The organism is Vibrio sp. Vb1729 (genome assembly GCF_033338655.1).
Lineage (GTDB): Bacteria > Pseudomonadota > Gammaproteobacteria > Enterobacterales > Vibrionaceae > Vibrio > Vibrio alginolyticus.
The window spans coordinates 115344-173014 of record NZ_JAWOTB010000049.1; the positions used below are offsets into that span (position 1 = coordinate 115344).

At 43.9% G+C, this 57671-nt stretch carries 52 protein-coding genes and 1 tRNA gene (2 of these 53 cut by a window edge); 38 read left to right on the top strand and 15 right to left on the bottom strand.

What is annotated here, in order from left to right; all coding sequences use genetic code 11:
• The 21 genes from aspS to R7E29_RS21020 all read left to right on the top strand — a co-directional run.
• On the top strand, nt 1-967 hold the 3' portion of the coding sequence (aspS, locus tag R7E29_RS20920; RefSeq protein ID WP_054576383.1) for an aspartate--tRNA ligase. Its footprint begins 812 nt before the window's first position; the window shows 967 of its 1779 coding nt (coding positions 813-1779); its start codon lies beyond the left edge, outside the window; the stop codon is at nt 965-967.
• Between the two features lie 143 nt (nt 968-1110).
• Nucleotides 1111-1857 carry a YebC/PmpR family DNA-binding transcriptional regulator gene (locus tag R7E29_RS20925; protein WP_005378402.1) on the top strand — a complete coding sequence of 249 codons (747 nt, stop codon included), beginning with the start codon at nt 1111-1113 and terminating at the stop codon, nt 1855-1857.
• A 92-nt stretch (nt 1858-1949) separates the two neighbouring features.
• Nucleotides 1950-2471, top strand: coding sequence for a crossover junction endodeoxyribonuclease RuvC (ruvC, locus tag R7E29_RS20930; RefSeq protein ID WP_005387909.1), 522 nt, complete (start codon nt 1950-1952; stop codon nt 2469-2471).
• A 67-nt stretch (nt 2472-2538) separates the two neighbouring features.
• Nucleotides 2539-3150 (top strand): Holliday junction branch migration protein RuvA, encoded by a 612-nt coding sequence (gene ruvA, locus R7E29_RS20935; protein ID WP_017820041.1) that lies wholly within the window; start codon nt 2539-2541, stop codon nt 3148-3150.
• Between the two features lie 286 nt (nt 3151-3436).
• Complete coding sequence (ruvB, locus tag R7E29_RS20940; protein ID WP_005378312.1) at nt 3437-4441, top strand: Holliday junction branch migration DNA helicase RuvB; 1005 nt, start codon at nt 3437-3439, stop codon at nt 4439-4441.
• Between the two features lie 461 nt (nt 4442-4902).
• Nucleotides 4903-6489: a cytochrome ubiquinol oxidase subunit I gene (cydA, locus tag R7E29_RS20945; protein ID WP_005378311.1), complete on the top strand. Its 1587-nt coding sequence runs from the start codon at nt 4903-4905 to the stop codon at nt 6487-6489.
• A 17-nt stretch (nt 6490-6506) separates the two neighbouring features.
• Nucleotides 6507-7643, top strand: a complete 1137-nt coding sequence (gene cydB / locus R7E29_RS20950) for a cytochrome d ubiquinol oxidase subunit II (RefSeq protein WP_006742909.1) — start codon at nt 6507-6509, stop codon at nt 7641-7643.
• 12 nt (nt 7644-7655) lie between these two features.
• Nucleotides 7656-7763, top strand: a complete 108-nt coding sequence (cydX, locus tag R7E29_RS20955) for a cytochrome bd-I oxidase subunit CydX (RefSeq protein WP_000270284.1) — start codon at nt 7656-7658, stop codon at nt 7761-7763.
• Complete coding sequence (ybgE, locus tag R7E29_RS20960) at nt 7756-8058, top strand: cyd operon protein YbgE (protein WP_017820043.1); 303 nt, start codon at nt 7756-7758, stop codon at nt 8056-8058. The genes cydX and ybgE overlap by 8 nt, the downstream gene beginning before the upstream one ends.
• Before the next feature lie 172 nt (nt 8059-8230).
• Nucleotides 8231-8650 (top strand): tol-pal system-associated acyl-CoA thioesterase, encoded by a 420-nt coding sequence (gene ybgC / locus R7E29_RS20965; RefSeq protein WP_054576384.1) that lies wholly within the window; start codon nt 8231-8233, stop codon nt 8648-8650.
• Nucleotides 8640-9338, top strand: coding sequence for a protein TolQ (gene tolQ, locus R7E29_RS20970; RefSeq protein ID WP_005378301.1), 699 nt, complete (start codon nt 8640-8642; stop codon nt 9336-9338). Before ybgC ends, tolQ begins: the two co-directional genes overlap by 11 nt.
• A gap of 3 nt (nt 9339-9341) precedes the next feature.
• Nucleotides 9342-9785 carry an ExbD/TolR family protein gene (locus tag R7E29_RS20975; RefSeq protein ID WP_005378298.1) on the top strand — a complete coding sequence of 148 codons (444 nt, stop codon included), beginning with the start codon at nt 9342-9344 and terminating at the stop codon, nt 9783-9785.
• Between the two features lie 13 nt (nt 9786-9798).
• Entirely contained in the window at nt 9799-10866 is a 1068-nt protein-coding gene (gene tolA, locus R7E29_RS20980) for a cell envelope integrity protein TolA (protein ID WP_054576385.1), read from the top strand.
• Nucleotides 10867-10878: 12 nt separating this feature from the next.
• Nucleotides 10879-12231, top strand: coding sequence for a Tol-Pal system beta propeller repeat protein TolB (gene tolB / locus R7E29_RS20985; RefSeq protein ID WP_005387925.1), 1353 nt, complete (start codon nt 10879-10881; stop codon nt 12229-12231).
• A 30-nt stretch (nt 12232-12261) separates the two neighbouring features.
• On the top strand, nt 12262-12786 hold the full coding sequence (pal, locus tag R7E29_RS20990; protein ID WP_005378293.1) for a peptidoglycan-associated lipoprotein Pal: 525 nt from the start codon (nt 12262-12264) through the stop codon (nt 12784-12786).
• 15 nt (nt 12787-12801) lie between these two features.
• On the top strand, nt 12802-13554 hold the full coding sequence (gene ybgF, locus R7E29_RS20995) for a tol-pal system protein YbgF (protein ID WP_005378285.1): 753 nt from the start codon (nt 12802-12804) through the stop codon (nt 13552-13554).
• A gap of 251 nt (nt 13555-13805) precedes the next feature.
• Nucleotides 13806-14867: a quinolinate synthase NadA gene (gene nadA, locus R7E29_RS21000; RefSeq protein WP_017635054.1), complete on the top strand. Its 1062-nt coding sequence runs from the start codon at nt 13806-13808 to the stop codon at nt 14865-14867.
• Nucleotides 14868-14985: 118 nt separating this feature from the next.
• Nucleotides 14986-16029, top strand: a complete 1044-nt coding sequence (locus tag R7E29_RS21005) for a potassium channel protein (RefSeq protein WP_017635053.1) — start codon at nt 14986-14988, stop codon at nt 16027-16029.
• Entirely contained in the window at nt 16029-16445 is a 417-nt protein-coding gene (locus tag R7E29_RS21010; protein WP_005378281.1) for a DUF350 domain-containing protein, read from the top strand. Before R7E29_RS21005 ends, R7E29_RS21010 begins: the two co-directional genes overlap by 1 nt.
• A gap of 8 nt (nt 16446-16453) precedes the next feature.
• Complete coding sequence (locus R7E29_RS21015; RefSeq protein ID WP_025766906.1) at nt 16454-17023, top strand: DUF1190 domain-containing protein; 570 nt, start codon at nt 16454-16456, stop codon at nt 17021-17023.
• An 8-nt stretch (nt 17024-17031) separates the two neighbouring features.
• Nucleotides 17032-18198 (top strand): glutathionylspermidine synthase family protein, encoded by a 1167-nt coding sequence (locus tag R7E29_RS21020; protein ID WP_042522104.1) that lies wholly within the window; start codon nt 17032-17034, stop codon nt 18196-18198.
• Between the two features lie 73 nt (nt 18199-18271).
• Here R7E29_RS21020 and R7E29_RS21025 read toward each other — a convergent pair whose 3' ends face one another.
• Nucleotides 18272-18883 (bottom strand): YecA family protein, encoded by a 612-nt coding sequence (locus R7E29_RS21025; protein WP_005378278.1) that lies wholly within the window; start codon nt 18881-18883, stop codon nt 18272-18274.
• Between the two features lie 51 nt (nt 18884-18934).
• On the opposite strand from R7E29_RS21025, the gene R7E29_RS21030 reads away from it, so the two are divergent.
• The 4 genes from R7E29_RS21030 to R7E29_RS21045 all read left to right on the top strand — a co-directional run bounded on the left by R7E29_RS21030 (nt 18935) and on the right by R7E29_RS21045 (nt 24333).
• Complete coding sequence (locus tag R7E29_RS21030; RefSeq protein ID WP_054576387.1) at nt 18935-21355, top strand: hybrid sensor histidine kinase/response regulator; 2421 nt, start codon at nt 18935-18937, stop codon at nt 21353-21355.
• A gap of 502 nt (nt 21356-21857) precedes the next feature.
• Complete coding sequence (locus R7E29_RS21035; RefSeq protein ID WP_005378276.1) at nt 21858-22307, top strand: L-alanine exporter AlaE; 450 nt, start codon at nt 21858-21860, stop codon at nt 22305-22307.
• Between the two features lie 144 nt (nt 22308-22451).
• Nucleotides 22452-22539 (top strand) — tRNA-Ser (locus tag R7E29_RS21040).
• A gap of 93 nt (nt 22540-22632) precedes the next feature.
• The gene (locus R7E29_RS21045) at nt 22633-24333 is read left to right on the top strand and encodes a site-specific integrase (RefSeq protein WP_140085354.1); all 1701 of its coding nucleotides are present in this window, start codon (nt 22633-22635) and stop codon (nt 24331-24333) included.
• Nucleotides 24334-24517: 184 nt separating this feature from the next.
• Here R7E29_RS21045 and R7E29_RS21050 read toward each other — a convergent pair whose 3' ends face one another.
• The 4 genes from R7E29_RS21050 to R7E29_RS21065 form a co-directional block, all read right to left on the bottom strand.
• Nucleotides 24518-25348 (bottom strand): hypothetical protein, encoded by an 831-nt coding sequence (locus R7E29_RS21050; protein WP_025626748.1) that lies wholly within the window; start codon nt 25346-25348, stop codon nt 24518-24520.
• Between the two features lie 418 nt (nt 25349-25766).
• A complete protein-coding gene (locus tag R7E29_RS21055) occupies nt 25767-25958 on the bottom strand; it encodes a hypothetical protein (RefSeq protein ID WP_140085355.1) in 192 nt (63 codons plus the stop codon).
• Nucleotides 25959-25978: 20 nt separating this feature from the next.
• Complete coding sequence (gene rnhA / locus R7E29_RS21060) at nt 25979-26446, bottom strand: ribonuclease HI (RefSeq protein WP_025626751.1); 468 nt, start codon at nt 26444-26446, stop codon at nt 25979-25981.
• Nucleotides 26427-27035 carry a recombinase family protein gene (locus tag R7E29_RS21065; RefSeq protein ID WP_005459841.1) on the bottom strand — a complete coding sequence of 203 codons (609 nt, stop codon included), beginning with the start codon at nt 27033-27035 and terminating at the stop codon, nt 26427-26429. The genes rnhA and R7E29_RS21065 overlap by 20 nt, the downstream gene beginning before the upstream one ends.
• 428 nt (nt 27036-27463) lie before the next feature.
• On the opposite strand from R7E29_RS21065, the gene R7E29_RS21070 reads away from it, so the two are divergent.
• A complete protein-coding gene (locus tag R7E29_RS21070) occupies nt 27464-28912 on the top strand; it encodes a P-loop ATPase, Sll1717 family (RefSeq protein WP_318083017.1) in 1449 nt (482 codons plus the stop codon).
• A gap of 462 nt (nt 28913-29374) precedes the next feature.
• Here the strand turns inward: R7E29_RS21070 and R7E29_RS21075 are convergent, their stop codons facing one another.
• The 3 genes from R7E29_RS21075 to R7E29_RS21085 all read right to left on the bottom strand — a co-directional run bounded on the left by R7E29_RS21075 (nt 29375) and on the right by R7E29_RS21085 (nt 32179).
• Nucleotides 29375-29503 (bottom strand): hypothetical protein, encoded by a 129-nt coding sequence (locus tag R7E29_RS21075; protein ID WP_005378275.1) that lies wholly within the window; start codon nt 29501-29503, stop codon nt 29375-29377.
• A 349-nt stretch (nt 29504-29852) separates the two neighbouring features.
• The gene (locus R7E29_RS21080) at nt 29853-30845 is read right to left on the bottom strand and encodes a cytochrome d ubiquinol oxidase subunit II (protein WP_017820054.1); all 993 of its coding nucleotides are present in this window, start codon (nt 30843-30845) and stop codon (nt 29853-29855) included.
• A gap of 2 nt (nt 30846-30847) precedes the next feature.
• On the bottom strand, nt 30848-32179 hold the full coding sequence (locus tag R7E29_RS21085; protein WP_005388402.1) for a cytochrome ubiquinol oxidase subunit I: 1332 nt from the start codon (nt 32177-32179) through the stop codon (nt 30848-30850).
• An 816-nt stretch (nt 32180-32995) separates the two neighbouring features.
• On the opposite strand from R7E29_RS21085, the gene R7E29_RS21090 reads away from it, so the two are divergent.
• Nucleotides 32996-33244, top strand: coding sequence for a hypothetical protein (locus tag R7E29_RS21090; RefSeq protein ID WP_005378271.1), 249 nt, complete (start codon nt 32996-32998; stop codon nt 33242-33244).
• 5 nt (nt 33245-33249) lie between these two features.
• On the opposite strand, the gene R7E29_RS21095 is transcribed toward R7E29_RS21090, so the two are convergent.
• Nucleotides 33250-34239 (bottom strand): Solitary outer membrane autotransporter beta-barrel domain, encoded by a 990-nt coding sequence (locus R7E29_RS21095; protein WP_017820055.1) that lies wholly within the window; start codon nt 34237-34239, stop codon nt 33250-33252.
• 774 nt (nt 34240-35013) lie between these two features.
• On the opposite strand from R7E29_RS21095, the gene R7E29_RS21100 reads away from it, so the two are divergent.
• The 4 genes from R7E29_RS21100 to R7E29_RS21115 all read left to right on the top strand — a co-directional run bounded on the left by R7E29_RS21100 (nt 35014) and on the right by R7E29_RS21115 (nt 42063).
• Entirely contained in the window at nt 35014-36651 is a 1638-nt protein-coding gene (locus tag R7E29_RS21100) for a methyl-accepting chemotaxis protein (RefSeq protein ID WP_005378266.1), read from the top strand.
• Between the two features lie 465 nt (nt 36652-37116).
• Nucleotides 37117-38256 (top strand): efflux RND transporter periplasmic adaptor subunit, encoded by a 1140-nt coding sequence (locus R7E29_RS21105; RefSeq protein WP_017635040.1) that lies wholly within the window; start codon nt 37117-37119, stop codon nt 38254-38256.
• Between the two features lie 2 nt (nt 38257-38258).
• Nucleotides 38259-41420 carry an efflux RND transporter permease subunit gene (locus tag R7E29_RS21110; protein ID WP_005378264.1) on the top strand — a complete coding sequence of 1054 codons (3162 nt, stop codon included), beginning with the start codon at nt 38259-38261 and terminating at the stop codon, nt 41418-41420.
• A gap of 187 nt (nt 41421-41607) precedes the next feature.
• Nucleotides 41608-42063, top strand: a complete 456-nt coding sequence (locus R7E29_RS21115; protein ID WP_033905066.1) for a MarR family winged helix-turn-helix transcriptional regulator — start codon at nt 41608-41610, stop codon at nt 42061-42063.
• A gap of 44 nt (nt 42064-42107) precedes the next feature.
• Here R7E29_RS21115 and R7E29_RS21120 read toward each other — a convergent pair whose 3' ends face one another.
• Nucleotides 42108-43064 carry an AEC family transporter gene (locus R7E29_RS21120; RefSeq protein ID WP_025766898.1) on the bottom strand — a complete coding sequence of 319 codons (957 nt, stop codon included), beginning with the start codon at nt 43062-43064 and terminating at the stop codon, nt 42108-42110.
• Between the two features lie 601 nt (nt 43065-43665).
• Here R7E29_RS21120 and trpS point away from each other — a divergent pair.
• Nucleotides 43666-44688, top strand: a complete 1023-nt coding sequence (gene trpS / locus R7E29_RS21125; RefSeq protein WP_053303220.1) for a tryptophan--tRNA ligase — start codon at nt 43666-43668, stop codon at nt 44686-44688.
• A gap of 84 nt (nt 44689-44772) precedes the next feature.
• Here the strand turns inward: trpS and R7E29_RS21130 are convergent, their stop codons facing one another.
• Complete coding sequence (locus R7E29_RS21130) at nt 44773-45729, bottom strand: hypothetical protein (protein WP_017634956.1); 957 nt, start codon at nt 45727-45729, stop codon at nt 44773-44775.
• Nucleotides 45726-47054: a sphingomyelin phosphodiesterase gene (locus R7E29_RS21135; protein WP_017634955.1), complete on the bottom strand. Its 1329-nt coding sequence runs from the start codon at nt 47052-47054 to the stop codon at nt 45726-45728. Before R7E29_RS21135 ends, R7E29_RS21130 begins: the two co-directional genes overlap by 4 nt.
• Nucleotides 47055-47346: 292 nt before the next feature.
• Here R7E29_RS21135 and R7E29_RS21140 point away from each other — a divergent pair, with 292 nt between their 5' ends.
• Together R7E29_RS21140 and R7E29_RS21145 are read left to right on the top strand one after the other, a co-directional pair.
• Entirely contained in the window at nt 47347-47613 is a 267-nt protein-coding gene (locus tag R7E29_RS21140; RefSeq protein WP_017634954.1) for a hypothetical protein, read from the top strand.
• Between the two features lie 155 nt (nt 47614-47768).
• On the top strand, nt 47769-49397 hold the full coding sequence (locus R7E29_RS21145; RefSeq protein WP_017634953.1) for a methyl-accepting chemotaxis protein: 1629 nt from the start codon (nt 47769-47771) through the stop codon (nt 49395-49397).
• Nucleotides 49398-49522: 125 nt separating this feature from the next.
• On the opposite strand, the gene miaE is transcribed toward R7E29_RS21145, so the two are convergent.
• Nucleotides 49523-50293, bottom strand: a complete 771-nt coding sequence (miaE, locus tag R7E29_RS21150; protein WP_017634952.1) for a tRNA isopentenyl-2-thiomethyl-A-37 hydroxylase MiaE — start codon at nt 50291-50293, stop codon at nt 49523-49525.
• Between the two features lie 97 nt (nt 50294-50390).
• The gene (locus tag R7E29_RS21155; RefSeq protein ID WP_005378247.1) at nt 50391-51155 is read right to left on the bottom strand and encodes a hypothetical protein; all 765 of its coding nucleotides are present in this window, start codon (nt 51153-51155) and stop codon (nt 50391-50393) included.
• 313 nt (nt 51156-51468) lie between these two features.
• Between R7E29_RS21155 and cysB the strand changes: the two genes are divergently transcribed.
• A complete protein-coding gene (cysB, locus tag R7E29_RS21160) occupies nt 51469-52443 on the top strand; it encodes an HTH-type transcriptional regulator CysB (protein WP_005388967.1) in 975 nt (324 codons plus the stop codon).
• A gap of 53 nt (nt 52444-52496) precedes the next feature.
• A complete protein-coding gene (locus R7E29_RS21165) occupies nt 52497-53693 on the top strand; it encodes a methyltransferase (RefSeq protein WP_017634951.1) in 1197 nt (398 codons plus the stop codon).
• 93 nt (nt 53694-53786) lie between these two features.
• On the opposite strand, the gene ald is transcribed toward R7E29_RS21165, so the two are convergent.
• Nucleotides 53787-54911, bottom strand: coding sequence for an alanine dehydrogenase (gene ald, locus R7E29_RS21170; protein ID WP_005378241.1), 1125 nt, complete (start codon nt 54909-54911; stop codon nt 53787-53789).
• 156 nt (nt 54912-55067) lie between these two features.
• Between ald and lrp the strand changes: the two genes are divergently transcribed.
• Both lrp and R7E29_RS21180 read left to right on the top strand, forming a co-directional pair.
• Entirely contained in the window at nt 55068-55562 is a 495-nt protein-coding gene (lrp, locus tag R7E29_RS21175; RefSeq protein WP_005378234.1) for a leucine-responsive transcriptional regulator Lrp, read from the top strand.
• A 152-nt stretch (nt 55563-55714) separates the two neighbouring features.
• Nucleotides 55715-57671, top strand: partial view of a DNA translocase FtsK 4TM domain-containing protein gene (locus tag R7E29_RS21180; protein WP_054576392.1) — the 5' portion only. Its footprint extends 1091 nt past the window's final position; 1957 of the gene's 3048 nt are visible here — the first part of the coding sequence; its start codon is at nt 55715-55717; the stop codon falls past the right edge of the window.

The following is a 57671-nucleotide window of genomic DNA, read 5'->3' on the forward strand; positions in this document are numbered from 1 at the left end:
GTTCAGCGAAGCGATTCGTCGTTTCGGTTCTGACAAGCCAGACCTACGTAACCCACTGGAACTAGTAGACGTTGCTGACCTAGTGAAAGACGTTGAGTTCAAAGTATTCTCAGGTCCAGCAAACGACGAAAAAGGCCGCGTTGCCGTTATTCGCGTTCCAGGTGGCGCTTCTCTGACTCGTAAGCAAATTGATGGCTACGGTGAATTCGTTGGCATCTACGGTGCGAAAGGTCTAGCTTGGATGAAGGTTAATGACCGTGCAGCGGGCATGGAAGGTATCCAATCTCCAGTCGCTAAGTTCCTAAATGAAGACGTGATCAACGGCATTCTAGATCGTACTCAAGCGGAATCTGGTGACATTATCCTATTTGGCGCTGATAAAGCGGGTATCGTTGCAGAAGCAATGGGTGCGCTACGTTTGAAACTAGGTAAAGACCTAGAGCTAACGGATGAGTCTGCATGGGCTCCACTATGGGTTGTTGACTTCCCAATGTTCGAAGAAGATGACGAAGGTAACCTACACGCGATGCACCACCCATTCACATCGCCTCTAGGTGTGACTGCAGAAGAGCTAAAAGCAAACCCAGCTGCGGCAAATTCTAACGCTTACGATATGGTTCTAAATGGCTACGAAGTGGGCGGCGGCTCTGTTCGTATCCACAACGCAGATATGCAAGAAGCCGTATTTGATATTCTAGGTATCACACCTGAAGAGCAACAGCTTAAGTTCGGCTTCCTGCTTGATGCGCTGAAATTCGGTACGCCTCCACATGCTGGTCTTGCATTTGGTCTAGACCGTCTAGTAATGCTGCTATGTGGCACAGAGAACATCCGTGATGTTATCGCGTTCCCTAAAACAACAGCAGCGGCGTGTCTACTAACAGACGCACCAAGTATTGCGAACCCAGCAGCGCTAGAAGAGCTAGCAATCTCAGTAACTGCAGCGAAAGAAAAAGACGCAGAATAAGCGCACAACATTTTAAGAAAACTCCCGCAACTGCGGGAGTTTTTGTTTAAATAAACCCAAGAAACTTCCAAAGCAATTTCCCAAGCAACGCTTTTTAGAACATGTTTTGTTATTAAGCGTCAAAATACATTAAAAGGTGAATTATGGCTGGTCATAGTAAATGGGCGAATATTCGTCACCGTAAAGCAGCGCAAGATGCGAAGCGCGGCAAAATCTTTACTAAATTAATCCGTGAAATCGTTGTTGCGGCAAAAGAGGGGGGCGGTGAGCCAGAAAATAACCCACGTTTGCGAGCAGCAATTGATAAAGCACTGTCTAACAACATGACACGTGACACTGTCAACCGCGCTGTCAGCCGAGGTGCTGGTGGTGAAGGCGACGACAACATGGAAACCGTGATCTATGAAGGTTATGGTCCAGGTGGTACGGCGGTCATGGTCGAATGTATGACGGATAACCGAAATCGTACGGTATCTGGCGTACGCCATGCATTCTCAAAGTCAGGCGGCAATCTGGGGACGGATGGTAGCGTCAACTATCTTTTCGACAAGAAAGGCGTGATTTCATATGGCCCAGGTTTAGATGAGGATGCGGTAATGGAAGTAGCATTAGAAAGTGGTGCTGATGACATTGAAACGGCAGAAGATGGGTCGATTGATGTCTACACGGCCCCAGGCGACTTTGGACTCGTAAAAGATGCTCTTGATGCCGCAGGGTTTGAGGCAGAGAACGCTGAGGTGTCGCTGATCCCATCTACGAAAGCAGATTTGGACGCGGATACTGCGCCAAAACTACTTCGTTTGATTGACGCTTTGGAAGATCTGGACGACGTTCAAGAGGTTTATCACAATGGTGATATCTCTGACGACGTTGCGGCTACGCTAGATTAAACTCAAGGTGTCGGGAGCGGTATTTGCTCCGAAGTTAGCAAGTAATAATAAAAAGACTGAGGCCGAATTAGGCCTCATTTTTAGGAACATTCATGTCAATTATTTTGGGCATTGACCCAGGTTCGCGCATTACCGGCTATGGGGTCATTCGTCAAAATGGACGCCACTTGCAATACCTTGGTAGTGGCTGCATTCGTACTTCAGAAAAAGAACTTCCGGGTCGGCTTAAACAGATTTATGCAGGCGTCACGGAAATCATTACCCAGTTTCAACCGGACGTTTTCGCGATCGAGCAAGTGTTTATGGCCAAAAACGCGGATTCAGCGCTAAAACTTGGCCAAGCTCGTGGCAGTGCAATTGTTGCTGCGGTGAATGCGGAGTTGCCGGTATTTGAATACGCGGCTCGTCTTATTAAGCAAGCTGTCGTCGGCACTGGTGGCGCGGACAAAGCGCAAGTTCAGCATATGGTTCAGCAGATGCTTAAATTGCCCGCCAAGCCTCAAGCGGATGCAGCCGATGCTTTAGGTGTGGCGATTTGTCATGCCAATACTAACAAGACTCTCGTTGCGTTAGCGGGCAAAGCAACCAGTGCCAGAAAAGGGCGCTACCGTTAAAATTAACTGGATGTCTATCCAGTTCTTTATTATCCTGTCGCAAATTCATTTCCAAAGAGTATTTATAGTGATTGGACGTCTTCGTGGCATACTGATTGAAAAACAACCACCTGAAGTATTAATTGAAGTTAATGGCATTGGTTATGAAGTCCAGATGCCAATGAGCTGTTTTTACGAACTGCCAAATGTTGGCGAAGAAGCCATTATTTATACTCACTTTGTTGTCCGTGAGGATGCGCAATTGCTATACGGTTTCAACACAGTAAAAGAACGAGCACTTTTCCGTGAAGTGATCAAAGCCAATGGCGTTGGTCCTAAACTCGGTCTTGGTATTCTCTCTGGTATGACAGCAACGCAATTTGTTACTTGTGTGGAACATGAAGACGTTTCTACGCTGGTTAAGCTTCCAGGCGTTGGCAAGAAAACCGCAGAGCGATTGGTTGTTGAAATGAAAGACCGCTTGAAAGGGTGGGGCGCTGGCGATCTATTTACGCCATTTACGGATGCTGCTCCTGCGGATTCTAGTGCGACATCCAACAACGCGGAAGAAGAAGCAATCAGTGCGCTTCTAGCTCTAGGTTACAAGCCGACTCAAGCATCGAAAGTGGTATCTCAGATCGCTAAACCGGACATGAGCAGTGAGCAAATGATCCGTGAAGCTCTAAAATCAATGGTGTAACGCAAGTTGCACAGTGAACATTTGTTCAAGATAACTCATTCTCTAAGGTTAATGCCAATCGCTTAACGATGTTTTTTGTGTCATTCCAGCGAGCCTGGCGAGACTGGGAATCTAATAGCAGCACGCTGAGCGGTTAATGAAACAATTTGACCATAAATCGCTCGGATAGAAGATCCTGTATCACGCTCCTTCGTCGCTGTACAGGATGACGAGATATAGAAATATGCCACTTGCTGTTAAACGAGCGGCATTATTCTCTCAGGTAACCATTTTTCAAGGTAAAAAGATGATTGAAGCCGATCGTTTAATCGCGCCAGAAAACCCTGCCTTTCGTGATGAAGATGTCATTGATCGTGCTATTCGGCCAAAAAAATTAGCGGATTACCAAGGTCAGGACCATGTCCGTGACCAAATGGAAATCTTCATTAAAGCTGCTCAGTTACGTAGCGAAGCACTTGATCACCTTTTGATTTTTGGTCCCCCAGGTTTGGGTAAAACCACACTTGCGAACATCGTTGCCAATGAAATGGAAGTGAACATTCGCACTACTTCAGGCCCTGTACTTGAGAAAGCAGGCGATTTGGCCGCGCTGTTAACCAACCTCGAAGAAAACGATGTGTTGTTCATCGATGAGATTCACCGCTTGAGTCCGATGGTTGAAGAGGTGCTATATCCGGCGATGGAAGATTATCAACTGGATATTATGATCGGTGAAGGTCCGGCCGCTCGTTCTATTAAGATCGATTTACCACCGTTTACGTTAATTGGTGCGACGACCCGAGCGGGCTCTTTGACGTCACCATTGCGCGACCGCTTTGGTATTACTCAGCGCCTTGAGTTTTATAAGATAAAAGACCTCCAAGATATCGTGCAGCGAAGCGCGGATTGTTTAGGTTTATCAATGGAACCTGAAGGTGCATTGGAAGTGGCAAGACGTGCGCGTGGCACACCACGTATTGCTAACCGTTTGCTACGCCGTGTTCGTGATTATGCGGAAGTAAAAGGCAATGGTCACATTTGTGCCGATGTTGCCGATAAGGCGTTGAATATGCTTGATGTGGACGCCGAAGGCTTCGATTACATGGACCGTAAGCTACTACTCGCGATTATGGAAAAATTTGGTGGTGGTCCGGTCGGGCTCGACAACATGGCAGCGGCGATAGGTGAAGAAAAGGACACTATTGAAGACGTTCTTGAACCTTATCTTATTCAGCAAGGTTATTTACAACGCACTCCGCGTGGAAGAATCGCGACAGATCGTGCGTATTTGCATTTCGGAATTGAAAAATAAGATTCCCTCGCTGGGCCTTTGTTGCCCAGCGCTTCATTAAAGTTGACCAAACTCACATTTTTTGAATTTTTTCTCATACTGGTTTAGTAAGTAAAAAGCATTGATTGTTAACTCGATGTTTGCTTGCAACTGGTTAATTTCTCTCCTGATTACTCTCTCTTAACATCCGTATCCAATACTGGTTGATCTAGATCAATGTGATGGATTTTTGTGCAAATTCCGCGCATAAACATTGATGTATATCAAAGCGCGTTACGGCTATAAACCTTTTGAAACAATCTGTTTTTACAAGTAATATTAGCCCCAGCTATATTAGCTGATGCTTAACAATTAACTAACCAATGAAGCACATTTTTGCAACAATGAGTTGTGATAATTCAACATTTTTCAAGTGTAAATAACACCTGAATATGGATTGCAATATGTAGAGAGTGTCATTCAGCCGACACATAGGAGTTACCATGATTGACGTAGTTGATCTATCGCGGTTGCAGTTTGCACTGACAGCGATGTATCACTTCCTATTCGTACCATTGACCCTTGGTATGGCCTTCCTTCTGGCCATTATGGAATCGATGTACGTAATGACGAACAAGCAAATCTATAAGGACATGACCAAGTTCTGGGGTAAGCTATTCGGTATTAACTTTGCACTTGGTGTGGCGACAGGCCTTACCATGGAGTTCCAGTTTGGTACGAACTGGTCTTACTACTCCCACTATGTAGGTGATATCTTCGGTGCACCGCTAGCGATCGAAGCACTTGTCGCATTCTTCCTGGAGTCAACTTTTGTTGGTCTATTCTTCTTCGGGTGGGATCGTCTATCTAAACGCCAACACTTAGCGGTTACCTGGCTTGTGGCACTAGGCTCTAACTTCTCTGCTCTTTGGATTCTTATCGCAAACGGCTGGATGCAAAACCCAGTAGGCGCAGATTTCAACTTCGAAACCATGCGAATGGAAATGGTGAGCTTCTCTGAGGTTGTACTAAACCCAGTTGCTCAGGTTAAGTTCGTGCATACGGTTGCTTCTGGTTACACTTGTGGCGCAATGTTTATTCTAGGCATCAGTTCATACTACCTATTAAAAGGTCGTGACATTGCGTTTGCTCGTCGTTCGTTTGCTATTGCTGCTTCTTTCGGTATTGCAGCTATCTTATCTACCATCGTTCTTGGTGACGAATCTGGCTACGAGCTTGGTGAAGTTCAAAAAGTGAAACTCGCTGCAATTGAAGCAGAGTGGCACACTGAACCTGCACCTGCCGCATTTACGTTATTTGGTGTTCCTAACCAGGAAACGATGCATACCGATTACGCAATTAAGATCCCTTACGTAATGGGTATTATCGCGACACGCTCTTTTGATGAGCAAGTAACAGGTCTTCGTGATTTACGTGATGAACACGTCGATCGTATTCGTGACGGCATGTACGCTTATGAACTTCTAGAGAAGCTTCGTGCGGGCGACAAGTCAGAAGAAAACATGACTGCGTTTGATGAAGTGAAAGGTGACCTAGGTTACGGTCTACTTCTAAAACGCTACACAGACAATGTTGTTGATGCAACAGAAGAGCAAATCCAAGCTGCTGCGGACGACTCAATCCCAACAGTATGGCCGCTATTCTGGTCATTCCGTATCATGGTTGCTTGTGGCTTCATCATGTTGTTTGTCTTTGGTGCGGCGTTTATCCAAACGTGTCGTCAGAAGATTGAACAGAAACAATGGATTCTAAAAGCTGCACTATTTAGCATTCCACTACCTTGGATTGCAATTGAAGCGGGTTGGTTCGTCGCTGAGTACGGCCGTCAACCTTGGGCTGTAGGTGAAATTTTACCAGTGCATGTTGCAGCTTCTGCACTAACTGCAGGTGAAATCTGGACTTCACTCTTCGCAATTCTGGCGCTATACACGGTATTCCTGATTGCAGAAGTTTACCTAATGTTGAAATTCGCTCGTAAAGGACCAAGTAGCCTGAAAACGGGTCGCTACCACTTCGAGCAAAATGCTGACTCTGTTGAAGACAAAGTTAGTCGCCAAGTAGAAGCGTAAGGTAAGGAGATAACAAGATGTTTGATTACGAAATCTTGCGACTCATCTGGTGGGTACTAATCGGTGTTCTACTAGTTGGTTTTGCAGTAACAGACGGCTTCGATATGGGTGTAGGCGCGCTTGTACCTATCATCGGTAAAAACGACACGCAACGCCGTGTCATGATTAACTCAATTGCTCCTCACTGGGATGGTAACCAAGTTTGGCTTATCACTGCTGGTGGTGCACTGTTCGCTGCTTGGCCTTTGGTTTACGCAACGTCATTTTCAGGCTTCTACTTAGCGATGATTTTGACACTAGCAGCGCTATGGCTTCGTCCTCTGGGCCTAGACTACCGCTCTAAAATCGAAGATCCAAAATGGCGCAATACCTGGGATATCTGTATCTCAATCAGTGGTTTTGTTCCGCCAATCATCTTTGGTGTAGCGTTTGGTAACCTTCTACAAGGTGTACCATTCCAATTGAGTGAGTTCTTGATGCCAACATACCATGGCTCATTCTTTGGTCTACTAAACCCATTTGCACTGTTGTGTGGTCTAGTAAGCTTGTTCATGATTTTGATGCAAGGTTCTACTTGGCTACAAATGAAAACAACAGGCGAAGTGCATGTGCGTGCGCGCAACGTTGCTCAGTTGGCTGGTTTACTGACGGTTGCTGCGTTTGTAGCGGCTGGTTTCTGGATCCAAAATATCGATGGCTACGTCATTGTTGGCGGTATCGACACTAACGCTGCTTCTAACCCTCTAAACAAAGAGGTTATCCGTGAAGCTGGTGCGTGGATGAAGAACTTTGAAAACTACCCACTACTATGGGCTGCTCCTGTATTAGGTGTTGCAATGCCGCTTCTCGCTGTATTGGCATCTCGTCTTGAAAAATGTGCGATTTCGTTCATTACTTCAAGCTTGGGTGTTGCTGGTGTTATCTTTACTGCAGGTTTTGCGATGTTCCCATTCATCATGCCTTCAGACTTAATGCCAAGCCACAGCTTAACAATGTGGGATGCAACGTCATCTGAGCTGACTCTGAACCTAATGACAGGCGTTGCGTTTGTTATGGTGCCAATCATCCTTGGTTACACATCTTGGACTTACTACAAGATGTTTGGTCGCCTTGATGACCAGTACATTGAAGACAACAAAAACTCACTTTACTAAGGAGCATTTACTATGTGGTATTTCGCATGGATTCTAGGTGTACTACTTGCTTGTGCATTCGGTATCATCAACGCTCTTTGGCTAGAGCACTCAGAAATGATGGATAAAGACAGTGAGTAACCTCGCTGATAAGGTAGCGAAACTTCACGCACCAATGGATAAGACTCTGCTACGAGTCTTATCTCTCATCCTTGGCTTTATGCACGTAGGATTGGTGATGTGGGACCCTGAAGCTTACCATCAAGCAATTGGTGGTTTTAACTCAATCGTCGCACCAGCACTGATTTGGTCTGTATGTTCAAGCATGGTGTATGGGGTGGGCTTCAAGCCAAGAAACTGGTACTGGCAAGTTTTGTTTAGTCCTTATTTCTCGTTAGCTATCTTAATTTATCTAACGGCACTTTATTTCATTTAGGCTGAAATATGCTGTAATAAAGTCGGTTACTAAATCATCGAATAAAAGCTAGGTATCTCGCCTAGCTTTTATTTTTTCTACAAATTTCAAAAATATTTCCTTAGCTCGGTACCAATTGCTGTCGCTTCAGTTATAGTAATTACTTTAAAGAATTGAATATATTGGTACTCCCTTGCAAGGCACATCAAATCTCTTTCACTGGCCGATCACCGTGTACTATGAAGACACTGATGCGGGCGGTGTTGTATATCATTCTAATTATCTAAAATTCTTTGAGCGCGCACGGACAGAGATGTTACGTGCTAAAGGCATTTCTCAACATGTGTTACTGGAACAAAATATCGGCTTTGTTGTCCGACACATGGATATCGATTTCAACCAAGGGGCTAGGCTGGACGAGCATCTGACAGTCGTAACCCGAGTGTCAGAAATAAAACGTGCTTCTCTGCAATTCTGTCAAGAGTTGGTCAATGTTCAAGGCAAGATATTGTGCAAGGCCTCGGTTAAGGTAGCATGTATCGATAATAAGAAAATGAAACCAATAGCTATTCCAACCTTTATAAATTCGGAGCTAACAAATAGTGACTGCTGATATTTCCATTTTAGATCTCTTTCTTCAGGCCAGTCTGTTGGTAAAGCTTGTGATGCTGACGTTGCTTGGCATGTCAATTGTGTCATGGGCAATGATCATCAAGCGCAGCAAAGTGCTTTCTCAAGCATCAAAAAATGCAGAGCAGTTTGAAGACAAATTTTGGTCGGGTACTGATCTTTCTCAGCTTTACCAAAAAGTAAAAGCGCGTAAAGACGAAATTGAAGGCACAGAAGAAATCTTCTACGCAGGTTTTACAGAGTTTGCTCGCCTACGTAAGAGCAACGCAAATTCACCAGCTTACATCATGGAAGGCACTGGCCGCGCAATGCGCGTTGCTGTTTCTCGTGAAGTAGATGAGCTAGAAACAAGCTTACCGTTTTTGGCAACAGTCGGTTCTATAAGCCCTTATATCGGCCTATTTGGTACCGTTTGGGGCATCATGCACGCCTTTATTGCGCTGGGTGAAGTAAAGCAAGCTACGTTGTCTATGGTTGCACCGGGTATCGCCGAGGCACTTATCGCGACAGCGATGGGGCTATTTGCGGCTATTCCGGCAGTAATGGCGTACAACCGCCTAAGCAATAAAGTGAGTAAACTAGAGCACACTTACGCAACATTTTCTGAAGAATTCCACAGCATCCTTCATCGTCAAGCGATGGCTGGCCGAGACAGCGCGGATAAGGAATAAAGCATGGCGGGTTATCAACCTAAAAAGCGAAAAATGACAGCGGAGATCAACGTTGTTCCGTATATCGACGTAATGCTCGTACTGTTGATCATTTTTATGGCGACCGCTCCATTTGTGACTCAAGGCGTCGACGTTGATCTTCCGAAAACATCGACCGCAGAATCTATGCAAGACCTTGCTGGCGAGACTGACAGTAGCTTTATTATCATCGAAATTGATAGCGAGGGTAATTTAGGCCTAAGCGTAAATGATGAAGAAGTTCAGCGAGGTTTGTCGTTGCAAGATGTTATTGTGCGAGTGAAAGCGGAGCGAGAGGTTAAGCCAGATTCACCAGTTGCGGTAGGTGGCGACGCGGCAACACCATATGCCGATGTTGTTCTATTGCTAGATGAACTAAGTCGAGCTGGTATCCCTAAGGTAGGTCTAATGACCGATATCAGGGAATAGACATCAATTATCTATGAAAGATCACAATAAGAAACCCAACCAATACGCCAAACCGATAGCAATATCGGTTGGTTTGCATGCAATTCTAGTTGCAGCCCTGCTTTGGGGGACGGACTTCAACATGTCTAAACCAGAGCCTACAGGGCAAATGGTTCAAGCTGTTGTCATCGATCCAAAACTTGTGCAGCAACAAGCGAAAGAAATTCGCCAGCAACGCGAAAAGGCAGCGAAAAAAGAACAAGAGCGTCTTGATAAACTGAGACGCGAAGCAGAGCAGCTAGAAAAAAACCGCAAAGCTGAAGAAGAGCAAATTCGCAAGTTGAAAGAGCAGCAAGCGAAAGATGCTCAAGCGGCGCGAGAAGCAGAAGCTGCACGTAAGAAAAAAGAGCAAGAGCGCAAGCAGGAAGAAGAACGTGTTCGCAAAGAAAAAGAGCGAGCTGCTAAGCTAGAAAAAGAGCGCAAGGAAAAAGAAGAAGCCGTGCGTAAAGCTGAGCAGGAGCGTTTAGCAAAAGAAGCGGCTATAGCAAAAGCTGAGCAAGAACGTTTGGCTCGTGAAAAAGCAGCAAAAGAAGCGGAAGAAAAAGCACGTCGTGAGCGTGAAGCTGCTGAAAAAGCTGAACAAGAGCGCATTGCAAAAGAGAAAGCGGCAAAAGAGGCAGCGGAGCGAGAGCGTAAAGCGAGAGAAGCAGCTGAGCGTGCCGAGCGTGAGCGTAAAGCTCAAGAAGCCGCGTTAGATGATATTTTTGCGGGTCTCGAGGATGAGGTCAGTAAAAACAGTGCTGCGCGCAATCAATTTATTGACGACGAACTTTCTCGTATGTCATCCATCTATACTCAAAATATTCAGCAAAAGCTGATTAAGGATGACTACTTGCTGGGAAAGGAGTGTAGGGTAAACATCAAATTGATTCCGACAGGAACTGATATGATGGTCTCTGGTGTTACCGTTTTGAGTGGCGATACTCGAGTATGTGCTGCGGCGAAGCGAGCAATAGCTCAGGTAGGGACGTTCCCTAAATCTTCAGAATCAGCGGTCAATGAAAGACTAAAAGACATCAACATAACTGTTGCTTTGGACTAAAAGGAATAAGACGTGATTAGACGCCTTTTACTAGGAATGTTTGTACTGTTTAGCAGTATGACAAATGTGGCGAATGCCGCATTAGAGTTGGTCATTACCGATGGTATTGATTCAGCACGACCAATTGCTGTTGTTCCGTTTAAGTGGGAGGGCACACAAGCGCTTCCAACGGATGTTTCTGCTGTTATCGCCTCGGATTTACAACGTAGTGGTAAATTCAGCCCAGTTCCAACGAGCAAAATGCCACAAACACCGTTCAGTGAATCAGAAGTTAATTTTGATGCTTGGACCAATTTAGGTGTGGATGCGCTATTGACTGGTTCAATCAAGCAAAACGACCAAGGTGACTACGTTATCAACTATCAACTTGTTGATATTGTGCGTGGTCAGTTAACAGGTGGGAAGAGTAAGGCGCTTGGTAGTGACGGTGAATTGGTTCTGTCAAAAGATCATGTGCTGTTCAATAAAGTAGCCACTGTTCAAGGGCCTCGTATGCGTGAGTACGCTCACCGTATCTCTGATTTGGTGTATGAACAGTTAACTGGCGACCGTGGCGCTTTCATGACTCGTATCGCATATGTGGTAGTGAACGATAAAGACCGTTTCCCTTACCAACTTCGAGTCGCTGATTACGATGGCTACAATGAGCGTCTGGTTTTACGTTCTAAGCAACCATTAATGTCACCAGCGTGGTCACCAGATGGTAAAAAGCTTGCGTATGTTAGCTTCCAAAATGGCCAAGCAGAAATCTTCATCATGAACATCTACACCGGTGAACGTGAGAAAATTACTTCATACCCACGTCACAATGGTGCGCCAAGATTTTCGCCAGATGGCAATAAGTTAGCGATTGTTCTTTCTAAAACAGGCTCGCTTCATGTTTATACGTTTGACCTTAACACTCGTAAGCTGACGCAAATTACGCGTGGCAGATCAAATAATACGGAACCGTTCTGGCATCCGGATGGAAAATCGTTGATTTTCACATCGGATAGGGGTGGTAAACCACAGATTTATCAAGTAAATTTGGGCAGCGGTTCTATTGACCGTTTGACTTGGCAAGGCAGCCAAAATTTGGGTGGTCAGATTACTCCTGATGGGCGATTCCTAGTTATGGTGAACCGCAGCAACGCAGGATTTAATTTGGCGAAACAAGATTTGGAAACTGGTGCTCTTCAAGTCTTAACTAAGACCTTGCTTGATGAGTCTCCTAGTATTGCCCCAAACGGTGGCATGGTTGTGTATAGCTCGATTTACAACAAGAAAAACGTACTATCGATGGTGTCAATTGATGGTCGATTCAAAGCTAGATTACCGGCAACAAATGGGCGTGTTCGAGCGCCTGCATGGTCACCGTTTTTGTAGTAATAAGTTTGATTAATAAAGGAAAATAAGATGCAACTGAACAAGGTTCTAAAAGGGCTACTAATCGCGCTTCCTGTAATGGCTGTTACAGCGTGTAGTTCAAGCGACGACGCTGCTTCTAACACTGGTGCAGCAACAAACAACAATGGCGCAGTTGAAACAACAGTAGCTACGCCAATTGATCAAAGCGGTCAGTTGACAGAGCAAGAGCTAAAAGAGCAAGCGCTACGTGAAACTCAAACAATCTACTTTGCTTTTGACAACTCAACAATTGCAGCAGATTACGAAGAGATGCTAGCGGCTCACGCTTCTTACCTAAGCAAGAACCCAGCACTTAACGTAACTATCGAAGGTCACGCTGATGAGCGCGGTACACCTGAGTACAACATTGCTCTAGGTGAGCGTCGTGCACAAGCAGTAGCGAACTACCTACAAGCACTAGGTGTTCAAGCTGACCAAATCTCAATCGTTAGCTACGGTGAAGAGAAGCCACTTCTTCTAGGTCAATCAGATGAAGTTTACGCTAAGAACCGTCGCGCGGTTCTAGTATACTAATTCGAGGTAATCCTCATGTTCAGTAACACTAAGCGCGCTGTTGCGCTTACGTTACTGGCAAGTGCAGCGAACTTTGCGTTCGCTGCACCAGCTCCAGTATCCGATCTCAACAGCACATCATCCGTCTCTAAGAGCCGTTCATCTGAAACGGAAGTAGAGCGTCTAGAACGTTTGCTACAAAATCGCAATCGCGTTCAGCTCCAAATGCAACAGCAAATTGACCAAATGTCACAAGAGATCAGTGAATTGCGTGGTCAATTAGAGCGAAATAGCTACGAAATGAAACAAATGTTGCAACGTCAACGTGAGTTGTTTGTCGAGCTGGATCGTGTTCGTGGAGAGATAAAATCCACACCTGCACAAGAAGCACAACCTGTGAAAACAGGTGGCCAGTACACTCCAAATGTTGATGAGCAAACGGCATATCAGAATGCAGTTGACCTCATTCTCAAAAAGCGTGATTACACTGGTGCAATTGCAGCGTTCCAGCAGTTCCAGAAAGATTATCCTGATTCTACATATTCAGCGAATTCTCACTACTGGTTAGGTCAGTTGTACTTCGCTAAAAAGCAGGATGAGGATGCAGTGAAAAGTTTTGCCGCTGTTGTGTCTTATAAAGACTCCAATAAGCGAGCCGATGCGTTGCTTAAGTTAGGCGAAATCGCTGAGCGTAATAACAATGCAGCTCAAGCGAAAAAGTACTACCAACAAGTGGTTGATGAATACCCAGGTAGTGCATCTGCAAAACTTGCCAGCTCTAAGCTGTAAGACGTTATGTTTTGAAAAGGAAGCCTCGGCTTCCTTTTTCTTTTCCATTTTCTGTTGGTGCAGAACGGCTAAGTCGATAGCAATGATGCAGAGCCTCTGACCTTGTGTTGCACCGAATTTCGCTACTCGGAAATGCTACCTGTAACAAAGATATACGGCTAGACCGCTAGAAATCCCCGCGACAAGTTGGTTTTTGAAAATTAACGAGGTTACAATACTCGGATTAAAGGAAGTTGCGTAGAGCAAGAGCAATGAGCCATATATTAGATAAAATCGACACTGTTTACCCATTCCCACCGAAACCAGTTCCATTAAGCGAAGAAGAAAAAGCATCTTACATTGAGCGTATTAAAAAGTTACTCAAAGAAAAAGATGCGGTACTTATCGCGCACTACTATACCGACCCTGAGATTCAAGCCCTAGCTGAAGACACTGGCGGGTTTGTTGGTGACTCGTTGGAAATGGCGAAGTTTGGTAATCGTCACCCTGCAAGTACATTGATTATTGGTGGTGTTCGCTTTATGGGCGAGTCGGCCAAAATTCTGACACCAGAAAAGCGCATTCTAATGCCAACGTTGGAAGCGGAATGTTCGCTCGACCTTGGCTGTCCTGCGGATAAGTTCAGCGAGTTTTGTGATGCTCACCCTGATCATACGGTTGTAGTTTACGCAAACACCTCAGCAGCGGTTAAAGCCCGTGCCGACTGGGTCGTTACATCGAGTATTGCGCTTGAAATCGTGGAACACTTAGACGCTGAAGATAAGCCAATTATTTGGGGACCAGACCGTCACCTAGGATCGTACATCGCTAACAAAACTGGCGCAGATATGCTGCTTTGGCAGGGTGAGTGTGTGGTTCATGATGAGTTCTCTGCTGATGCGTTACGAAAAATGAAGAGCGTGTATCCAGATGCGGCTATTTTGGTTCACCCTGAGTCACCAGCAAGCGTCGTAGAACTTGCCGATGCCGTTGGATCAACGAGTCAGCTGATCAAAGCAGCGAAAGAGCTTCCTCACAAACAAATGATCGTTGCGACAGACAAAGGTATTTTCTTTAAAATGCAGCAACTAGTGCCAGAAAAAGAACTTATCGAAGCACCAACCGCAGGTGCAGGCGCAACATGCCGCAGCTGTGCACACTGTCCTTGGATGGCAATGAACGGTTTGAAAGCAATTGAGAAAGCGCTTAGTGAAGGTGGTAAAGAGCACGAGATTTTTGTTGACGAAGAACTGCGTGTTAAATCCCTTATACCGCTTAACCGCATGCTAGATTTTGCTGAGCAGCTAAATATGCAAGTGAAAGGTAATGCTTAAAAAGTAGGCGTAATTGAAAGTAAATCTCAAAAACCAGTCGAATATGGCTGGTTTTTTTGTGTCTTACTATCAATGAGTTACTATTGATGCAATCAATGAATATCGAGGTCATAAATTTATGGCGGTGTGGTTAGTAGTTAAAAAGTGGCTTAGTTCACACCTTTTTAAATTGAGCAACCGAAGCCTTCTCATCTTTAGTGGCTTATATGTGAGCCTTTCATGGTGGCTGCTGGTTCTCGCTGGTGAAACAGCATTAACAGACAGTTTCGCTAACTTTATCTATTACCTCATGGTTACGGCGAGTACGGTGGGTTATGGCGACCATTCTCCAGTAACAGATTTGGGTAAATGGGTTGTCGTACTATTTGTAATCCCCGGCGGTTTGAGCTTATTCGCCGCATTATTGGGGCGTGTCGCTGGAGCCGCGATGGACTATTGGCGAGCGGGTATTTTAGGAAAACGGAGAGTAAGAGTGGAAAACCATATTGTATTGTTGGGCTGGAATGGATCGAGGACGATGCACCTTATTCGCATGTTACAACATGAAGAAGAGGGAAAGCGTCCGATTGTTTTATGCAGCCGTTCAGAAATAGAGAACCCGTTACCTGGCGAAATCAGTTTTATCAAAGTGACCAGTTATACCGATTCGCAAGAAATGAAAAACGCCAATATTGCCGAAGCCGCTTGCATTATTGTGGATAATCTCTCGGACGACATTACCTTGTCAGCCGCTCTATACTGCGCATCTGTAAACCCTTCCGCTCATTTGGTCGCTTACTTTAAAGATGAAGCGCTAGGCCGACTTCTAAGTCAGCATTGCCCGAAAGCGGAATGCATACCTGCTGTTGGCGCAGAAATGTTGGCAAAAGCGGCGGTTGACCCGGGCTCAAGTGCGCTTCATCAGGAGCTTTTGGCTTCAACACGAGGTATGACGCAATACTCAGTTATTTATCCCGAGGGTCAGTCTGCCACCACTATTGAGAATCTCTTCGTTTTTCTCAAAAGACGCCATCATGCCACGCTGATTGCTTTTGATATTGGCGATGGTATTCAACTCAACCCAGATTTAGATGCTGAAGTACCCGCGAGTACCAAGCTGTTTTACATTGCAGATGAACGTATTGAAGATTTTGCCTGGAAAGAAATGAACAAGGAACAATAATGCACATGATTGCCGGCCTGTTAGCAGGCTTCCCAAACTTTTTACTCTATTTCTCTGTTTCTATTATTTTTGTATTGGCGTTTAAGTTCATCTACGTCAAGTTGACGCCATACGATGAGTGGCATCTGATCAAAGAAAAACAAAATACAGCAGCAGCGATTGCGCTAAGTGGGGCCTTCCTTGGTTATTGTCTCGCGATTTCGGGGGCGGCAAAAAACTCGGTCAATATCGTCGATTTTATGGTGTGGGGCGTTGTTGCAATGCTTGCTCAAATTATCGCATTTGCAATTGTACGCTTTATTTTACTTCCGAAAGTGGCAGAGCGTATCGAAAAAGATGAACTGCCAGCCGGTATTGTATTAGCCGCAGTTTCTGTTTCGGTCGGCGTATTGAATGCCGCTTGCATGACTTACTAGGAGGAACGATGAAGCGGAGTTCTAACGTTAAACGTTCTTCCATGGACAAAAGCTTAAAGCTTGGGAAAATTCTTCCCTTTGCTGCCTTTGGTGGTATTTTCTTCTTTGCTACGTACGAGTCAAAAACAGAAGGGTACATTTTTTCTGATGCTGATGAGTGTAAATCTAACTCGCCTGAGTTTAGTGAACAGTGTGACATTGCATACCAAGAAGCTTTAGCTCGTGCCGAACAAAATGCCCCTCGCTACCGCAGCGAGTTCGAATGCGAGAATGATTTCTACGAGGATGATTGTTACTACAGTTCCAGTTCCCGAGCTTATGTACCTAACTTTGGCGGTTTTTTTTACAGTCGCTCATTAAGCGGGTTGAAAGGTTATAACAAGAGCTATTACTCAGAGCCGATGTACCGTTATAAATCCAAATTCTATAATGGAGCAGGGCAATTCTTTGGCTCCTACCGAAATCAGCCGACCAAAGTTGCGACGAATAGCCTTAATAAACGTGGTGGCGGCACCATTGGCAGGGCGATGTCTCGAGGCGGGTTTGGTAAAGCGGTGTCGGTCAGTCGAGGCGGTTAAAAAGCACTATGTTTCGACGAGAAATACAAGAGCGCGAAAACTGGCGTGAATTAGCACGCCAGTTTGGTTTTGGTTTCCATACCATGTATGACCAACCGTATTGGGATGAGAGTGCTTACTATCAATTCACGCTGGAGCAAATTGAGCGCGATATAGAAGCGCCCACTGAAGAGCTGCATCAGATGTGCCTGGCTATTGTGGATGAAGTCGTTCGGAGTGAGCGGTTGCTGACGCAATGTGCGATCCCTGAATCTATGTGGGAGCAGGTCGCTTCTTCATGGAGACGAAGCGAACCTTCGCTTTATTCGCGGCTGGATTTCGCGTACAACGGGACCTCGCCAGCAAAATTACTGGAAAACAATGCGGATACGCCAACCAGCTTGTTTGAAACTGGCTTTTGGCAGTGGGTGTGGCTAGAAGATGTTGTAAATAAAGGTCGAGTTCACCAGAGCGCGGATCAATTCAATATTCTTCAAGACTTTTTGATCGAGCGCTTTGCCGAAATAGCAAAATACCAACCAGGACAAACACTTCACTTTAGCTGCTGCAAGTACACTGAAGAAGATAAAGGGACTGTCCAGTATTTAGAGGATTGCGCGCGAGAGGCAGGGTTAGCAACGGCATTCGTGCATGTCGAAGATATTGGAGTGACGGAAGATGGTCTGTTTGTGGATGCTGACGACAGAGCGATTCGTTGGATGTTTAAGCTTTACCCTTGGGAGTTTATGTTTGAAGAGGAATATGCGAAGTACTTAGCGACTGCGAACGTAAACTGGTTAGAACCGATGTGGAAGTCGATTCTATCCAATAAAGCACTTTTACCGTTATTGTGGGAGCGCTTTCCTAATCACCCGAACCTTTTGCCCGCTTATTTTGCTAACGATTCAAAAGCGAACACTATGAGAGATTATGTCATCAAGCCACTATTTTCTCGAGAGGGCGCGAACATCGAGATCGTCATCGATGGAAAACGTTTTGTTAAAACGTCAGGGCCTTATGAATCTAAATTCAATATCGTCCAGCAATACCATCCACTACCTAAGTTTGGGCACAACCATACGTTAATTGGCAGTTGGTTGGTCAATGATAGAGCTGCCGGTATTTCGATTAGGGAAGACAGTAGCTTAGTGACTCAAGATATGGCGCGGTATATTCCACATGTAATTTTAACATGATCAAAAAAGCTCTCCATTTGGAGAGCTTTTTGTCTATTCAGCCGTTCAATCTTGATGGTCGACAGCGTTGCGTCTATTGTTCTTCAGCTAATGCAACACCGCGCTGGGTAAGACCACATAACATCACTGGCATTGCATTGAAGATCTCTTCAAACTGCTCTAAGCCTTCCATACCTTGTTCGGCCAATGTTTCAATGGTTGTTTCTGGGTCGTAAAGCATAGTAAGAGAAAGTAAAACACCACCGAGTAGGGCATTATCTTCGCTATCCTCAGGCATCAACGTTTCCCAGTCATCACGCGCAAGTTGCCAGCCTTGTAATACACCTTCACAGAAATCGCGAGCCTGACTTGTTACAATGTCTTGCTCATCTAGCGCGCACCCTGCAGGCCACTGCCAAGTGCCTTCTAGGAGAGCGGGACGAGTTTGGTTCCACATTTGTACAATCTCGTCAATGTACTGCTCTAGTTGTTCACCGTCAGTAAATGGCGCTGTTTCTTCTCCACCCCATAAGAATGGCAACCACTCTTGAGGCATTAATACGTTTGGCGCTGCAGCCATCGCTGTTACAAAGCCTTGAGTTTTTGCTAGGTTTAGTAGTTTACCGTCAAGTTCTGGGAGAGAAAGAATGTCTTGTAGTTTCAAAATAGAATACCATTTGTTAATGGGCTGGTTGATTGCGCTCATCTTACCAATCAATTAGTGATAAATCGATATTAGGGAATGATTCACACATCTATGGAAATTCGCTCATCACTTAGAAAAAAAAGCATTCTCGCCCTAACACTTTACCTGTGCTTCTTTATCGCCACTATCGGTTCTGTCGCCTATTTGGTTGTTGAGCCACCGGTTAGACAAAAGCTAGAGCAAAACCTAGAGTTACGTACCCAACTCCTGGCTCTTGAGATAAAAGAGCCCCTCCTCAGTTCTACAGGTGTATTGAGCAGCTTAGTAGGGCTAGCCCAAGGGACTGAAAATATTCAATCTCTCAACACAATAATTCCACATATACTTCAATTGAGTGACAAGATGCTTGTTAGTGGTGGCGTATGGCCTAAACCCGAACTAAAAGCAGAACAATGGAGATATAAAAGTCTATTCTTCAATAAAAACAGTGATAGTGGTATTGACCAAATTCACTCCTACAATAACCCCGAATCTGGCGGTTATGATAATGAAGCCTGGTATGTCGCTGCCGCCGATGCTCCGGTAGGTTCTGTTAGTTGGTCTACGGTTTACATCGATACCTTTACTCAGGTCCAGATGATTACCGCGTCTTCTCCGTACTACCAAAACGGTCGATTCGCTGGAGTTGTAACGGTAGACCTATCACTTGATGCACTTTTTCAGTTTATTCGAGAGCACACGAACCAGCATTCTTTGGGGGTAGTGGTTCGCGATGCTGACTCAAACGTGATTATTGAACACAACTTTCAACTGACGGACGAAATTTATGTCAGCGAGCTTGATTTCGGAGAGTTCGATTGGCGCATGGAAGTTGTCAACGCAAAAGCTAAAGTCGCCGATCAAGTGTTTGAACAAGTGATGAGCGTTGAGGGGAGGATCATTCCATTTTTGCTCTTGTGTGTCTTGGTCGGTTACTACTTACTGAATCGCTATATTGTTGAACCAATTGTTCGCATTGCCGCTAAGATTGATGACTCGAAAACTGGTGGGATCATAGATATTGACTACGATAGCGATGACGAAATCGGACAGCTTATCGAGAAGTTCAATGAAAAGACGATCTATTTAGAGCAGGAGAGAATAAAAGCTCAGGCTTCGACAAACGCTAAAACGGCATTCTTAGCCACATTGTCCCACGAGATTCGCACACCAATGAACGGTGTACTAGGAACTGCCCAGATACTGTTAAAAACACCACTTACCGATGAGCAGCGTAAGCACCTGAGAACACTTTATGATTCAGGTGATCACATGATGACATTACTCAATGAGATTTTAGATTACTCAAAAATTGAACAAGGGCATGTTGAGTTTGAAAATAAGCCTTTCCCAATTGAGTCGATTATCGGCAGTATCAAGAGTGTTTATCAAACTCTATGTGCAGAAAAAGGTCTTCGCTTTAGAGTCGTCTCGCATTTACCAACGGGTCGTTGGTACAACAATGACAAAGCCCGTTTGCGTCAAGTACTGTTCAATCTACTCAATAACGCTGTTAAGTTCACCGATCGTGGCATCGTAGAGGTAGAGCTAGCCGAGAAATCGAGTAAGGCAGGCACCAAGCTGATACTAAAGGTAAAAGATACAGGAATTGGTATTTCAAAAGAGGCACAAAAACGCATTTTTCGTCCTTTTGAGCAAGCGGAGTCATCAACGACTAGACGGTTTGGTGGTACAGGGCTTGGTTTAGCAATAGTCAAAGAAATCGCGGAACATATGGGTGGGCAAGTGGTTGTAGAGAGTCAGGAGGACGCTGGAACGACTTTTACTGTCGAAATTGCCCTTACACCTTGCAAGCCGGGTAAAGTAGAGTCAATCAATACACATAAATTGAACTGTAAAGGGTTGAAAGCACTCATTGTTGAAGACAACCGAACAAATGCGATCATTATGGAAACTTTCCTCCGAGCCAAGGGCTTTGAGTGCACAAGTGTCGAAAATGGTCAGCTTGCAGTCGATGAGGTTGCGAGCAAACCATTTGATTTGATACTGATGGATAATCATATGCCTGTTCTAGATGGCGTTGGGGCCATATCAGCCATTCGAGCAATGAGTTCGCCTGCTAAGTCGGTACTGATTTTTGGCTGTACAGCGGATGTGTTCAAAGAAACACAAGAACGTATGATTAATGTAGGAGCAGACCACATAATAGCGAAACCAATAGTGGAGTCTGAATTAAATGATGCACTGTATCTTCATGCGACACAGTTATATCAGTACCAATCGGACTTTGATGGAAATGCAGCAGATAGCTTTAATGCTGAAAAGTGGTTACTCAACTTCTATGTCGCTCTAGATAATGGACATCTTAATGAAGCACTTGAGGCTATTTCAGCGATCATTGCGGAGGCTCCCCTTGAACTCAGTGACGACGTTTCTTCAGTCGCTGAACGGATAAGAAGTAACTTAAAGCGTCAGCAATCCCCAGACCAAGATGATATCGATACATTAACGATTTTGCTGGCCTCACCATAACTGAATCAATATGGCGCAACTGTGAATTGTTCTTACTATTCATACGTCATCCAGCTTCGTGACAAACTCTTCTAACCTGCAATGAACAGGCTTGCAGTTTTACTTTTACGAGTAAAGCAGCAAGACCTTCTACTGTGATTATATCGGTAATACTCTGAATTTTCGCAGCTTGGTAGCATAAGCTATAGGAGTGACTGTTTACAGTCCGAGTTTTGTTCTAACTTTACGTCAAAATAATTATCGTAACCCCTTTTTATGTAAGTGAAATCCGTGTTTTTGTACCATTTTTACGTAATTTTAGGCGTTTTTACTCGCCATTGGTGAAAAAAACTACTTTTACTTTAAAAGTTGGTTATAAATTTACAACTTAATTTTAAATACAGAGCCATAAGCTAGTTTTTGTGTGTTCTAATTGCATCATTAACTGGCTTGATGTCTTTTTAGCGGTTAATAGTTTTATTATTTTTATTAATTGCAGTGTTTGATTTTAAGGGTTTTGTAAATGAAGTCTCGTGGACCATTTTGTATTCGTCACGCCGCAGCGGATACCTTTGCTATGGTTGTTTTTTGCTTTATCACAGGGATGATTGTCGAGATTTTGATTTCAGGGATGACATTTGAGCAATCTCTAGCATCGCGTACGCTATCGATTCCAGTGAATATCGCCATTGCTTGGCCGTATGGGGTTTTTCGTGATTGGGTGCTGCATCAAGGTAGTAAGGTGTCGCCGTCTTCCTTTATGAAAAACATCTCTGATCTGGTCGCTTATGTACTATTTCAATCTCCAGTTTATGCGGGTATCTTATTCGCGGTTGGCGCGTCTACAGATCAAATTGTGACCGCAGTGGCAAGTAACGCTGTTATTTCTTGTGGCATGGGTGTGTTGTATGGGTACTTCTTGGATATGTGCCGCCGTTGGTTCCGTGTTCCCGGTTATTCTCAAAGCATGTAAATGCCCCAGTTTTGCTCAATTTAGTTACTTAGTGAGCAATCGATTCGAAAAGGGCGCTTTTTTTTATGTTTAGCCTTGACCATCAGGCACATAATCATTAAATTAGCGCCTCGTTAGCCAATGATGCTAACCAAAATTTGATTCGGTGAGTTGTCCGAGTGGCTGAAGGAGCACGCCTGGAAAGTGTGTATACGGCAACGTATCGAGAGTTCGAATCTCTCACTCACCGCCACATTCTATAAGCCCTTGTAGTGTAAGAACTTCTTATAATACAGGGGTTTGGTGTTTTAATGTAAGCTGCCTACTGGTACAAAGAGTAGGTACAATGTCGAACATCATGGCAAGTCCTTATAAGCATCCTCAAACTGGTGTTTACTACTTTAGAATGGCTGTCCCCAAAAAGCTGGTTCCTATAATCGGTAAGACAGTCTTCAAGAAATCTCTTCAAACGAAAAACCTTTCTGAAGCTAAACCACGATTTACTGAGTGTCTATTCGATGCGCAGAAGCAGATCGCCGTTGCTCAGTTAAAACTATCTAATTCATCCAATGTCGAACTCAATGTTAGAGACTGTGCAATCATCGCAGAGCGTTGGTATGAACACGTAAAGAATGAAGTTGATACCTCTGGTAACTACGATCTTTTCTTAAAAAGGGATGTAGATGCGGAAGGCACAGCCCATGAATTTGGCTTGTCTGATACTTTGTCCATATGTGGCAACGAGGTTGATACTGCTACTCCTGACCAGCTTCAAGAGCTAGCAGATGAACTAAAAGAGTTTATTGTTGCTCAACTAGATAGAGAGGGTTTAGTTGTCTCTTCTCACAGTGAGTCTTTCCGTCAATTAGCAGTAGCTTTCTATCACTACATTCATCGCATCGAAGCGCTATGTAGAGCACGTTACAACCGTGACTATGGCTACGAAGCAGTATCTAATCCTATTGCAGACAAACCTCTGTCAGTTAACCCTTTAGCTAACAAACACCAGCCTAAGCGCAAAAAGGCATCTCAATACTCTATATCTAATGTGTTTAAGAGGTATCACCAGTCTGAAACTCTTAAGGACAAAGACGCTAAAGCATTGTATGAGGCAGGCCTTCAGATTGAGCGTCTAATCGAAGTTATCGGAGATCTGGATGTTACTGAAGTAACTCGTGCGCATATCGTTGAGTTTCGAGATACATTGCTTCAGTTACCTAAGTCTAAAATTGCAAGTATCAGGAATAGACCTCTTCTAGAGCAAATTGAACTTGTAAAGATACAAGGTCTAGAGACTTTAAGTGCTACTACGGTGAAGAACTGTCTACGCAAGACCTCTGTTGTGTTTAGCTATGCCGTTGAACTAGGCATCATCGACTCTAATCCACACGTAGGTGTGCGTGTTGCCACGGCGGAGAAGAAAACTGAAGCTAATGAGGGAAAAGGCTACACTGACTCAGAAATGCGTCGACTGTTCCAAGCTGACGTATTTAATGATGTTAATGCTCGTAAACCTTATGGTATGGCTTGTTATTGGGTTCCTTTGTTGTGCAGATATACAGGTGCACGCCTAGAGGAGATGTCTCAACTACATAAGTCAGATGTATCCCAATCAGACTCAGGCATACATTACCTCAATATCCGTCGAGGTGAGGGGCAAAGCGTTAAGAATAACTCTTCACTGAGACACGTACCTATCCCTGCTCATCTGATAGAACTAGGTTTCTTAGATTATGTTGCGGAGTCAGTTGGCTTCTTGTTCCCTGAGCTTAAAGAGAACAAATACGGTAAGAAATCAGCGGCACTCAGTAAGTGGTGGGGTCAAACAGTCAGGTCTCTAGGTATACACACAACCCAACCAGCTCATGCCTTTAGGCATACTTTCAAGACGGCTCTGCGCAGACTGGGTATTGCTGACACTGTTAGTGACGCTATTACTGGTCATACTCCAGCGGGTGTAGGCGGTTCATATGGTACGGTTGAGTTAGAGACGAAGAGAGAAGCTATCGACCGTCTCCCTCGTTTAGCTCTGTCTCGTTTGTGGTAACCCATCAGGCCACCAGCCTGTAAGAAACTGTCCTAGTCCTGCTGGTGGCTCGTTTTTTATGGGAAGTTTAAAAACTTGCTATGCTCTATACCTCGTGCAATAAGGGTTTAGAGTATCTATACGGGTAATCTAATAGTCACCTAGGATGCTTATGGTGAGGCTCGTGCGGGTTGACACTACTATCTTAGAAAGATCCTTCATTCTCTTGCTCAAGTTCATCAATACTTATATCAAAGTCTATAGCGTTTAACGGCTCACCTAGATAAAGCCTTATGAACTTAGCAAGCTTATCTGGTTCATTAGCGCATTTGGCCTTTTCTAAAATCTGCCTAGCGGTAGCCTTATCATCCTCAGTTAACGCTCCTGTGGTTTCTTCGTCAACAGAAGACCATTCATCCCTTTTAAGTGCTTCTCGGCTTGGTCTTAGCATAGGAAAGCCCGTAATGGGGTTCTTATCAGCATTGCTCTTCTTATCAAAGAAACCAGCCTCTTCAAACTCATTCTTAAGCTTACGCCAGTTACTAACTGTTGAGGTCTGAATACCAAGTATCTCTGAGGTCTTCTTAATGCTTGGGGGATTATCTTGACTCATGAGATTTAGAAATTGTTGCCACTGTAACTCTGTTCGTTGACTGCTTGTAAGAGATAAGGCTGTGTGCTCGGTGTTGATAGACAAGGCTCTATCTAGTGTTACACCTTCAGTATGTACCTTAACTCTAATTTGTTTGAAGCGTTTACCTTTGGTGTTTTTAAAGATCTGCCTGTATGCCCCGTAGCGGTGGAAACCATCAACGATAATATACTGACCATACTTTTTAGGGTCTTCAACTACCTCAATGGGTTCTATGCGTTTTTTTGGGTTATCATTCAATGCCTTAACGATAGTCTGAATGTGTCTGCGTGAAGCCTTCTCTTGATCTATACGTTCCCCATACGGTGAAGTTCTAGGGTCTCTGACTTGGTAGCGTTTATCATCTGCATTTATTGAGGATAGTGTTATTCTTCTAGTTTCCATTGTGCGTATTACTTGTTGACAACTAGTGGATGAGACTATACATGAATGTAGAGGTAGCTGTAGGGTGTATACCCCATTTTTACCTTGTTGTTTTTCATTAAGTTATTGATATTTATTTCTTTTGTGTCTCCTTTTGTATCTGCTTTTATGTAGTTAATTTGGTTTTTTTAACTACTTTGTTTACTGTTGCCGTGCGGTTTCTCAGAGTTTAGCTTAGAGGGACATAAACCACTGATGACATATACTCACTCAGAAGCCTCTGTAAGGCTACATAGCGGCTGGTGTTATGAACCCTAAGGCTTACGTTGTGTTGTCTTTCAGATACACTAAGGGGGGCGGGAGCTTCCAAGTTGGTTTCTCCTTCGATTGCATCGCCCCCTGACGTTTACACAAAATGTGATTTACAAAAGTTCATTTTTTAAAATAGACGACCATACCAGTTGCCTACATGCGTTCGGATTACGGGTAGGCCATCTTTTGCCGCTTTCTTTGCATTTTTCACTGAACAGACAAACCATGCTTTGACTTCAGGTATGCGGTGATAGTTGTCTATCTCGTTAAGTTCAACTTCTGGTAGGATAAAATCTTCAACTAATGTAGTTTGTTCCATGTTGTTATACCTTTGTAATTTTACTTTTGTGGAATAGCAGAGTAAGCAAGCATGTGAACTCTCTCGTTTAGAGGATGACCATTGTGTGCTTTTACCCACTCCCAAGAAACATTCATTGATTCGTTCAGTTCGTCCAATTTCTGCCATAAGTCTGCGTTAAGGACGGGTTTTCTGTCACTCCTACGCCAACCATTACGCTTCCAGCCACGTATCCATGTAGTAATGCCATTTTTTACATACTGGCTGTCTGTGTGGACTGTTATAGGGTTGTGCGGATATTTCTTATATATAACCTCTAACGCTTTAATTGCTGCCGTTAGTTCCATTCTGTTGCTGGTGGTCTTTCTTTCATGTCCAGAGCGTTCTAGTTTTTTGTCTGCTCTGGTTAGTATGAATGCCCAGCCGCCTATGCATTTCTGCGTAATACATGAACCGTCTGTGTAGGCGTTAATTACTTCTTTAGCGTTGCTAGTTACTGTTGTTTCCATTTTTCTCCTTACTCTTCTTTGATTCTGCGTAGAGGCGCTTAACCGTTGATTGAGAGATGTTAAGCTTCTCTGCGGTTTTGGATATGGACAATCCTTCATTCCTTAGCTTTGCCACTTTGTCTGCACTTGCTTTGGCAGGACGACCAATAGTTTTGCCTTCAGCCCTTGCTCTTGCTTGACCCTCAATTGTTCGTTCTCTAATACGATCTTTTTCAAACTCAGCAAAAGCTAAAAACATTTTCAACATTAACTGACCTTCAGGGCTGTTTAGGTCGTTATGTGGTAAATCTAAACAGTGGATATTGATACCTTTGTCCATCAAAAGCTTGATCGTTTGTTGTACATCTATGTTGTCACGTCCTAAACGGTCTAGCTTTAAGACCACCAGCGTGTCACCTGCAACAAGCTTGTGCTCAATAAGAATCCTGAAGCCTTTACGTTCCAAAGCACAAACACCACCTGATACAACATCTTCAACTACAAAAGCTTCGTTGACTTCATATCCTCTGTCTTTGAAGGCTTGTATTTGGTTCGCTGTTGTCTGCTCTGTTGTAGAGACTCGACAATAGAAATAAGTCCTCGTACTCATTAGCCCTCGCATACCACTCTGAAAAAGTAGTATGGATTTTATGAGCCTAGGTCAAAATGTCAAGAGGGTACTTATGAGACGTTTTTGTCTCATACTATGCGGGTAGGTTCGAAAACGAATGGTTTTGAGCTAGGTATACCTGTTTGGTTTTTAGATGCGATTACAAGTGGTGGACTGACCAAGAGAAGGAGCCTTTATTTGGGGTTGCGAGTTAATGATTTGAATATGGTCTTTTAGGTATACCTAATGGGTACGCCTTACTTTGGCTTTGATGGATTTTGTTTGCTAGTTTTTAGGATTGTATTTTTAGATATAGTCGTGATGGTTCACATTCTTACTTACTGTAGGTTCAAAAACATAGTATCTAGGCTTAATCTCTTAACAAGATAATAAGTATTTTAAACTGATTGGTTGTCAGGGGGCGTTTCATGGATAATTTTATACTCAAAGATCTCTATATGGGGGAAAATGATGGCCGGAAGGAAGCCGCTTATAGACCTCAAGACTTTGACAAGTTCTTCGTAGATATAGATAAAAATGCTGAGAAAATAAGAGATCAGAAGATTTTTTTAGTTCTTGGCAGAAAAGGTTCAGGTAAAACATTCTTTGGTCAATATATTCGTAAGTTAAGTGAATCAGATCCATTACATTTTTGTACTATTTCCTCCTACAAAGATTTTAAGTTTCAGGAGTTGGTCCACCTTAAATCACAGGATATTAAGCCAAATGAGTATTATGAAATTTGGAGGTGGCTACTTTTATTGGATATTGGAAAGCTATGTCTTTCTGATGAAGGTATACCTAACTCCAGAGATAAAGAGAAGCTAATCAATTTCTTTGATTGCAATTATCAAGGCATTGGGATTGATGCTAAGAAAATTGTTGAAATTACTAAGAAAAAAGAAGTAAGAGGTGGTTTTTTAAGATCTTATGTAGGGGGCTCTGAAGATGACAAAGAGCAGGTGGGGACTTACTTAGATTATATTGATGATTTGGAGGAGGTAGTGTTCAATGTACTTTCTGAATCAAGTAGCACTTATACCTCTATTTATGATGAATTAGATGATAGGTTCAGGAACGATGACTACTACAAAGATTCAATGATAAGTTTATTGAAAGCAGCAGACAATTTGAATCTTAAGTTCTTGGAAAAAGGCCTTAAGACTAAAGTTATTGTACTTCTTCGTACCGATATTTTTTCAATATTTAACGATCCTGATTTGAACAAAATTAAGAGGGTCAATTCAATAAAAATTGAATGGAGTACGAAAATTCATTCAACAGCGCCTCTAATGAAAATGATATGTCATAAGGCAAAAGAGTCGAGCTCGTTGATGAGATTGAAAGGTGACAGCGCCGTATTTAAAATGCTATTTCCCCAAGATATAAAAGGGATTAACCCTGAAAGGTTTATCTTAGAGAGATCTTTCTTTCGGCCTCGAGATATAATTACATACTTAAACCTTATAATAGAGAGATACCCTCAAAGTACATATTTTGGCTGGAAGGGGTTTGTTGAGTTAAAGAATGAGTACTCAGACTATCTACTCGATGAAGTCAGAAATGAGATGTATGGTCATTATGATGATGTCCAGATAGATCTAATAATTAAGTTGCTAAAAAATTACAATAAGCATTTTTTAAAATACCCAGAGCTCAAGGAATATATGGACTCTAATAGCTTTCATTATGAAGGGCTTGAACTAGAAAAAATGTTAATAGGGTTATTTAAGTTTAATGCTATTGGAAACCGCTGGTTCAATGAGTACAAACGATGTAATTATTACACATGGGCACATAGAGATGATAAAGCTGATTTGGATTTAGGAAAAGAAATAGCTATCCATATAGGGTTAAGAGAAGCGTTATCTATGTAAAATGAGCTCATTACTTCCGGAAAATTTGGTTGTAAATAAAACTGGTTATCGTGAAAACTTCTATGTCTAGCCTGTGGGTACAAAAAACTGGTACAAACAATGGAAGTTGTATATATTTAAATGATTGATTTTAATTGTTTTAAACTTGGTAGCTAGCAATCGAGAGTTCGAATCTCTCACTCACCGCCACATTCTAAAAGGTCTGATTTGTCAGGCCTTTTTTCGTATCTACACTAAAGTAATGCGTCATTGAAAGTACACAAGAGTGCTCAAGGTGCAAGCGCCATTCTATCTACAAGCCAACTATTCACATCTCACCTCTATACAACGCCAAAATTGAAGATGCTATACAGAGGCAGCCATAATCTGATTGGTGCGGGTTAGCACATCCGCTTTAATCTAGAATTTAGCACCCATATCACATGAGGTATGAATACGGCCACAAGAATGAACGTAGTGCTACTAGATGCTAAGCAAAACAGCCATGAACACGAATACAACAGCAATCATACCAAAGAGATCTGTGTTTAGATTGAGGTCATCAGGGTTAAATTTTTCAATGCTTTGCGTCGTTTTGCATCTTATCTTCATGTTCTTGTCCTTATTTCATGTACGATTTCAACAGCAACATAACATGCAATTGAGTGTTCACAAGTCATAAAAAGCATAAGTATACTTGCACCACATTGAGCGCAAAAAATACTCAAAGCGTTTTAAAGTGGCGGTCTACCTTTTGTAACATCAAATATTCTTTCTGTTTTTGTGCCTGTATCGCTATAGTTGAGAAACGGTTATCTCGTTCTAGTTAGGAACAAACTACTGGCTGCCGCTACATTCTCTCAGCGTTCCCACTCAGTCGCCTTGGGTAGATACTTTAGTCGTTGAGTACTGCAAAAAAACGCCGCATGAGCAGCGGCGCTTTGTTGAGGAATTCCCTTTCCTACTTGTAGCTAAGTTCTGTCGCTTTGCCTTTGAAGATCCGGTATACCACAAAGGTGTAAAGCAATATCACCGGCATAACAATCATCACACCGTAGCCCACGATTATTAACGTCGCAGGCGAGGAGGCAGCTTGTTGTGCGGTCATTAATCCCGGCACAACTTCTGGGAAGAAGCTATACGCAAGCCCGAGAAAGCTCAACGCGAAAATGACAGTGACACCAAAGAAAGGCCAGCGCACACCCAGATCATTCACCATTGGAACCTGACGCAAATAGCGATCAACTAGGAAGATGGTTGCCAATACAATTAACGGAACTGGGGCAAGCAACAAGATTTCTGGGAAGCTGAACCAACGCAAGGCAACTTGTTGATTTACAATTGGGTTTACAACGCTAACCACCAAGATTCCTAAGGCTGCTAACCAACCAGCACGGCGAGACCAACGGGCCGAGCGTATTTGCAAATCACCTTCCGTTTTTAGTACTAACCATGCGCCACCGATGTAAACGTACGCCGCCGCTACACAAAGTGCGCTTAACCAAGCAAAGCCAAATGCTTCGGTTGATTGTTCAAATCCCATGATGTAACGACCCACCATGTAGCCTTGGGTTAGCGCGGTGACTAACGAGCCAATTCTGAAGCACCAATCCCAGTGAGGTTTATGATCCGAGTTCGCTTTGGCTCGGAAGTCGAACGCCACGCCACGCATGATCAGTGCGATAAGCATAATCGCGGTCGGCATATAAAGTTCCGTCAAAATCAAGCTATGAGCAGTAGGAAAGGCAATCAGCAGAATACCGACGGCTAACACCAACCACGTTTCATTCGCATCCCAGAAAGGGCCGATAGACGCTATCATTCGGTCACGTTGCGCTTCATTATCACTCGGTAAAAGGATACCGACGCCAAGATCGTAGCCGTCGAGCACGGCATACATAAAGACCGAGAAGCCAAGCAGCAGAAGATAAATTTCTGGTAGATAGTCGAGCATGATTAGGCCTCTTGTTGTGTCAGTGGGACTTCATGGGCTGCAACGTCTTTGCGCGCCAAATAGAATAGGGTATGGATGTACGCAACCAGCAATGCAGCATAAATGGCTAAGTACATAATGAGCGAAGTCATCACGCTACTGCTCGCAACCGTGGTGACGGCTTCGGATGTTCGCAATACACCGCTGACCAACCAAGGTTGTCGACCAATCTCAGTAACATACCAACCCGCCAGTGTGGCTATCCAACCAGAGAACGTCATGGCTAATACCGTGTACAGGTAAGGTTTAGGTAGCGCTTTTTTACGTGCTAGCTTCACCGCGCCATACCAGCTAACAAGCAACATAAGGACACCAACACCAACCATCACGCGGAAACCAAAGAACAAGGGCTTCACTGGCGGGTGGTCAGGTGCAAACTCGTTAAGTCCTTGGATTTCCCCATCTAAGTCATGCGTAAGAATCAAACTCGCCAGCTTTGGGATGCCCACTTCAAAATCATTGCTGCGAGTTTCTTCATTTGGCATCGCAAACAGAAGAAGAGGCGCGCCTTGCTCGGTCTCCCACACGCCTTCCATCGCTGCGATTTTTGCAGGTTGATGTTCAAGCGTGTTTAACCCGTGAAGGTCACCGACAAAGATTTGAATTGGGATGAATCCAGCCGCCGCGAACAGCGCGACTTTTAGGCCAAGTTTGGCTGAGCGGTGATCTGGCTTTTTCATTATTTGATAAGCTGAGATACCCGCAATCAAGAAGCTGGCAGTCAGCGCCGATGCTAATAGCGTGTGCAGAAGACGGTAAGGTAAAGAAGGATTGAAAATAACTTCCTTCCAACTGGTTACATGTACAATTCCGTCAATCACTTCATAGCCACTTGGTGTGTGCATCCAGCTGTTAAGCACTAGAATCCAAAACGCGGACATACTTGTCCCAACAGCAACCAGAACGGTGGCGAGAGTATGAACCCATTCCGGCACTCGTCCTCGTCCAAAAAGCATCACGCCAAGGAAGGTGGCTTCCATAAAGAAGGCGGTCATCACTTCGTATCCGAGCAATGGTCCTGCTACGTTACCGACTCGTTCCATAAAGCCTGGCCAGTTGGTACCAAACTGGAAACTCATCGTAATGCCGGATACTACACCTAAGGCGAAAGTAAGAGCGAATATCTTGACCCAGAAGTAATAAACATCGAGCCATACGGGGGCTTGGGTGCGGTTATATCGCCACTTGAAAAACACCAACATCCATGCCAACGCGATGGTGATGGTCGGGAAGAGAATGTGAAAGCTGATATTGGCCGCGAACTGGATCCGCGACAGCATGAGGGTATCTAACATCTTGGTTCCTCAAAAACGTGCCATACTAAAAATCGTGTCTATCTGTAATTTAGTTACGAAAAGTCGGGCAGTTTGGATTCATGTATCGAGAAATACAGGTGATTCTGTTTTCTTCTAACCATGATTTATATCAACTAAGGGAAAGAAAGGAGTGTAGGAAATTGTCTCAAAATGCCACTAATAGTCGCGAGAAGTGAGTAAAAGAAAGCAAATGTAACTGAAGGAGCATGGATTAAGATTAGTTCGAATTATCCTTATGATGGTTTCGATAATCCTGAAATAAAATTACAAAAACAATATTTTTAGTAAGGAAAATTGCCTTGCCTTCACTTTGAACCTCCATACTATTTATACACTAGTCATGTCGAGATCATCTCAAACACAGCAAACTTACTGGCAGTTAAGGTGGGAAACTTTAGCTAATTGATAAACTTAAAATTGCACTGCTAATGACATATGCATCATAAGTTCGTTAGCACTCGACCAGAAGTGCGATAGGCTACATTTTTATACTAGCGAACGATTTGGCGCTAGGTAATTCGGCTTTCACTAGATCAACAAGTCGACTGCGGACCATTTTCGATTTCTGATGAGTTTCAATCCAAACTGACACTTACTTTTCAGCAAGTGTGCTAGTGTCTTTCTTATTATTTATTAAATAATTAATAGATGCCGATATGGTAAAGAGAGTTGTGGACAGCTATCTCGAGTAGTAGACTGGCGCTAGCCAGAGAGTCTGACTTTGAGGGGGGCATTCTACATGAATTTTGGATTCTGCCACCGCAAAGCTGATATTGAATTTGATGGAGATGGATAATGAATGACAGTTGGGCTAATTTCTTTCCTTACTTTGCTGGAGCTTTTAAGCTTATTGTATTAGGGATAGGAGCCTACTTAGCCATTAAATGGCATTTTGACGAAGAGCGAAGGGTAAGAGAAGCGGAAGGTGTGGTGTTTGATAACCCAAGTCTCATGAAAAAGTTTGCGAAGACGCTAACTCTGCCATTCCTTTTGTGTCTTCTCGTTCTTCTTGTTATATATGCTACCAACTGGTTCCTGTATTGACGGCTTTATTGTTTGTTGTAGTAAAGCTGAATGCTGCCGCCTCTGAGAGTCGAGCCGTAGTTGAAGTTAACGCCTATGCCGAAATTGTCCAACCAATCAAAGGGCTTTGGTGCATAAAATAGCCATCCTATAGAAGCTTCGTAGTAATGCGGACTTCCCAGTTCATCGCTTAAATCATGCGAAAGGTCTACTCTTTTAATCCCGGTAAATAAAGCCTGCTCACCGTGATAAATATTGTAGTAACCGGTGATTTCATTAGATAGGTACCAACCTTTAGGGTTGCCTATATTGCCGTTATTTGCGCTTCCCCAGCTGTGCCCAATGAATGAATTCAATGTCGAACTGGCATGCCATTTCCCCCAAATTGTGGGAGACGTGTATTTGGCTTTAATGGATGGTTGAACTATTGCCGCCCATGCTGAAACGTTAACGGCACGGCCGTCTAGGATTCTTCCAATGATGGATGAAAGTTTATTATCGGTAGAGAATGAGTTTTTATAACGCATAAGGTGAGTCGTCGTTCTGGTGCTAAGGGTGACGTTTTCACTTGCTTTGTATAGATACCCATAACCAATCGATGCACCGTATGTCCTTTCCTTGAGAAGATCCTTACTTGTGCCGAATAGTTTGAGATCATTCTCTGTTTGTATCGTAAATGCCTTAAACGACAGCTCATGTAAGTCCTCGCTGCCCTCTATGTCAAAGTTAGTCGTGTAAGGGAGAACATATACGGATTTGCTTCGACGTTCATTGATTGACTCGTCAGTCCCGAACTCTGGGTTGGCGGTATCAAATAATGCATTCGGATCAAAGTCGCCAATACCAAACGCAATTGCGTCAGTGTCGGACAGCAAAACCGCGATAGAAAAACGTTGTTGGAGAAGGTTGCTAATTTCCTTATCTAGTGGATCCGCTTGAGCTGTGTTAGGAAGAGAGAGTAGGAGAGCGAGCGAAACGACTCGCCACTCCACTGAGGCGAAGTTGGGTTGGAACATTTTGGCTCTTTCAAATGGTTCATGCATGGAGTTTTTGGACGTACCGGTACGCTAACATTAGTTTAATCGTTGAATGGTCGGTGTAACTTTGAGAAATCTATGTTTTCTCATATTGATATGAAAAAGTTCCTTAAACGAGTTTAGCTTCAATGTGTATGCTGCACCAGATTTGTTTAGCAACATCATTCTTTTCTGAAGATGTAGCAAGACTTTGTGACTAGGTTGCATTATTTTCTTTAATGCGTCTCTTGAGAGGAAAATAGCAAACTTTTTTATTGCCTTGGCGCTCAAGAAAATCTGAATCGTTCACTGTGCTACTGGTTAACTTCGAAAACTTGTAAGCATCCTGTCTGCCAACATCACGACTAACATCATCAAGGAGTACCCTTAAATACGTCAGATAAACAATGGTTTTTTTGAGCTTTAGAAGAAATGTTCGGACCTTTGCATATTCCGCGGTGGTGCTCAATCCAAGAACTGTGTTTTGTATGTGTTCTCAGTAAATCATTGAGTCGATCTATTCTTCAAAATGTGATCCCTTTTAATTCACTTTCTGTTACATATTTTTCGTTTTGAAAGAGCATTTTAATTTGCATCTTTTGAAAAGATCTCTTTGTTAAATTTTGTATAAAATCAACTAATTGTTGAAATTAGAACCCTTGTCAAAAAGTCATTAGATTTCATGTTGAATAGCCTCTTTTACCTAATAGTATACTCTATTTGTTTGATATAATTTCCGGCAGTTTGTATACCATAAATAAAGAGAGTCTATTCATGTTCCAGAACTTAACGATCAAGCAGAAGATAGTGATTCCGCTGTCATTGATTATTGGATTGTTTATTGTGAGCTCTGTATTAAACGTTATGACAAGTTGGAAGCAATCTGAATTGAGTGAGACACTCAACGAACAGATCGTGCCGAACTTATTAACGATTGAGGATGCTTACCGCGATCTTTACCAAGCTACATCTGCAATCCAAGGTGTTGCTCTTTCTGATACTCAAACCGATATTGATCACCACATCGGTGAATACAAAGACAACGCATACAAAGCGCTGCCGCGTATGGAACAAATGATTGAGCTATCGCAAGCCGGTGTGACGCCTTCTACACATGGTAATGAAGTTCGAACGCTTGTCTCTTTGGGTGAAAAATGGTTAGCAAGTTATGAGGCGATGCTACGTTTACCTCAATCTCAATGGCGTGGTTACTACAATGAGCACAAACATACCTTTGAAGACCAATTTATCGAGGTTAGAGCGCAGCTTAACGTTGTAAAAGATGCAATAGAAGAAAAGCAAAGCCAATTGAAGGACGAAATATCAGCGGCTGCAACAAGAGCAGAACTCATTCTTGAAGCGGGCATTGTGATTGTTATTCTGGCCGCTATTGCGATGGCGTTTTTGTTGTTGCAAACGGTTGTGAAGCCTATCAATGATATTAAAAATGCGATGACAGAAATTGCGTCCGGTGAAGGTGATCTAAGTCAGCGAATCGATGTAAAAACACAAGACGAAATTGGCAATTTAGCAGACGCATTTAACCAGTTTGTGTCCAAAATTCAAGTGACAGTCGCTCAGGTAATTGAAAGCTCAAATACCCTACGTAACGAAATGGCAAATCTTAGCTCGTTGACCAAGACCATCGCGAACTCGACCGTTTCTCAGCAAAAAGATAGTGAGGCGGTAGCGGCGGCAGTGCACGAAATGCAAGTCACCAGCAGAAATGTAAGCGATAGCGCTAACGAAGCCGCGGTTGCGAGCCAAACAGCGAATGATGAACTTACCAATACCAATGTTATTTTGGATCAAACGGTTAGCTCAATTCGCAGCCTCGCAAGTGAAATCGAAAGCGCAAGCCACGTCATTAACACATTGGATCATGATGTGAGTAACATTGCGTCCGTACTGGATGTAATTCGTGGTATTGCCGAGCAAACAAACTTATTAGCGCTTAACGCAGCCATTGAAGCGGCTCGCGCTGGAGAGCAAGGGCGAGGCTTTGCTGTGGTAGCGGACGAGGTTCGTTCTTTAGCCAGTCGTACGCAACAGAGTACGGGAGAAATCCAAACCATGATTGAAAAGCTACAATCTGGTGCAGGACAAGCTGTAGAAGTGATGCGCGGTAGCCAAAATAGCAGTGATGAAACGATCAAGTCCGCTGGCCGAGCGAGTGAATCCCTTTCTGAAATCTTGAACGCGATTTCACGTATGAACGAGATGAATACACACATTGCAACGGCTGCGAGCCAGCAAAGTACAGTAAGTGACGAAGTAAATAGCAACGTACAAGGCATTGCAGACAGTAGCACTTCAATTGTGGAAATCGTAAACCAAGCGCAAGCTTCTTTAGCCATGTTGTCAGAGCAAACTCAACGTTTAGATCATCAGGTCAGTCAGTTCAAAGTATAAGCTGAGAACAGCAATCTCACTGACGAAATAACCCGCTTCTTAGCGGGTTATTTTTTTGATAAGTGGCGAACCTGACTTGTGAAATTTCGACTATATTTACATTCCTTTCTCACTTTAGTTCGTATACCAGAGTGGGCAAATAACCCTAGACAGCGGTAACAAACTCTGTACAGCGTGATGATGCTTTTATCATCACTTTTGCTGCTTTTTAACCATTGCAATTGCACACAGGAAAATGTGATTTCCAACCCAAAATCTTCAAATTTGAGAACTTCATAACACCTTTACCATAAACGTTTTTCGTAAGCGTATAGAACTGTAAATTTTGTTGTATGTACAACACTGGGTATTTATCATCCTAATTAATTTGTTCTGGATATACATCCATTAGTCATTATTAAGTCATTCTAGAAGCTTTTAATAAGGAATCTTGAAGGCTTGTCGGTAGATAAGAGAGAAAAATTCATGAGACGTAAAACCACGCTATCTCTGCTGATTGCGTCGAGCCTTTTTGTGGTTGGATGTCAACCTAGCGAAGAAGGATCGAGCCAAGGTGGGGGGCCTGCGCCCGTAACCGAAGTAGAAGTGTTAACAGTGCAGCCAACGCGCCAAGCATTGACAGTAGAGTTGCCGGGTCGTAGCCGAGCATTCAAAGAAGCAGAAGTTCGTCCGCAAGTCACTGGCATTATTTCGGAGCGAAATTTTGTTGAAGGTGGCCTTGTTGAACAAGGACAGTCGCTATATCAAATTGATGATTCATCATTTCAGGCGGATTTGCTGAGCGCTGAAGCGGAATTAATCCGTGCGCAAGCTGCGGCAGAGTCGACCTATGCCACGGTGAAGCGTTACAGAACCTTGATCACCAAAAAATCCATCAGCCAACAAGACTTGGATGAAGCAGAAGCGGCATACAAAGAAGCGAAAGCGCAGGTCCTAGTCGCAAAAGCCAAGATCAACACAGCAAAAATCAACTTAGATTATACGCAAGTCAAAGCTCCGATTAGCGGGGTGATCGGTAAATCGAGTGTGACAGCGGGTGCGTTGGTTACGGCTAACCAAGCTGCCAAATTAGCGACCATTCAGCAGCTTGACCCTATCAATGTTGATATTGTGCAATCATCCGCGCAACTGCTGCGTTTGAAAGCATCACTCTCCCAAGGCCATATGCAAGAAGATGACTCTGCGCAAGTTACATTGATGCTTGAAGATGGCAGCACTTACGAACACAAAGGCACAATGAAATTTACTGAGGTCAATGTGAACGAAAGTACGGGCAGCGTGACGCTTCGTGCCGAATTCCCAAACCCTGACGGTTTGTTGCTACCTGGAATGTTTGTTCGTGCGACGGTCATTACTGGTGTCGACCCTGATGCGATTCTAATACCACAAAATACGGTATCTCGTGATGCGACAGGTAAAGCGACAGTGATGACGGTTAATGGCGAGAACAAAGTGGAAGCGAAACCAGTGAAGACTGCCGAAGCGATCAATAGCCAATGGCGCATTATTGATGGTTTGAACGCGGGTGATAAAGTCATTACCGCCGGTTTACAAAAGGTAGGGCCAGGCAGTTCGGTAACTATCCAAAACGGTGAACAGGAGTAATCATGGCACGATTTTTTATCGATCGTCCGGTATTTGCTTGGGTTCTCGCGATTCTAACGATGTTGGCGGGGGTAATGTCATTATTCAATTTACCCGTCTCGCAATACCCAACGATTTCACCGACGACGATCACCATCAGTGCTCGCTATCCAGGTGCATCAGCAAAAACCGTTGAAGACTCGGTAACGCAAGTTATCGAGCAAAACATGACGGGATTAGATTACCTTCGCTACCTATCATCGAGCAGTGATGCATTTGGTAATGCGACAATTACCCTGACGTTTGATAGCGAAGCTGACCCTGATATCGCGCAAGTACAGGTTCAGAACAAACTGCAATTGGCATTGACTTCATTACCGATGGAGGTACAAAACCAAGGTATTGTCGTAAATAAATCCAATACGGCATTTCTCATGGTTGTCGCAGTTTATTCTGAAGATCCAGACTTTACAGAAAACGATATCGGCGACTTTGTTGTAACGAATATTCAAGACCCGATAAGTCGTGTAACTGGCGTAGGACAAGTGCAGGCGTTTGGTGCGCAGTATGCGATGCGAGTTTGGCTGGATCCATTTAAGCTTACGCAGTTCAACTTGACCGCAATCGATGTAGCGAACGCGATCAGTGAACAGAACGCGCAAGTTTCTTCAGGTCAACTTGGTGCAGCACCTGCGCAGGAAGGCCAGTTGTTGAATGCAACGATTTCGTCTGCAAGTCGTTTGAGCAGTGTGGAAGAGTTCCAAGACATCATTCTTAAGTCTGACGCCAGTGGTTCTAATGTTTATTTGAAAGATGTTGCTCGTGTTGAACGTGGTGCAGAAAGTTACGATATTCGAGGCCAATATAATGGCTTCCCAGCATCGGGTTTAGGTATTTCATTAGGTACTGGCGCAAACGCGCTTGAGACAGCCAATGCGGTAAAAGAGCGCTTAGAACAACTGAGTGCAACGTTCCCAGAAGGGTTGCAGATTGCTTACCCATTTGAAACAACGCCATTCGTCAAAGCCTCGATTCAAGAAGTGGTTAAAACGCTATTAGAAGCCATTCTTCTTGTGTTCTTAATCATGTACCTGTTCTTGCAGAACTTCCGTGCGACGATCATTCCAACGATCGCAGTGCCTGTCGTATTGCTCGGAACCTTCGCTATTTTGTACGCGACTGGATTTAGCGTAAACACGTTAACCATGTTCGCGATGGTTCTGGCTATCGGTTTGCTGGTGGATGATGCCATCGTTGTGGTGGAAAACGTCGAGCGTGTGATGCATGAAGATGGTTTAGAGCCCAAAGAAGCGACCAAAAAATCGATGGGGCAGATCACTGGTGCCCTGATTGGTGTGGGGTTGACGCTTTCAGCGGTATTCGTCCCTATGGCGTTTATGTCTGGTTCTACCGGGGTTATTTACCGTCAGTTCTCGATAACTATTGTGGCGGCTATGACGCTTTCAGTTTTGGTGGCGATAATTCTGACTCCGGCATTGTGTGCTACGTTGCTGAAAAAAGGCGATGCTGAGCTTCTAGAGAAGAAAGGCTTCTTTGGCTGGTTTAACCGCAAGTTTGATGCGATGACAGCAGGCTATGAAACCGGCGTTGCCAAACTTCTAAAACGCACAGGTCGCATGTTGGTTGTATTTTTGGCAATGAGTGCAGGTGCTGGCTGGTTATTTATGAACCTTCCAACGTCATTTTTGCCAGATGAAGACCAAGGCACAGTATTCTCAATGGCTATTTTGCCGCCTAACTCAACACAAGAACAGACGGAAAAAACACTTGAGAAAATGCGTGACTTTTACCTAGTAGACGAAAAAGACAATGTAAAATCCGTCTTCTCTGTTGCTGGATTTAGTTTCGCAGGCCAAGGCCAAAACATGGGGATGGCATTTATCGGCCTGAAAGATTGGTCTGAGCGTGAAGCGCCTGGCGCTGATGCGGCTTCCATTACGGGCCGAGCGATGGGGTACTTCTCTACCATTAAAGAAGCTTTGGTGTTTGCGTTCGCCCCTCCAGCGATTCAAGAGCTAGGTAACTCGACAGGTTTCGATTTCTATCTCCAAGACTCGTTGAATAAAGGGCACGATGCATTAGTTGCGGCTCAAGGGCAACTTCTGGGCATGGCAGCACAAAACCCGAAACTTGTCGGTGTTCGTCCAAACGGTCAGGCAGATGCGCCAATGTACAAAGTGAACATTGACCACGTCAAACTTCGTGCTTTGGATGTCAGTATCAATGACGTAAACCAAATCCTGTCAGCTGCATGGGGCGGGGCTTACATTAACGATTATATTGATCGCGGTCGTGTGAAGAAAGTGATGGTGCAAAGTGATGCGGAATACCGCATGCAGCCAAAAGACTTTGATTCATGGTACGTACGCAATGCTAAGGGAGAGATGGTGCCTTTCTCTGCTTTTGCGAGTGGCGAGTGGACATATGGTTCTCCTCTTTTGCAGCGCTTTGATGGTTTGCCAGCAATGAATATTCAAGGCGGTGCAGCTCCTGGTGTAAGTACTGGTGAAGCCATGGAAGAAATTGAAGCAATGGTAGAAAAGCTACCAGAAGGTTTCACGGTGAACTGGAATGGTATTTCGTATGAAGAGCGCCTTTCCGGAAACCAAGCGCCGATGCTATATGCGCTATCTATCCTCGTCGTATTCTTAGTTCTTGCCGCTTTGTATGAAAGTTGGTCAGTACCTTTCGCCGTGGTGTTAGTTGTTCCTCTTGGTGTGCTTGGTGCTGTGCTTGCGGTAATGACGCGCAGTATGGATAACGATGTGTTCTTCCAGGTGAGCTTATTAACTACGGTCGGCTTGGCAACCAAAAACGCCATTCTGATTGTTGAGTTTGCAAAGGACTACTATGAGAAAGGCGCTGGGCTTATCGAAGCAACCTTACATGCTGTTCGCGTTCGTCTGCGCCCAATTATCATGACATCGCTTGCTTTTGGTTTGGGTGTGGTACCACTTGCTATCAGTTCAGGTGTGGGATCGGCAGGTCAAAACGCAGTGGGTACCGGCGTACTTGGTGGCATGATCAGTGCCACGATATTGGGTATATTCTTCGTCCCAATCTTCTTTGTAGTGGTTGAGCGATTGTTTGATCGACGTGCGAGAAAAGAGTCGGAGGCAGAGTTGTCTGAGACCAGCACTAAACCCACTCAGCAAAGCGAGTAGGACTTGGTTGTTTTAACTGAGTTATACTAGTGATAATAAACACGATTAAAGGGCGCTTCGGCGCTCTTTATTTTATGTTTTCACTTGGTGGTTACCGTCTATGACGCGAGCCTGAAAGACGGCGTGTTGTGTGCAGTATCAGCACAGCCTTTTCGGCCGAATGAAAGCCTAAAGAAGAAAAACGACGATGAAAGATCAGAAAATTTCCCCAATTTCCGTTTTGGATCAAAGTCCTATGTTTGTTTGTGGTGTGATGCAGCGCATGTACCGCAATCGTGCCCAAGCTGAGCTCTCTCGGCAAAATTTGATGACACTAGAAATGGCAAGTGCACTGGCCGCTTTAGAAGAATTTCAGCCTATGAGCCAGCAAGCGTTAGCTGATGCGGTTCGAACTGAGCGAAGTGTAGCAAAGCGGATGGTGGACAATCTGGAAAAGAGAGGGTTTGTTCAAGTTTCTAAAAGTAAATCGAATCAGCGCCTTAAAATGCTAAGCATGACAAAAGAGGGGGCAAATGCTTTAAAGCAAGTTCATCAAATCATGACGAATTTACAGAAAGAGTTTTTTTCTTGTTTGTCGGAATCTGAAGCGAATGAATTTTTTCGTCTGGTAAGAAAGCTCACTTTTGCGAATCACGACCAGTAACTGACATCAATGCCGTTTAGCGTCTTTATTTTATCGCGGACCAATTATATTAAGCTGTAGAACTTAAGAAATAGGATGCCCAACGTACAGGTCACGGTAGAAAGCACCGTAGTGAGTGCGATGATATTTGCAGCTAACGTGGCATTGCCTCCCATGGAACGCGCCATGACATAGCTGGCAGCAGCGACTGGAGAGGCGTTCATAAAGAAAAGAATACCTAGCTCAATTCCTCGAAATCCTACTAAGTAAGCTCCCATGGTGATGATGACTGGCGCTACGATGAGCTTGTAACTGCTCGCAAACCAAGATGGACCTTTCTCTTTTCTCATCAAGCTAAAGTCAAGTGAGCCACCCGTACACAACAGCGCCAAAGGCAATGTCATTTTGGACAAGTAGTCTCCTGCGTCAATAACCACATTCGGTACTGGAATAGCGAGTAAATAAAAAGCCATTCCTAGAACAATGGAGATTATGAGTGGATTCCTAGTCAGTGTTCGGCCCATCATCTTTGCTGCTTGCGAGGCAGACGTTGCTCCTTTGGGAGATAAGCAAATTACCGCTTGGACGTTATAAATAAATGTGGTGACCGCGACATAGAGAGCCGCTAACGCCACACCTTGAGAACCATACGCATTGGCAACGTAAGCGATGCCAATAATACCTGTATTTGCTCGGAACCCACCTTGGATGAGAACGCCTTGATCAGGCGATGCTTTGAACAGAAGTTTGACGGAAAGATAGGTGAAAATGAAAAACGAAATACTAGCGATGACGCCGAAATTGACGAATCCACTTGCCGCGGAAAAGTCGTGTTCTGAAGCCACAATGCTGACAAATAACATTGCAGGCAAGGTAACTTGAAACACCAGTTTAGAGCCTACTTCGATAAAATTATCGTTGATTAGACCAAAGCGCTTAAAAAGAACGCCAAGTACCAACATCAAACAGATAGGTCCGGTTATCGACAAAGAGAATTGCAACTGATGTAAAACAGCTTCCATGTAAGTATCCGCAGCAAAAGAAAAAAGTGTTCCTGTTGCCTATTAAGCCACAAACCCGGAGGGTAGGACAGTAACGTGATGAAATTTTCTTCTGTTGTAGGTTCCGGAGTCATTTACACTCCAAGTTATGGACGAGGTCCCAATTTAACAAAGCGGTACTGGTCCTACGTGCGATATGTTGGTTAACTCGTTGTCGTGATGCATCCACATGCGTATTAGATGTGAGGGCTGGTCATCGTAGTTATAGATAGGAGTTCATCAATGAAAAGGAAACACAACAAAACTGTACTGTGTGCGTTTGTCTCTGGTTCGGTATTTGGTGCGGTTTTGGTCATTGCGATGTCTTTACCAATGTAATCCTCTTAATTGGCTGTTGGAACACTCACACTAATTCAGTACAAAACAGATTGAGTTCTGCGGTGTGTGCTGTTAGTTTAAAAAACATGAAAATACACGTTCGCCCTTCATTAACAACCTTCTCTTGGTGGCGCTCTAAATAGAGCGGCGCGGAACACTTACATTCTTAAGCTGCTGGATGGTAGCTAAGAGTGTTTGATCTTTTTATCTCCAGTAGCGATCTATTAATTACTTGGAGACAAATATGAATACCCATAAAAATACATCTCAGCGTGAAATTATACTTACCGGAGATCGAGCAACAGGTCCATTACACCTCGGGCACTATATTGGTTCATTGCAACAACGAGTCAAATTGCAAACGGAGCACGAGCAAACGATCTTGGTTGCGGACATGCAAGGGCTGACGGATAACGCGCATAACCCATCAAAGGTATCCTCTAATATTCTCAATGTCGTTGCAGATTATTTGGCTGTTGGTATCAACCCCGCTCAAACTACGATCACGTTGCAGTCTCAAATTCCAGCGTTAGCCGAGTTGACAATGTATTACAGTAATCTTGTTTCTATCGCACGATTAGAGCGAAACCCCACGGTTAAAAATGAGATTCAAAGTAAAGGCTTTGAACGCTCTATTCCCGCAGGCTTTTTAACGTATCCAATTTCTCAAGCTGCTGATATTACGGGGTTTCATGCGACGCTAGTACCAGTGGGTGATGACCAGCTGCCGATGTTAGAGCAAACTAATGAAATCGTGAGAAAAATAAACCACCTGGGTGGGAAAGAGGTTCTTAGGGAATGCCGTCCATTACTTAGTGATGCACCTCGTTTGCCGAGTACTGATGGCAAAAATAAGATGTCTAAAAGCATGGGGAATGCAATCAACCTAGGGACGTCTGAAAAGGAGATTTCTGCGGCGGTGAAATCTATGTATACCGATCCCAATCATCTGAAAATTGAGGACCCTGGCCAAGTCGAAGGGAATATTGTATTCATCTACCTCGATGCTTTTCATCCTGATAAAAATTATGTCGAACAGCTAAAAGACCATTATCGACGAGGTGGGTTAGGTGATGGTTTGACCAAGAAAGTGTTAGAAGAATGCTTACAAGAGATGCTTCGCCCTATTCGAGAAAAGCGCGCTATGTATTTGAATGATAAAGCGCAGCTGATTGATATTTTAAAACAAGGTAGTGAGCGTTCTCGCGAGAAAACCGAAAAAGTGCTATTTGATGTGAAAGATGTATTTGGTTTAAATTTGTTCTGAATTAAAAGTAGAGAGTTGAACATAAGGCACGACGACTGGTTAGCAACGTGCCTTTTTAAGTTCCCAGTCAGTCAAAGCGCATTGTTAAGAAGAAAAAAATTCACGACGAAAATCCGCGACTTCTTGTTGGTAATAGCTTTGCCATTCCGGTTCTGACAAATGTGAATGGCTAGAGGCTCTTTGCGTTCTTAGCTTGGACTCAAGTTGTTGTAATGCTTGTTGGTAATCTTTGACTTGTTTTTTTTGCTCTGTAATTTGCTGCTGACGAGCATGAATGTTTTTACTTTCTTCTTTCGTTAAGTAAGTTCGTTCTAGCTCTGCGATGATCGCCAAGCGATCTGGTAGGCTCATACTATTAGGAATCAGGGTGACCGCACGCTCATATTTTTCCTGGTTGCTTGTTAGCCCGATAGCATCTGCATGTTCTTGCCAGTCAATGGTGAGTTGCTCGAAAGCTCGCAAAAAGTTATCTGGGCTTTGAGTGTCCAGCTTTTGGGCTTCTAAATTGAAATCGTACAGCGCGAACTCATCCGCGAAAACAACATCAGCCAATTCTCCCCAGATGCTCCTTGCTTCGTTCTTCAGCTGTGCAATACGCGACGCCAGTGATTGTTGCTCATCAAATAACAAATTTCCTACACTCTCTTGCCATTGGCTGCTGAGCTGAGGGTAGTTCGCCAAAAGCTGGAATCGAGCTGAAGATAAATGCGCCTCAAACAAGGCGACCTGCTCTTCACAACTACGGTTCAACATACACTCTTGCCAAAACGTCTCAAGTTCGGCGACAAGTTTCCTGCCTTTGAGTTGAGTTAATCGCTCAGTCGTTATTTGAACTGTGGAAGGGAGCTTAGCGGTTTGTGGTGAAGTATCTGTATCGGGCACGATGCTACTCGTTTGTAGTGATGTACTGGAGACACTCTTATTTTTTGTCTTAGGGAAAGGAGAGGAAGCGAGCTCTTCTTTTTGAACATCGTGACTGAAAGTTAAAAATATCATGCCCGCCATAATGGCGGACATGATTATCAAAGCGATTTTCTTCATGGCTTGATTGTTGCGCTTACTGGGAAATGGTCAGAAAGGTTATAGTGTTTCCATAAACTCTCTGCGGTTGTGCGCGGCACGTCTACACGGTTGTCATTGAATGATTTCACCCCGTATTCACTACTCACCATAACATAGTCAAGGTATTCCACGTTTTCGCCACCTGATAACGCTTCACCTGCAAAGTTATTGATACGGGGATCAAAGGTTGACTCCGTGTAACCAGAGTACTGAGGTTCGATGGCGCTTAAGTTAGCGATCATTTGTTGGTAGTCACCAGGGAACTTTCTTTTGTTTACGTTAAAGTCGCCGCTGTATACCACAGTTTCGCTTGAAGGAATGTTAAGAGATTGGGCGAGTGCGCGGATTTGTTTGAACTGGCGCTGACGATACTCACGGGCGGTGTCTGTATCGAAAGATGCGGTATGGGTAGCAAACACATGGTAAGCCTGACCACCTTTAATTATTTCCGCATAATTTACGCCTTTATCGGCAAAGCAGTCTGTACCAGAACAATCGGGAAAGACATATTGCGCTTCGTTCACGATAGGGTAGCGACTAACTATGATTACGCCACCATCATGAATATTAACGCCTTCTTTATCTAACATCTTTGTTTGGTAAGGATATTCCTTGGCTAACTCACGTAAGAATGCTTCACGGCCGCTGGCAAACACCTCTTGCAGCGCCAAAACATCGTAACCTTTTACATGTTGAGGAATCAGTTCGTAACGATCTCCAATGTGCGATGCAATAGCCGTCAACGCCCAGATGTTATAAGTCATCAACTTAAGGTTTTGTTCTTCGTTGTCGACAGACTCCGCTACCTTGCTTGGCGTGATGGTGTAGTAAAGATCATCATATCGAGCGGTACTGTCTGACTTAAATGCCAGTTCGGTTTCTCTCGCACCAAAAGCGTTAGTGTTGGCACGATGAATGTTACGATCATCTTTGAGTGATAACTCGACATCGGCTGCGGACAAGCCGTATTCAATGGTCGAATTGTACCAATGGCCTTCCATTATTTGATTGAGTGTTATGCTTTCACCTTCAGGGCTAGAAACCACCGTTTCAAAACGGTAAGTTTGATTTGATTTCACGCCCTCCCAACGGTTGAAGCTTAATACAGATTTAGTTTCCCACGGACCAAGTACCTGCACATGTTGTTGCCACTCTTCTCCGTATTGAAGCAAATCACTGCCTTCATGTTTTACTTGAATAGTTAACGGTTGATCAGAGTTATTCGTTAGGTAAACGTCGGTATCTGCAATGCAGGGTAACGCTATCAAGCTACTTAATAAAAGGCTCCACTGCGAAAATTTCATCTTATTTTTCCATCATTTGAACTAGAGCAATCATTCTTGTTTATAAATGTTACTTGCACGTTAAATATGGATGACATCTAAGCCAGCGCTGAAAATTGTTATCAGAATGTGATCTTTATTCAATGGTTAGGATGGGGGTATTGAGTGTGTGGCCGTTGAAGCGGTGGAAAAATAATACCAACAGTCAACGAATTGCATTCACTGCAATCAAGCTGTCATCTTTGCTCTATAAGTTGTGCGGCGTCATTCATCTAGCCATATGGCTAGAACTCAAATTGATAGATGGAGCACCATGGCTAGAGCAGTAAATCCAACCGATGAAACCATCATTAAATTGTTACAAGAGCAAGGTTTGATTAGAAGTGAAGCAGAAGCACGTTTAAAGAAAGAGGTGTACCGCTTGCAACCTAATGAGATAGCAAAAGTAAAAAATTATGCCCAGCATTTTGGGATAAATGCGAAAGAAAAGCTCATCGATGAGATCTTGGATCTGCGCCGAGAAGCGCTCATGAAAAGATGTAGACACAATACGGAGCATGCGAGCCTATCTCTAAAATAGCATGTGATAAAACTATCAATTACTGGTCAAGATTTGATCTCTCAAGCCGATGTATATAAGAGCGTTCAATGATATCGAGCGCAAAAAACAGTGTGTTTTAGAGGTTAAGCTTTCACTTAAGTGAGAGGTTTGGAAAGGCTGCGGGGAGAAAGTGCATGCGTATTAAAGACTTAAGTGTCGTAAAGAAAATATCGGTTAGTTATTTAACCGTTTTTGCCGTGTTTGGTTTAGTGTCAGTAATGTTGGTGCAAGGTTTGTTAACACTGAATAAAGACATTTCAGTGTTAACAGATAAAAGTTTACCTTCTGTTGCGATTTTGAAAGGTATCCAAGTTGATATTACTAAAGTGCGTAAAGATGAGTTCTCTTTATTGCCAAACGCAAATCACCCCAAAATTGGTGAATGGTTAAAAGGCCTCGACCAATGGCGTTCTGATGTGCAGGCTGGTATTGCAGAATACGAAAAGCTCGACCTTAATAAGCGTGAAACGCAGTCCTTTAGCGTTTTTAAAGAAACTTGGAATCAATACATCAAAGAAACGAAGACTTACAACGTATTGCTAAGCCAAGGCGATGCTGAAAGTGCAAATGATGTAATTTTATCAAGTTTCGATACCTACTCAAAAGCGTTGAGCAGCTTGGATGATACCCTCGCGTTGAACGATGAGTTGGTGAATTTGATTGGCGAAGAAGTACAAAGTGAAGCGGCATTTACACAATACAGCGCTGCTGTTGGTGCGCTTGTCGTCGCATTGGTCATGGTAATGTCTGCCATGTTGCTTTCACGAGTCATCTGCGGGCCTGTTGATCGAGCACTGGAATTCGCTTCCAAAATCGCCAAGGGTCAATTGAATAATCAAATCGACGAAAGCGAATTGAGCAAAGACGAGTTAGGAACGCTGCTCAAAGAGCTTGTCGGTATGCAAACAAACTTACATTCGTTGGTTTCTGAGATTAATGACTCAACGATTCAGCTAACGGCAGCAGTAGAGGAAGTGAGTGCTATTTCTTCTCAGACCGCTTCTGGTATGCAAAATCAACAAATTGAACTTAGCTCGGTGGCTTCTGCGATGACAGAAATGCAAGCTGCTGTAAGTGAAGTGGCACAAAATACCGAAGTTGGCGCAACCTCTGCTTATTCGGCTGCGGAAGTGGCAAAGCAAGGAACGGTGACGTTACAACAAACTATCGCAGTAATTGAGCGTGTATCACATACGATCCAAGAATCAGATGAACTGGCACGTGAGCTTGAATCGAGCTCAAACAATATCAATGTGGTCGTAGATGTGATCCGCGGGATTGCCGAGCAAACAAACTTGTTAGCACTGAACGCCGCAATTGAAGCCGCTCGGGCTGGTGAACAAGGACGTGGGTTTGCTGTTGTGGCAGATGAGGTTCGTTCTCTGGCGCAACGCACTCAAGACTCCACTTCACAAATTGTGGAAATTGTTAATCAACTACAAGAGAGCAGCAGTAAAATAGGGCATTCAAGCCGTGATTGTCAGGAGGGTATTTCTCAGTGTGTTGAGCAAGTTAATGATGCTGATAGCCAGATAAAAGAAATTGAACATTCTGTCGATAACATAGCGCAAATGAGTACACAAATCGCAACGGCGTGCAGTGAGCAGAATTCTGTATCCGAAGAGCTGAATCGCAGCGTGGAGCATATTAATAGTGCTTCAACAGAGATGGCTGAGGGAGCTTCACAAACGGCTGTGGCTTGTCAGCAGATTAGTAGCCTAGCGCACAACTTGAAAACTCGAATGGGTTCATTCCAGCTCTAGTTGTTGTGTTTCAGCTTTATTCCTAACCTCATTGCTACAATAAATAAGCCGGACGAAATGTCCGGCTTATTTATTCTCTGTCTATATAAGTTCAGAGTATGCTCAACCTTGGGAGAATATGCTCGCTAGGCTGGAATACCACTGTGAAACTTAAAATCTGTATCTGGCGTAGAAATTAAATCTGCCTCTATACGTCCAAAGTAGGCGATGCGCTCGCTGATATCTTTGCCTGCGATTTGCTCCGCTAATACAAGATAATCCTGGTAATGGCGTGCTTCTGAACGTAATAAAGAAATGTAGAACTTTGCGATATCGTCATCCATATGTGGTGCTAGTTTGGCAAAACGCTCACAAGATCGGGCTTCGATGTACGCACCAATGATGAGTTTATCGATCAGCGTTTCCGGCTCATGAGTCTTCATATGCGAAATCAGTCCTTTAGCATAACGACTTGCTGGAATATTTTTGTACTCAATTCCACGACTTTCCATGATCTCTAAAACTTGATAAAAGTGGTGTAACTCCTCTTTTATCAAAAGCACCATCTTATCGATCAAATCTTGGCTGTATGGTGAGTCGGACTTAGCCATGATTGACTTAGAAATATTGCTCTTGCCTTTTAAAGTTTCCAATGAGCCTACGTTACGGTAAGCAAAATCTTCGTAGGGCTTAAACCAGTCAAGTAGAGCATGTGAACTGGATTGGTCAACGGCATACTTACGAATTAAAAACATGGCAGATTGGCCAGCTTTTAGTTCGCACAGTAGGTGGTCTAACAAAATGGTTTGAAGGTTCTCTGGTTTCTTTGCTTCCTCTACCCATTCATCAGGTGTACTGCATCGCAGAAATTGGTTAATGGGAGCAAGAAGATCTTGATAGGCGTCTAGATTCATCATTTTAGTTTTAGTACTTCACATTTTTATTGGGCATATCCGTTGTCTTGCGGATAGAAAAAAGGCTGCAATTGCAGCCTTTTTTGACCTGAAGTGAATGTTACCACTTTTTCTTCTCGCCGAAGAGAGCTTCCATGTCATTGTCACGCTCTTTGTCAGCAATCTGCTGCATTTCGGCATCGCTTTTATCTTGGCGCTTTTTATCTAAGTCACCTAACATCTCTTCAAGCTTTTGTTTCGCTTGGATAGAATAAGGATCGCTCTTAGTGCTCAAAGCATCGATACCTTTACGCAGCAGTTGAAGCGCGGTGCCTGGTTGGCCACGAGCGATAGAGTCGTTTGCTCTTTTGATGACATTTTCAATGTTGATGCGAATTTGCATCGTTTCCAAGCGCGCATTTTCGGTGACGTAAGTCTGGGTATCCAATCGGCCTTTGTTGTGCTCGTTACGGATAGTGTCGCGAAGTCGTTTAACCAGCTTAAGCATGACGATAGCTTGTTTATCACTACTCGGCATCTTGAAAGTGGTACTCTCGCCAGTAGGACCATTCTCTTTTAGCTGCGTAATCTGCTGCTTCATATTTTCGATACGTTGAGCAAGTTGCTTGTTCTTCGGGTCCAGCTCATGCATGCTCTCTAGCGCGTCAAGAATACGATTGTTTAGACACAGCAACAGCTCTTTACTAAAAGGGATATGGTGCGCATGACCAATCAACTCTTCAGTACCATCTATCAAGGCTACATATCGCGCTGATTCCTGCCTTTTTGCGGTTTCAACTTTAACCTTATATTGCAACATAATGTTATAGCCTAGGATTAACACCAGTAGGATGGCTACCAAAGCGATTATTAAACCAATATTCATATCTTTGCGTCTGCTTTACTTTTCTGCGGCTAGCGTTAAAGAATACATGAATCTTATCTTACTCGGCACCTTATTTGTTTGATTATTTTGTCTCTCCCACGTTTTAGTTACTGATAGAAGTCACATCATAGAACTTCGGTCATTTATTGGCTCAACTTTGTGCATATTGTTTCTTGCTTGAAGATTATTAGTATGTGATTGAGGTATAAGTTAGAAATTGCTGTTCATTTCGATTTGAACGCGTTATAACTAATTATTATATCGCTCGCTTGAGTGGCCAATAAACTCTCTCATGAATAAGTAAGGGATTACGATGAAACTGCAGCAGCTGAAGTATATTGTTGAGGTTGTAAACCATAATCTGAATGTATCTGCAACGGCGGAAAGCTTATATACCTCTCAGCCAGGTATTAGTAAACAGGTTCGGTTGCTGGAAGATGAGTTAGGTATTCAGATTTTTGAACGTAGCGGTAAGCACTTAACGCAAGTGACGCCAGCTGGAGAAGAAATTGTACGTATCTCTCAAGAAATTCTCGCTCGTGTAGAAAGTATCAAAGCGGTGGCTGGAGAGCACACCCATCCAGAAATGGGGACGCTGAATATCACCACGACACATACGCAGGCTCGTTATGCACTGCCAGATGTCATCAAAGGTTTTACTTCTCGTTATCCAAAAGTGTCGTTACACATGCACCAAGGTACACCGTCACAAATGTCTGAGGCGATAGCTAAAGGCACTGCGAATTTTGCGATTGCGACAGAAGCTCTTCACTTATATCAAGATGCCATCATGCTGCCTTGTTATCACTGGAATCGTTCAATAGTTGTGCCTAAAGACCACCCACTAGCGAAGAAAGACAAAGTAACGATCAGTGATCTTGCCGCTTACCCATTAGTCACTTACGTGTTCGGTTTTACTGGTCGTTCAGAGCTGGATACAGCATTCAACCGCGAAGGTTTAACCCCGCGAGTGGTGTTCACGGCAACTGATGCAGACGTCATTAAAACTTACGTTCGTATGGGTATTGGTGTGGGTGTGATTGCAAGCATGGCTGTGGATGAAGAGCAGGACGGTGACTTGGTTGCAATAGATGCGAGCCATTTGTTTGGCGCGAGCACCACGAGCATCGGCTTCCGCCGTGGTACATTCTTACGCTCTTACATGTTCGATTTTATGGAGCGTTTTGCACCGCACTTAACGCGTCCAGTGGTTGAGCAGGCGATTTCGTTGAAGTCTAATGCAGAAATCGAAGAGATGTTTAAAGACATCGAGCTTCCGGTCAGATAACACTTCATTGATGTTTCGATTCCCTCTACAATGCGCTCGTTGTAGGGGGATCTATGAAAACGCAATTTCAGTTTATTAATGACTGCTTAATCGAAAACCAATCTTTGTGGCGATTCGAGCCTTTTAAAAGCAGCATTCACACATCATTACCTTGGCAGGAGCAACATCCTCGACTGTGCCAATGGCTAGCGTCTCTTACTCCCTCTCAAATCGAAGAATACAAAGCAGCACCAGAACTCGCGTTAAAAGCACTTAGTCCGTTTTTGCCTGAGCTTGAACAACTCGCAGAACTGACTCATTTAGAGCTTTTGTCGTTAAACGGCTTGGAACTCGCTCGTGGTTTAGATAACGGTATTCCGGGACGTAAGTTGGAGCAAATTAGCTCGATGGGTGAAGCTGCAATTCAACAACACTGTGGCGAAGAATGGCTAGAATGGTGCTCAGGTAAAGGTTACTTGGGGCGAATCCTGACAACGCAAACCGATCAGCCTGTAACCAGCTTTGAATACCAACAAGCACTGTGCGATTCGGGGCAACAAGCAGCCAATGAACATCATTGGAAGATGACGTTTATTCAAGGCGACGCGTTTGATAGCAAAGCGAAAGCCGTGTTTAAGCCAACGCAACACGCAGTAGCACTGCATGCATGCGGTGACCTTCACGCTCGTCTAATGCAGTACGGCAGTGAAAATGGGATTGCTGCGATGACCATATCACCTTGTTGTTACCACTTGATTCAGTCGGAACAATACCAGCCGATGTCGGAATCGGGCAGGGCTTCTTCTCTCTCATTGTCTAAGCAAGAACTGCGTATCCCATTACAACAAACGGTGACAGGAGGAGAGCGCGTGCGTCGTCATCGTCAGCAGGAAATGATGTTTCGTCTTGGGTTTGATTTGATCACGCGACAAGCTTTGGGAATGGCAGAGTATCAGCCTGTGCCGAGTATCCGTAAGTCGCAATTAAGTGATGGTTTTGAATCTTTATGTCGCTGGGCAGCGGAGCAAAAAGGCATTGTTCTTCCTCAAGAAATCGATTTCTCTCATTTTGAAAAGTTAAGCGAACAACGCTTCTGGCAAATGGAGAGAATGAGCTTAGTGCAACTTGTTTTTCAACGTCCGTTGGAGATCTGGCTCGCATTAGACAAAGTGCTTTATCTTGAAGAACGTGGTTACCGTGTTAGATTGTCAGAGTTTTGCCCTAAATCGGTCACACCTAGAAATATTTTAATTTGTGCATATAAGATTTAGTTATTCTTTATAGCCAAACGCTCTATATGAAAAAGCCCACTTATGAGTGGGCTTTTGTAAACAAAACGTGACAAGTTATGTTTTATTTTGTCATTAATTAAACATAGCGATAGCTTGAGTTGGTTCAACGTATTCCAAGTCAAAGCTTTCTGCTACTTCTTTACATGTTACTTTTCCGTGAATAACGTTTAGACCTTCAAGGAAGCCTTTGTCTTCTAGAAGTGCTTCGCGGTAGCCTTTATTTGCTAACTTCACGATGTATGGAAGCGTAGCGTTGTTGAGTGCAAATGTTGAAGTGCGAGCAACTGCGCCAGGCATATTTGCTACACAGTAGTGAACCACTTCATCAACGATGTAAGTTGGATCTGCGTGAGTTGTCGCGTGTGAAGTTTCGAAACAACCGCCTTGGTCAATTGCCACGTCAACCACTGCTGCACCAGGCTTCATCTTAGCAATGTGCTCTTTAGTGACCAGTTTAGGTGCTGCTGCGCCAGGAATTAGAACGGCACCGATAACAAGGTCCGCTTCTAGAACATGCTTCTCGATAGCGTCTTCAGTAGAATAAACCACTTTTGCGCGACCTTGGAATTCTTCGTCAAGCTTACGAAGTGTGTCTACGTTACGGTCTAGAATAGTGACGTCAGCGCGAAGGCCAACCGCCATACGAGCAGCGTTTGCACCAACAACGCCACCACCAACGATAACGACTTTTGCAGGTTCAACACCAGGTACGCCGCCTAGGAGCAGACCACGACCGCCGTGCGATTTTTCCAACGTTTGCGCACCAGCTTGGATAGACATCCGACCTGCCACTTCTGACATTGGTGCTAACAGTGGCAAACGACCCATATTATCTGTTACAGTCTCATAGGCTATACAGACAGCTTTGCTCTTGATTAGCTCATCAGTTTGTGGAAAATCTGGTGCTAGGTGTAAATAAGTAAATAAAATTTGCCCTTCGCGGAGCATTGCTCTCTCTACTGCTTGGGGTTCTTTTACTTTTACAATCATGTCTGCTTGCGCAAATACGTCAGCAGCATGAGGGAGAATGGATGCGCCGACAGCGATGTAATCATCGTCTGAAAAACCAATGCCGGCACCTGCATTGGTCTCAACTAAAACTTGGTGACCATGTGAGATGAGTTCTCTCACGCTAGCTGGGATCATACCAACACGATATTCGTGATTCTTGATTTCCTTAGGTACGCCAATGATCATCCTGTATCCTCTTTCTATAATGGTTGTATTAACTGTTAGTAGGGTGTTATTGTCGAATTAATAACTAGTATAGTTATAGATTTGTAAAATTTGGCACCAAATATTAAAAAGTTGTAGTATATTTTTTTGCAAGGAAGTAATAAGGTGGAATAAAAAATGGCAGACAACTATAAAAAGCCGTCCAAGGAACTAGACCGTATCGACCGCAACATTCTTAATGAGCTGCAGAAAGACGGTCGTATTTCAAACGTTGAGCTTTCAAAACGTGTGGGACTTTCTCCAACGCCATGTTTGGAGCGTGTACGTCGCTTAGAGCGTCAGGGTTATATCACAGGGTATACTGCATTATTGAATCCGCAGTTCCTGGATGCATCACTATTAGTATTCGTTGAGATTACGCTAAACCGTGGTGCGCCGGATGTGTTTGAGCAGTTTAACTCAGCTGTTCAAAAGCTAGACGACATACAAGAGTGTCATCTTGTTTCAGGTGACTTTGACTATCTTCTTAAAACCCGTGTATCAGATATGGGTGCTTACCGCCGACTATTGGGCGATACGTTACTACGTCTACCTGGCGTAAATGACACTCGCACATACGTTGTTATGGAAGAAGTGAAACAATCTAACCAGCTTGTGATCAAAACTCGTTAATTTCTTGCAAAGAAAGCGGTATATGCTTCCGCTTTCGCCAGAGAGTAATTGGGTTTTTCTCCTTGATATGGTTAAATCAATTTACCGAGCGGCTTGATGCCGCTCGGAATGTTTTGCAATTTCCTATTTCATTTCCATATTCAAGTTGATTTATGTTCAAAGAGAACGCAAAGAAAGTCGAAACCATTATCAAAACCAGTGAAGAGCCCCAGTCTTCACGCTTAAATGGCTTCCAACGCTTAAAAGAGTGCTGCTTTATCGTTGGCGTTCTTAGCTCGGTATTGCTTGCGGTTGCACTATTTACCTTCAGTCCGGCCGATCCTTCTTGGTCCCAAACCGCATGGGGAGGGGATATCGATAATGCTGGTGGCCTTTTCGGCGCTTGGCTAGCCGATACTCTATTCTTCACATTTGGCTCTCTCGCTTACCCAATCCCTTTCTTGCTAGCGGCGGCTGCATGGGTGATTTGCCGTAAACGAGGAGAAGATGAGCCCATTGATTTCATGCTATGGGGTACAAGGCTGCTCGGTCTTGTCGTCCTTATTATGACCAGTTGCGGTCTTGCCGATATTAATTTTGATGACATTTGGTATTTTTCATCCGGAGGTGTGGTCGGGGATGTGTTGTCTAGCCTCGCTTTACCTACATTAAATGTACTCGGTACCACATTGGTACTGCTGTTCTTGTGGGGAGCGGGCTTTACGCTCTTCACTGGCATCTCATGGCTTAACATCGTGGAATGGCTTGGTGATCGTGCATTAGCACTAATCGCCGCGCTTGCAAATAAGGCAAGAGGTTCAGAGCAGGAAGTTTTAGAACCTCAGCTTGATGAGTTTGTAGAAGATAAAGTCTCTACGCCTAAACATAATGTAGACCATGAAATTGATGATGAGCCGCTTCCTCATTTAACGGCGTACGATGTCGATGAACCGAAAGAGTCGGCGCCAGCGCATGAGTATCCTATTTATATGCCGCAAGCTAAACCTGATAAGCCTGCGGAACAGGCGATGGTAGAACCAACGCCACCACAACGCAAGGCTACGGTTAATGCTGCGCCAGTTTATTCTGAACCTGAGCCTCAAATACAACCTATCCATACGGTTAACACTGATAACGTTGATCCGCTCTTGGAACGCACCGAGCAACTGAATGTTACGATAGAAGAGCTTGAAGCAGCGGCGCAACAAGCAGATGACTGGGGAACTGAAGAGCAGGCAGCCCCATCATTTGCAGACACTTACTCTTCCTATGTAGAGCAACATACAGCTACAGAAGAACCGATCAGTGTTGAACCAGATTATGCGGAGTACGAACAATTTGAAGCAGAGCAAGTACAGCAGCCAAGTATTGAGCATCCTGTACATGAAGAGCCTGCAATTGATTCTGCTGTGTTAGATAGCATCACGGCGCAAACGGAATCGAGCCAACATATTGAGCCTACGATCTCTGACTTTGATGTGTTAGATGATGAAGACGAAGTGGAGTCTCAGCCTGCGCAGCAAGTACAGCCAACAACGCCTCATCAGCAAGTTGCAACACCTTCAACAACATTTGAACCTGCACCTCAAAAAGTGGAGGTAGAAGAGGTCCAAGACAACGACCAAGACGTTACCGCATTCCAAGATATGGTTTCCAATGCGCAAGCCAAAGTCGCTGCAACACAGAACCCATTTTTGGTACAGAAAGAAGAAAACTTGCCAGTTCCGGAAGAGCCACTCCCAACGCTCGAGTTGCTTTATCATCCAGAAAAACGTGAAAACTTTATCGACCGTGATGCGTTAGAGCAGGTCGCTCGATTGGTAGAGAGCAAACTCGCTGACTACAAAATCAAAGCCGATGTGGTTGGTATTTATCCTGGTCCAGTGATCACTCGTTTTGAGCTTGATTTGGCGCCGGGGGTGAAAGTAAGTCGTATTTCTGGTCTTTCAACTGACTTAGCGCGTGCATTGTCTGCGATGGCGGTACGTGTCGTGGAAGTAATCCCTGGCAAGCCTTACATCGGTTTGGAACTGCCAAACATGAGTCGTCAGACGGTCTATTTATCTGATGTCATCAGTAGCCCTCAGTTTGAGCAAGCAACGTCACCAACAACGGTTGTGTTAGGTCAAG

What these genes read in the sequence shown, in the direction of transcription:
- R7E29_RS20925 (WP_005378402.1), top strand. Translation starts at nt 1,111, where the DNA reads ATGGCTGGTCATAGTAAATGGGCGAATATTCGTCACCGTAAAGCAGCG.
- ruvC (WP_005387909.1), top strand. Translation starts at nt 1,950, where the DNA reads ATGTCAATTATTTTGGGCATTGACCCAGGTTCGCGCATTACCGGCTAT.
- ruvB (WP_005378312.1), top strand. Translation starts at nt 3,437, where the DNA reads ATGATTGAAGCCGATCGTTTAATCGCGCCAGAAAACCCTGCCTTTCGT.
- cydA (WP_005378311.1), top strand. Translation starts at nt 4,903, where the DNA reads ATGATTGACGTAGTTGATCTATCGCGGTTGCAGTTTGCACTGACAGCG.
- cydB (WP_006742909.1), top strand. Translation starts at nt 6,507, where the DNA reads ATGTTTGATTACGAAATCTTGCGACTCATCTGGTGGGTACTAATCGGT.
- cydX (WP_000270284.1), top strand. Translation starts at nt 7,656, where the DNA reads ATGTGGTATTTCGCATGGATTCTAGGTGTACTACTTGCTTGTGCATTC.
- R7E29_RS20975 (WP_005378298.1), top strand. Translation starts at nt 9,342, where the DNA reads ATGGCGGGTTATCAACCTAAAAAGCGAAAAATGACAGCGGAGATCAAC.
- tolA (WP_054576385.1), top strand. Translation starts at nt 9,799, where the DNA reads ATGAAAGATCACAATAAGAAACCCAACCAATACGCCAAACCGATAGCA.
- pal (WP_005378293.1), top strand. Translation starts at nt 12,262, where the DNA reads ATGCAACTGAACAAGGTTCTAAAAGGGCTACTAATCGCGCTTCCTGTA.
- ybgF (WP_005378285.1), top strand. Translation starts at nt 12,802, where the DNA reads ATGTTCAGTAACACTAAGCGCGCTGTTGCGCTTACGTTACTGGCAAGT.
- nadA (WP_017635054.1), top strand. Translation starts at nt 13,806, where the DNA reads ATGAGCCATATATTAGATAAAATCGACACTGTTTACCCATTCCCACCG.
- R7E29_RS21005 (WP_017635053.1), top strand. Translation starts at nt 14,986, where the DNA reads ATGGCGGTGTGGTTAGTAGTTAAAAAGTGGCTTAGTTCACACCTTTTT.
- R7E29_RS21010 (WP_005378281.1), top strand. Translation starts at nt 16,029, where the DNA reads ATGCACATGATTGCCGGCCTGTTAGCAGGCTTCCCAAACTTTTTACTC.
- R7E29_RS21015 (WP_025766906.1), top strand. Translation starts at nt 16,454, where the DNA reads ATGAAGCGGAGTTCTAACGTTAAACGTTCTTCCATGGACAAAAGCTTA.
- R7E29_RS21020 (WP_042522104.1), top strand. Translation starts at nt 17,032, where the DNA reads ATGTTTCGACGAGAAATACAAGAGCGCGAAAACTGGCGTGAATTAGCA.
- R7E29_RS21025 (WP_005378278.1), bottom strand. Translation starts at nt 18,883, where the DNA reads ATGAGCGCAATCAACCAGCCCATTAACAAATGGTATTCTATTTTGAAA.
- R7E29_RS21030 (WP_054576387.1), top strand. Translation starts at nt 18,935, where the DNA reads ATGGAAATTCGCTCATCACTTAGAAAAAAAAGCATTCTCGCCCTAACA.
- R7E29_RS21035 (WP_005378276.1), top strand. Translation starts at nt 21,858, where the DNA reads ATGAAGTCTCGTGGACCATTTTGTATTCGTCACGCCGCAGCGGATACC.
- R7E29_RS21045 (WP_140085354.1), top strand. Translation starts at nt 22,633, where the DNA reads ATGTCGAACATCATGGCAAGTCCTTATAAGCATCCTCAAACTGGTGTT.
- R7E29_RS21050 (WP_025626748.1), bottom strand. Translation starts at nt 25,348, where the DNA reads ATGGAAACTAGAAGAATAACACTATCCTCAATAAATGCAGATGATAAA.
- R7E29_RS21055 (WP_140085355.1), bottom strand. Translation starts at nt 25,958, where the DNA reads ATGGAACAAACTACATTAGTTGAAGATTTTATCCTACCAGAAGTTGAA.
- rnhA (WP_025626751.1), bottom strand. Translation starts at nt 26,446, where the DNA reads ATGGAAACAACAGTAACTAGCAACGCTAAAGAAGTAATTAACGCCTAC.
- R7E29_RS21065 (WP_005459841.1), bottom strand. Translation starts at nt 27,035, where the DNA reads ATGAGTACGAGGACTTATTTCTATTGTCGAGTCTCTACAACAGAGCAG.
- R7E29_RS21070 (WP_318083017.1), top strand. Translation starts at nt 27,464, where the DNA reads ATGGATAATTTTATACTCAAAGATCTCTATATGGGGGAAAATGATGGC.
- R7E29_RS21075 (WP_005378275.1), bottom strand. Translation starts at nt 29,503, where the DNA reads ATGAAGATAAGATGCAAAACGACGCAAAGCATTGAAAAATTTAACCCT.
- R7E29_RS21080 (WP_017820054.1), bottom strand. Translation starts at nt 30,845, where the DNA reads ATGCTCGACTATCTACCAGAAATTTATCTTCTGCTGCTTGGCTTCTCG.
- R7E29_RS21085 (WP_005388402.1), bottom strand. Translation starts at nt 32,179, where the DNA reads ATGTTAGATACCCTCATGCTGTCGCGGATCCAGTTCGCGGCCAATATC.
- R7E29_RS21090 (WP_005378271.1), top strand. Translation starts at nt 32,996, where the DNA reads ATGAATGACAGTTGGGCTAATTTCTTTCCTTACTTTGCTGGAGCTTTT.
- R7E29_RS21095 (WP_017820055.1), bottom strand. Translation starts at nt 34,239, where the DNA reads ATGTTCCAACCCAACTTCGCCTCAGTGGAGTGGCGAGTCGTTTCGCTC.
- R7E29_RS21100 (WP_005378266.1), top strand. Translation starts at nt 35,014, where the DNA reads ATGTTCCAGAACTTAACGATCAAGCAGAAGATAGTGATTCCGCTGTCA.
- R7E29_RS21105 (WP_017635040.1), top strand. Translation starts at nt 37,117, where the DNA reads ATGAGACGTAAAACCACGCTATCTCTGCTGATTGCGTCGAGCCTTTTT.
- R7E29_RS21110 (WP_005378264.1), top strand. Translation starts at nt 38,259, where the DNA reads ATGGCACGATTTTTTATCGATCGTCCGGTATTTGCTTGGGTTCTCGCG.
- R7E29_RS21115 (WP_033905066.1), top strand. Translation starts at nt 41,608, where the DNA reads ATGAAAGATCAGAAAATTTCCCCAATTTCCGTTTTGGATCAAAGTCCT.
- R7E29_RS21120 (WP_025766898.1), bottom strand. Translation starts at nt 43,064, where the DNA reads ATGGAAGCTGTTTTACATCAGTTGCAATTCTCTTTGTCGATAACCGGA.
- trpS (WP_053303220.1), top strand. Translation starts at nt 43,666, where the DNA reads ATGAATACCCATAAAAATACATCTCAGCGTGAAATTATACTTACCGGA.
- R7E29_RS21130 (WP_017634956.1), bottom strand. Translation starts at nt 45,729, where the DNA reads ATGAAGAAAATCGCTTTGATAATCATGTCCGCCATTATGGCGGGCATG.
- R7E29_RS21135 (WP_017634955.1), bottom strand. Translation starts at nt 47,054, where the DNA reads ATGAAATTTTCGCAGTGGAGCCTTTTATTAAGTAGCTTGATAGCGTTA.
- R7E29_RS21140 (WP_017634954.1), top strand. Translation starts at nt 47,347, where the DNA reads ATGGCTAGAGCAGTAAATCCAACCGATGAAACCATCATTAAATTGTTA.
- R7E29_RS21145 (WP_017634953.1), top strand. Translation starts at nt 47,769, where the DNA reads ATGCGTATTAAAGACTTAAGTGTCGTAAAGAAAATATCGGTTAGTTAT.
- miaE (WP_017634952.1), bottom strand. Translation starts at nt 50,293, where the DNA reads ATGATGAATCTAGACGCCTATCAAGATCTTCTTGCTCCCATTAACCAA.
- R7E29_RS21155 (WP_005378247.1), bottom strand. Translation starts at nt 51,155, where the DNA reads ATGAATATTGGTTTAATAATCGCTTTGGTAGCCATCCTACTGGTGTTA.
- cysB (WP_005388967.1), top strand. Translation starts at nt 51,469, where the DNA reads ATGAAACTGCAGCAGCTGAAGTATATTGTTGAGGTTGTAAACCATAAT.
- R7E29_RS21165 (WP_017634951.1), top strand. Translation starts at nt 52,497, where the DNA reads ATGAAAACGCAATTTCAGTTTATTAATGACTGCTTAATCGAAAACCAA.
- ald (WP_005378241.1), bottom strand. Translation starts at nt 54,911, where the DNA reads ATGATCATTGGCGTACCTAAGGAAATCAAGAATCACGAATATCGTGTT.
- lrp (WP_005378234.1), top strand. Translation starts at nt 55,068, where the DNA reads ATGGCAGACAACTATAAAAAGCCGTCCAAGGAACTAGACCGTATCGAC.